The 57,671-nt window shown below is 61.7% G+C and carries 44 protein-coding genes (2 of these 44 running past the window's edge); 27 read left to right on the forward strand and 17 right to left on the reverse strand.

Annotated elements, in window-relative coordinates; translation table 11 throughout:
* The 10 genes from BK665_RS23255 to BK665_RS23310 all read left to right on the forward strand — a co-directional run.
* On the forward strand, positions 1–299 hold the end of the coding sequence (locus BK665_RS23255; protein ID WP_123408942.1) for a Dyp-type peroxidase. Its footprint begins 589 nt before the window's first position; the window shows 299 of its 888 coding nt (coding positions 590–888); its start codon lies beyond the left edge, outside the window; it ends in the stop codon at positions 297–299.
* 18 nt (positions 300–317) lie between these two features.
* Complete coding sequence (locus tag BK665_RS23260) at positions 318–1,286, forward strand: Gfo/Idh/MocA family protein (protein ID WP_123408943.1); 969 nt, start codon at positions 318–320, stop codon at positions 1,284–1,286.
* 516 nt (positions 1,287–1,802) lie between these two features.
* Positions 1,803–2,555, forward strand: coding sequence for a GntR family transcriptional regulator (locus tag BK665_RS23270; protein WP_123408944.1), 753 nt, complete (start codon positions 1,803–1,805; stop codon positions 2,553–2,555).
* The gene (locus BK665_RS23275) at positions 2,552–4,282 is read left to right on the forward strand and encodes a fumarate reductase/succinate dehydrogenase flavoprotein subunit (protein ID WP_123408945.1); all 1,731 of its coding nucleotides are present in this window, start codon (positions 2,552–2,554) and stop codon (positions 4,280–4,282) included. Before BK665_RS23270 ends, BK665_RS23275 begins: the two co-directional genes overlap by 4 nt.
* A gap of 25 nt (positions 4,283–4,307) precedes the next feature.
* Positions 4,308–4,553: a 4Fe-4S dicluster domain-containing protein gene (locus tag BK665_RS23280; RefSeq protein WP_007946457.1), complete on the forward strand. Its 246-nt coding sequence runs from the start codon at positions 4,308–4,310 to the stop codon at positions 4,551–4,553.
* Positions 4,554–5,129: 576 nt separating this feature from the next.
* Positions 5,130–6,548 carry an ABC transporter substrate-binding protein gene (locus tag BK665_RS23290; protein WP_123408947.1) on the forward strand — a complete coding sequence of 473 codons (1,419 nt, stop codon included), beginning with the start codon at positions 5,130–5,132 and terminating at the stop codon, positions 6,546–6,548.
* A 127-nt stretch (positions 6,549–6,675) separates the two neighbouring features.
* Positions 6,676–7,449, forward strand: coding sequence for an ABC transporter permease (locus tag BK665_RS23295; RefSeq protein ID WP_123408948.1), 774 nt, complete (start codon positions 6,676–6,678; stop codon positions 7,447–7,449).
* On the forward strand, positions 7,449–8,297 hold the full coding sequence (locus BK665_RS23300; protein ID WP_123408949.1) for an ABC transporter ATP-binding protein: 849 nt from the start codon (positions 7,449–7,451) through the stop codon (positions 8,295–8,297). Before BK665_RS23295 ends, BK665_RS23300 begins: the two co-directional genes overlap by 1 nt.
* Entirely contained in the window at positions 8,294–9,256 is a 963-nt protein-coding gene (locus BK665_RS23305; protein WP_123408950.1) for a HEAT repeat domain-containing protein, read from the forward strand. The genes BK665_RS23300 and BK665_RS23305 overlap by 4 nt, the downstream gene beginning before the upstream one ends.
* Positions 9,253–9,537 carry a DUF971 domain-containing protein gene (locus tag BK665_RS23310; RefSeq protein WP_123408951.1) on the forward strand — a complete coding sequence of 95 codons (285 nt, stop codon included), beginning with the start codon at positions 9,253–9,255 and terminating at the stop codon, positions 9,535–9,537. Before BK665_RS23305 ends, BK665_RS23310 begins: the two co-directional genes overlap by 4 nt.
* Before the next feature lie 150 nt (positions 9,538–9,687).
* Here the strand turns inward: BK665_RS23310 and BK665_RS23315 are convergent, their stop codons facing one another.
* Positions 9,688–11,346 carry a phosphoethanolamine transferase gene (locus BK665_RS23315; protein ID WP_123409013.1) on the reverse strand — a complete coding sequence of 553 codons (1,659 nt, stop codon included), beginning with the start codon at positions 11,344–11,346 and terminating at the stop codon, positions 9,688–9,690.
* 663 nt (positions 11,347–12,009) lie between these two features.
* Between BK665_RS23315 and lexA the strand changes: the two genes are divergently transcribed.
* The 9 genes from lexA to BK665_RS23370 all read left to right on the forward strand — a co-directional run bounded on the left by lexA (position 12,010) and on the right by BK665_RS23370 (position 25,024).
* Positions 12,010–12,627, forward strand: a complete 618-nt coding sequence (gene lexA, locus BK665_RS23330) for a transcriptional repressor LexA (RefSeq protein ID WP_123408954.1) — start codon at positions 12,010–12,012, stop codon at positions 12,625–12,627.
* Entirely contained in the window at positions 12,627–13,244 is a 618-nt protein-coding gene (gene imuA / locus BK665_RS23335; RefSeq protein ID WP_123408955.1) for a translesion DNA synthesis-associated protein ImuA, read from the forward strand. The genes lexA and imuA overlap by 1 nt, the downstream gene beginning before the upstream one ends.
* A 7-nt stretch (positions 13,245–13,251) precedes the next feature.
* The gene (locus BK665_RS23340) at positions 13,252–14,667 is read left to right on the forward strand and encodes a Y-family DNA polymerase (RefSeq protein ID WP_123408956.1); all 1,416 of its coding nucleotides are present in this window, start codon (positions 13,252–13,254) and stop codon (positions 14,665–14,667) included.
* A complete protein-coding gene (locus BK665_RS23345) occupies positions 14,643–17,741 on the forward strand; it encodes an error-prone DNA polymerase (protein WP_221179272.1) in 3,099 nt (1,032 codons plus the stop codon). The genes BK665_RS23340 and BK665_RS23345 overlap by 25 nt, the downstream gene beginning before the upstream one ends.
* 415 nt (positions 17,742–18,156) lie before the next feature.
* Positions 18,157–18,831 (forward strand): CsgG/HfaB family protein, encoded by a 675-nt coding sequence (locus tag BK665_RS23350; RefSeq protein WP_185076614.1) that lies wholly within the window; start codon positions 18,157–18,159, stop codon positions 18,829–18,831.
* Positions 18,832–18,875: 44 nt separating this feature from the next.
* Positions 18,876–19,220 carry a DUF4810 domain-containing protein gene (locus BK665_RS23355; protein ID WP_375538949.1) on the forward strand — a complete coding sequence of 115 codons (345 nt, stop codon included), beginning with the start codon at positions 18,876–18,878 and terminating at the stop codon, positions 19,218–19,220.
* The gene (locus BK665_RS23360) at positions 19,217–19,876 is read left to right on the forward strand and encodes a DUF799 domain-containing protein (RefSeq protein ID WP_123408960.1); all 660 of its coding nucleotides are present in this window, start codon (positions 19,217–19,219) and stop codon (positions 19,874–19,876) included. Before BK665_RS23355 ends, BK665_RS23360 begins: the two co-directional genes overlap by 4 nt.
* A 269-nt stretch (positions 19,877–20,145) precedes the next feature.
* A complete protein-coding gene (locus BK665_RS23365) occupies positions 20,146–22,257 on the forward strand; it encodes a hybrid sensor histidine kinase/response regulator (protein ID WP_123408961.1) in 2,112 nt (703 codons plus the stop codon).
* Between the two features lie 142 nt (positions 22,258–22,399).
* Positions 22,400–25,024, forward strand: a complete 2,625-nt coding sequence (locus BK665_RS23370; protein ID WP_123408962.1) for an excinuclease ABC subunit UvrA — start codon at positions 22,400–22,402, stop codon at positions 25,022–25,024.
* 123 nt (positions 25,025–25,147) lie between these two features.
* On the opposite strand, the gene BK665_RS23375 is transcribed toward BK665_RS23370, so the two are convergent.
* Genes BK665_RS23375 through BK665_RS23400 form a run of 6 tightly spaced genes read right to left on the reverse strand, consistent with a single transcriptional unit; the run spans position 25,148 to position 30,569 of the window.
* Entirely contained in the window at positions 25,148–27,091 is a 1,944-nt protein-coding gene (locus tag BK665_RS23375) for a PAS domain-containing hybrid sensor histidine kinase/response regulator (RefSeq protein ID WP_123408963.1), read from the reverse strand.
* The gene (locus BK665_RS23380) at positions 27,081–27,956 is read right to left on the reverse strand and encodes a sensor histidine kinase (protein ID WP_123408964.1); all 876 of its coding nucleotides are present in this window, start codon (positions 27,954–27,956) and stop codon (positions 27,081–27,083) included. The genes BK665_RS23375 and BK665_RS23380 overlap by 11 nt, the downstream gene beginning before the upstream one ends.
* The gene (locus BK665_RS23385) at positions 27,949–28,953 is read right to left on the reverse strand and encodes an ATP-binding protein (protein WP_123409014.1); all 1,005 of its coding nucleotides are present in this window, start codon (positions 28,951–28,953) and stop codon (positions 27,949–27,951) included. Before BK665_RS23385 ends, BK665_RS23380 begins: the two co-directional genes overlap by 8 nt.
* A complete protein-coding gene (locus BK665_RS23390) occupies positions 28,950–29,354 on the reverse strand; it encodes an anti-sigma regulatory factor (RefSeq protein ID WP_054055096.1) in 405 nt (134 codons plus the stop codon). Before BK665_RS23390 ends, BK665_RS23385 begins: the two co-directional genes overlap by 4 nt.
* Entirely contained in the window at positions 29,351–29,713 is a 363-nt protein-coding gene (locus BK665_RS23395; protein WP_123408965.1) for an STAS domain-containing protein, read from the reverse strand. Before BK665_RS23395 ends, BK665_RS23390 begins: the two co-directional genes overlap by 4 nt.
* Before the next feature lie 4 nt (positions 29,714–29,717).
* The gene (locus tag BK665_RS23400; protein WP_123408966.1) at positions 29,718–30,569 is read right to left on the reverse strand and encodes an STAS domain-containing protein; all 852 of its coding nucleotides are present in this window, start codon (positions 30,567–30,569) and stop codon (positions 29,718–29,720) included.
* Positions 30,570–30,946: 377 nt separating this feature from the next.
* On the opposite strand from BK665_RS23400, the gene BK665_RS23405 reads away from it, so the two are divergent.
* Positions 30,947–31,210, forward strand: coding sequence for a hypothetical protein (locus BK665_RS23405; RefSeq protein ID WP_123408967.1), 264 nt, complete (start codon positions 30,947–30,949; stop codon positions 31,208–31,210).
* A 126-nt stretch (positions 31,211–31,336) separates the two neighbouring features.
* On the opposite strand, the gene BK665_RS23410 is transcribed toward BK665_RS23405, so the two are convergent.
* On the reverse strand, positions 31,337–31,858 hold the full coding sequence (locus tag BK665_RS23410; RefSeq protein WP_123408968.1) for a DUF4142 domain-containing protein: 522 nt from the start codon (positions 31,856–31,858) through the stop codon (positions 31,337–31,339).
* A 216-nt stretch (positions 31,859–32,074) separates the two neighbouring features.
* On the opposite strand from BK665_RS23410, the gene BK665_RS23415 reads away from it, so the two are divergent.
* Positions 32,075–32,317: a DUF465 domain-containing protein gene (locus BK665_RS23415; protein WP_123409015.1), complete on the forward strand. Its 243-nt coding sequence runs from the start codon at positions 32,075–32,077 to the stop codon at positions 32,315–32,317.
* Between the two features lie 104 nt (positions 32,318–32,421).
* Positions 32,422–32,595: a hypothetical protein gene (locus BK665_RS34520; RefSeq protein WP_185076610.1), complete on the forward strand. Its 174-nt coding sequence runs from the start codon at positions 32,422–32,424 to the stop codon at positions 32,593–32,595.
* A 252-nt stretch (positions 32,596–32,847) separates the two neighbouring features.
* Here the strand turns inward: BK665_RS34520 and BK665_RS23425 are convergent, their stop codons facing one another.
* The 3 genes from BK665_RS23425 to BK665_RS23435 all read right to left on the reverse strand — a co-directional run bounded on the left by BK665_RS23425 (position 32,848) and on the right by BK665_RS23435 (position 36,028).
* Positions 32,848–33,864: an SMP-30/gluconolactonase/LRE family protein gene (locus BK665_RS23425; protein ID WP_123409016.1), complete on the reverse strand. Its 1,017-nt coding sequence runs from the start codon at positions 33,862–33,864 to the stop codon at positions 32,848–32,850.
* Between the two features lie 59 nt (positions 33,865–33,923).
* Positions 33,924–35,069: a sterol desaturase/SRPBCC family protein gene (locus tag BK665_RS23430; protein ID WP_123408969.1), complete on the reverse strand. Its 1,146-nt coding sequence runs from the start codon at positions 35,067–35,069 to the stop codon at positions 33,924–33,926.
* A 95-nt stretch (positions 35,070–35,164) separates the two neighbouring features.
* Positions 35,165–36,028, reverse strand: a complete 864-nt coding sequence (locus tag BK665_RS23435) for a LysR family transcriptional regulator (RefSeq protein WP_123408970.1) — start codon at positions 36,026–36,028, stop codon at positions 35,165–35,167.
* A 263-nt stretch (positions 36,029–36,291) separates the two neighbouring features.
* On the opposite strand from BK665_RS23435, the gene BK665_RS23440 reads away from it, so the two are divergent.
* Positions 36,292–38,922 (forward strand): MGH1-like glycoside hydrolase domain-containing protein, encoded by a 2,631-nt coding sequence (locus BK665_RS23440; protein ID WP_123408971.1) that lies wholly within the window; start codon positions 36,292–36,294, stop codon positions 38,920–38,922.
* A gap of 114 nt (positions 38,923–39,036) precedes the next feature.
* Here the strand turns inward: BK665_RS23440 and BK665_RS23445 are convergent, their stop codons facing one another.
* From BK665_RS23445 to BK665_RS23460, 4 genes are all read right to left on the reverse strand, one after another.
* Complete coding sequence (locus tag BK665_RS23445) at positions 39,037–40,755, reverse strand: hydrogenase maturation protein (RefSeq protein WP_123408972.1); 1,719 nt, start codon at positions 40,753–40,755, stop codon at positions 39,037–39,039.
* Positions 40,756–41,025: 270 nt separating this feature from the next.
* Positions 41,026–42,864, reverse strand: coding sequence for an amidohydrolase (locus tag BK665_RS23450; protein WP_123408973.1), 1,839 nt, complete (start codon positions 42,862–42,864; stop codon positions 41,026–41,028).
* 295 nt (positions 42,865–43,159) lie between these two features.
* Positions 43,160–43,474, reverse strand: a complete 315-nt coding sequence (locus BK665_RS23455) for an SCP2 sterol-binding domain-containing protein (RefSeq protein ID WP_123408974.1) — start codon at positions 43,472–43,474, stop codon at positions 43,160–43,162.
* 64 nt (positions 43,475–43,538) lie between these two features.
* Positions 43,539–44,249 carry a histidine phosphatase family protein gene (locus tag BK665_RS23460; protein WP_123408975.1) on the reverse strand — a complete coding sequence of 237 codons (711 nt, stop codon included), beginning with the start codon at positions 44,247–44,249 and terminating at the stop codon, positions 43,539–43,541.
* A gap of 207 nt (positions 44,250–44,456) precedes the next feature.
* Between BK665_RS23460 and sohB the strand changes: the two genes are divergently transcribed.
* From sohB to BK665_RS23475, 3 genes are all read left to right on the forward strand, one after another.
* Complete coding sequence (gene sohB / locus BK665_RS23465) at positions 44,457–45,479, forward strand: protease SohB (RefSeq protein WP_123408976.1); 1,023 nt, start codon at positions 44,457–44,459, stop codon at positions 45,477–45,479.
* A 262-nt stretch (positions 45,480–45,741) separates the two neighbouring features.
* Complete coding sequence (locus BK665_RS23470) at positions 45,742–50,649, forward strand: NEL-type E3 ubiquitin ligase domain-containing protein (RefSeq protein ID WP_185076612.1); 4,908 nt, start codon at positions 45,742–45,744, stop codon at positions 50,647–50,649.
* Positions 50,639–54,472, forward strand: coding sequence for a dermonecrotic toxin domain-containing protein (locus BK665_RS23475; protein WP_123408978.1), 3,834 nt, complete (start codon positions 50,639–50,641; stop codon positions 54,470–54,472). Before BK665_RS23470 ends, BK665_RS23475 begins: the two co-directional genes overlap by 11 nt.
* Before the next feature lie 66 nt (positions 54,473–54,538).
* On the opposite strand, the gene BK665_RS23480 is transcribed toward BK665_RS23475, so the two are convergent.
* Together BK665_RS23480 and BK665_RS23485 are read right to left on the reverse strand one after the other, a co-directional pair.
* Positions 54,539–55,033 carry a DUF934 domain-containing protein gene (locus tag BK665_RS23480; RefSeq protein ID WP_123408979.1) on the reverse strand — a complete coding sequence of 165 codons (495 nt, stop codon included), beginning with the start codon at positions 55,031–55,033 and terminating at the stop codon, positions 54,539–54,541.
* Entirely contained in the window at positions 55,017–56,675 is a 1,659-nt protein-coding gene (locus BK665_RS23485) for a nitrite/sulfite reductase (RefSeq protein ID WP_123408980.1), read from the reverse strand. The genes BK665_RS23480 and BK665_RS23485 overlap by 17 nt, the downstream gene beginning before the upstream one ends.
* Before the next feature lie 520 nt (positions 56,676–57,195).
* Between BK665_RS23485 and BK665_RS23490 the strand changes: the two genes are divergently transcribed.
* Positions 57,196–57,671 carry the start of an ABC transporter substrate-binding protein gene (locus BK665_RS23490; protein ID WP_123408981.1) on the forward strand. Its footprint extends 598 nt past the window's final position, so only the first 476 of its 1,074 coding nucleotides appear in the window; its start codon is at positions 57,196–57,198; the stop codon falls past the right edge of the window.

Consider the following 57,671-nt stretch of genomic DNA (forward strand, 5'->3'; position numbering starts at 1 on the left):
TCGACGACGCGCCGATCTCCGCCCACGTCAAACGCACCGCCCAGGAAAGCTTCGCCCCCGAAGCCTTCGTGGTACGCCGTTCGATGCCGTGGATCGAAGGCGACCGCGCCGGCCTGATGTTCCTCGCGTTCGGCTTTTCCCTCGACGCCTTCGAAGCGCAACTGCGACGCATGAGCGGCCTCGAAGACGGCATCACCGACGGTTTGTATCGCATCAGCCGACCGATCACCGGCGGCTATTACTGGTGTCCGCCACTGAAGGACGGTCACCTCGACCTGCGCGCTTTGCGCATTGGCTAAACCCATCAAGGAGTGACTATGAACGTGGTGCGCTGGGGCATGATTGGTTGCGGGGATGTCACCGAACGCAAGAGTGGGCCGGCCTTCTACAAGGCACCCGGTTCGGCGCTGGTGGCGGTGATGGGGCGACGGCTGGAGGCGGTGACTGACTATGCCGCGCGCCACGGCATCGCCCGGTTCTACACTGACGCCGATGCGCTGATCAACGATCCCGAGGTGGATGCGGTGTACATCGCCACGCCACCGGACAGTCACCACGCTTATGCCCTGAAGGTCGCCGCCGCCGGCAAACATTGCTGCGTGGAAAAACCGATGTCGCTGAATGCCGGGCAAAGCCGTGAGATGCAACAGGTCTTCGCCGACGCCGGTTTGCACCTGTTTGTGTCCTACTATCGCCGTTCGTTGCCGCGCTTCGAGCAAGTGCGGCAATGGCTGGAGGAGGGGCGGATCGGCGAGGTGCGGCACCTGACCTGGACCCTGACCAAGACTCCTTCACCGGCGGACTTGGGCGGTGCAGACAATTGGCGCACCGACCCGACGATTGCCGGCGGCGGCTACTTTGCCGACCTCGCTAGCCATGGCTTTGACCTGTTTCAGTATTTGCTCGGCGACATCACTGACGTCGCCGGTTTCACTGCTCGCCAGGCCGGATTATATGCGGCTGAAGACGCGGTCAGCGCCAGTTGGCGCTTTGCGTCGGGGGCTACAGGTATGGGCTGCTGGAATTTTGTGGCGGATCGGCGCGAGGATCGGGTCGAGGTGATTGGCAATAAAGGGCGGATCACATTCTCGGTGTTTGATGAACATCCTGTTCAGCTCGAAGCCGATGAAAACATCAGCCTGACCATCGAGCATCACGAACATATCCAGTGGCATCACGTGCTGGGCATGAACGCGCATATCCGTGGCGAGGCGCAGCACCCGGCGCTGGCCGCAGAAGCAGCGAAGACCGATTGGGTGATGGACCAGATCCTCAAGCGCACCTGAAACCTGTGGGAGCGACCTGTGGGAGCGAGCTTGCTCGCGAAGAGGCTGTGTCAGTTGATATCAATGCTGGCTGACCCACCGCATTCGCGAGCAAGCCCGCTCCCACACTTGATCGCTGCCAGACACAAATACTGCTCCCACCCCAGATCCCCTGTGGGAGCGAGCTTGCTCGCGAAGAGGCCGTGTCAGTTGATATCAATGCTGGCTGACCCAACGCATTCGCGAGCAAGCCCGCTCCCACACTTGATCGCTGCCACACACAAATTCTGCTCCCAACCCAGATCCCCTGTGGGAGCGGGCTTGCTCGCGAAGAGGGCGTGTCAGTTGATATCAATGCTGGCTGACCCAACGCATTCGCGAGCAAGCCCGCTCCCACACTTGATCGCTGCCAGTCACAAATGCTGCTCCCACAGGGAATGCGGCAGTGAATCTAACCTTATGCATAAACAATATTTCTCAATCCCCGCATCACCTCTCTAAGATCACGTCATAACTCGTTATAACAAGTGATCCCACATGACCGATAACGTTCTCTCCCTCAGCAGCGTCCCGCTACACACCCAACTGCGCGACGTACTCCGCGCCCGCATCCTCGACGGTGAATACCCGCAAGACAGCCAGATGCCGTCCGAAAGCGAACTCGGCGCACTGTTCAAAGTCAGCCGCATCACCGTGCGCCAGGCCCTCGGTGATCTGCAGAAAGAAGGCCTGATCTTCAAGATCCACGGCAAAGGCACCTTCGTCGCCAAGCCCAAGACCTTCCAGAACGTCAGCACCCTGCAAGGCTTGGCCGAGTCCATGACCGGCCGTGGCTACGAGGTGATCAACCGCCTGCGCAGTTTCAAATTCATCGCCGCCGATAAACTGGTCGCCGAGCGTTTGCAGGTGGCCGAAGGCGAAACCGTGGCGCAGATCAAACGCGTCCGCCTGATCAACCGCGAGCCAATCTCCCTGGAAATCACCTACCTGCCCAAAGTCATCGGCGAACGGCTGGAGAAGGCTGACCTGGTGACCCGCGACATCTTCCTCATTCTCGAAAACGACTGCGGCCTCGCCCTTGGCCACGCCGATCTGGCCATCGACGCGGTACTGGCCGACAGCGACCTGACCCAGGCTCTCAACGTCGAAGCCGGTTCGCCGATCATGCGCATCGAACGCCTGACCCATGACGCCAGCGGTCAACCCGTGGACTTCGAACACCTTTACTACCGCGGCGATGCCTTCCAGTACCGCTTGCGGATCGATCGGCAAAAAGGGGATCAGGCATGACCCGAACGACTTTGGAACAGGAATACGACATCGTCGTGATCGGCGGCGGCACCGCTGGCCCGATGGCGGCGATCAAGGCCAAGGAACGCAACCGTGATTTGCGCGTGTTGTTGATCGACAAGGCCAACGTCAAACGCAGCGGCGCGATCAGCATGGGCATGGACGGCCTGAACAACGCGATCATCCCCGGCCACTCGACGCCGGAGCAGTACACCAAGGAAATCACCATCGCCAACGACGGCATCGTCAATCAGGCCGCGGTGTATGCCTACGCGACCCATAGTTTTGAAACCATCGAGCAACTGGACCGCTGGGGCGTGAAGTTCGAGAAGGACGAAACCGGCGATTACGCGGTGAAAAAGGTCCACCACATGGGCGCCTACGTGCTGCCGATGCCGGAAGGGCACGACATCAAAAAAGTCCTGTATCGCCAGTTGAAACGGGCGCGGGTCAGCATCACCAATCGCGTGGTTTGCACCCGTTTGCTGACGGACGAAGAGGGCGCAGTCAACGGTCTGATGGGCTTCGATTGCCGCACCGCCGACTTCCACGTGATCAAAGCCAAAGCGGTGATCCTCGCCTGCGGCGCCGCCGGACGCCTGGGTTTGCCGTCCTCGGGCTACCTGATGGGCACCTACGAAAACCCGACCAACGCGGGCGACGGTTACGCCATGGCCTATCACGCCGGGGCTGAACTGGCGAACCTCGAATGCTTCCAGATCAACCCGCTGATCAAGGATTACAACGGCCCGGCCTGCGCCTACGTCACCGGGCCCTTGGGCGGCTACACCGCCAACAACAAGGGCGAACGCTTTATCGAGTGCGACTACTGGAGCGGCCAGATGATGTGGGAGTTCCACCAGGAACTCGAAAGCGGCAACGGCCCGGTGTTCCTCAAACTCGATCACTTGGCCGAGGAAACCATCCAGAACATCGAAGAGATTTTGCACAGCAACGAACGCCCGAGTCGCGGCCAGTTCCACGCCAATCGCGGCACCGATTACCGCACGCAAATGGTTGAAATGCACATCTCCGAGATTGGGTTTTGCAGCGGGCATTCGGCGTCTGGCGTGTGGGTCAACGAGAAGGCTGAAACCTCGGTCAAGGGTTTGTACTCGGCGGGGGACATGGCGGCAGTGCCGCATAACTACATGCTCGGCGCGTTCACTTACGGCTGGTTTGCCGGCACCAATGCCGCGGACTTTGTCGCCGGGCGCGAGTTTTCGGCGGTGGATGCCCAGCAAATCGAGACGGAAAAACAACGGGTCTACGCGCCACTGGATCGCGAGCACGGCCTGCCGCCAGCCCAGGTCGAATACAAGCTGCGTCGCTTCGTGAACGACTACCTGCAACCGCCGAAAGTGACCAAGAAGATGCAAATCGGCTTGCAACGTTTCAGCGATATCCAGCGCGATCTCGACCAGATCAAGGCCCACAACCCCCACGAACTGATGCGCGCCATGGAAGTCAGCATGATCCGCGACTGCGCCGAAATGGCCGCTCGCGCCTCGTTGTTTCGCGCTGAAAGTCGCTGGGGGCTTTACCACTATCGGGTCGATCATCCGCAACGCAACGACAGCGACTGGTTCTGCCATTGCCACCTGAAAAAGGGCGACGACGGCCAGATGACCAGTTTCAAGAAAGCCGTCGAGCCCTACATCATCCCGCTCGACGCCGAAGAAATGCAGGCCTACGACCGGCTGCGGGTCGGCGCGTTCGCGGCCTGAGCCAGACTATAAGAGAGACCGAAAAATGGCCTATCAACCCCAGGAAATCTTCTTCCGCTCCAACGCACCGGTCACGGTCGACGAGGACCTTTGCATCGCCCACAAAGGCTGCACCGTGTGCGTCGACGTCTGCCCGATGGACCTGCTGGCGATCAACCCAGCCACGCAAAAAGCCTACATGGCCTTCGATGAATGCTGGTACTGCATGCCCTGCGAAAAGGACTGCCCGACTGGTGCAGTGAAAGTCGAAATCCCGTACCTCTTGCGCTGAAACACAATCCCCTGTGGGAGCGGGCTTGCTCGCGAAAGCGGTGGGTCTGCCAGCATCAATGTTGAATGTTGAACCGCCTTCGCGAGCAAGCCCGCTCCCACAGGGGATTTGTGCCGGGCACAGGATTTATGTCCACCCAAGATCAAATTGTGGGAGCGAGCTTGCTCGCGAAAGCGGTGGGCCAGTCAATATTTATGTTGAATGTGATGCCGCCTTCGCGAGCAAGCCCGCTCCCACAGGGGATTTGTGCCGGGCACAAGATTTATGTCCACCCAAGATCAAATTGTGGGAGCGGGCTTGCTCGCGAAAGCGGTGGGTCTGCCAGCATCAATGTTGAATGTTGAACCGCCTTCGCGAGCAAGCCCGCTCCCACAGGGGATTTATGCCGGGCACAAGATTTATGTCCACCCACGATCAAATTGTGGGAGCGGGCTTGCTCGCGAAGAGGCCGCCACGAACAACAAAAAAGCCATCCGGCCACCCCCGGACGCCCGTTTCAAAACACCCCTCGTTTCCCACCACGCCCTGATCGTGGCGGAGACGAATATCCAATAAATGATTCGAGGGGATTCACCCATGTCTTTGCAAACATCGCTGCGTGCAACGTTAGCCGGTCTGGTACTGGCCTCATTCACCCTGTCAGCCTCGGCTGAAACCATCCGCATCGCCATCGGCACCCAGGACACCACCATCAATTGCGCCGCCGGCGGCTTGTTGATCCGCGAACTCGGTCTGCTGGACAAATACCTGCCCCACGACGGCCCCTACAAGGACGCGAAATATGAAGTGGAGTGGAAAAACTTCACCAGCGGCGCGCCCCTGACCAACGAGATGGTCGCCGGCAAACTCGACTTCGGCGCCATGGCGGATTTCCCCGGCGCGTTCAACGGTGTGGCGTTCGAAACCGCCGGCAAGCACAGCCTGTTTATCAACGTGCTCTCGGGCAGCATCAAGGGCAGCGGCAACGGCATTGTGGTGCCGAGCGCGTCGGGTGTGCAGTCGTTGGCGGAGCTCAAGGGCAAGACCATTTCCGTGCCGTTCGCCTCCACGGCCCACGGCATGTTGTTGCGCGCCGTTGCCGCCCAGGGCTGGGACCCGCTGAAAGACGTGAACATCATCGCCCAGCCCCCGGAGGTTGCCGGCTCGGCGTTGCAGGCCGGGAAGATCGATGCCCACGCCGACTTCGTTCCGTTTGCAGAACTGTTCCCGAGCCGTGGTTTCGCTCGCAAGATCTATGACGGCGCCCAGGCCAATGCGCCAACGTTCCACGGGGCGTTGGTGGATCAGGCCTACGCGAAGAAGTACCCGGAAATCGTCGTCGCCTACCTGCGGGCGAGCATCGAAGCCAATCAACTGCTGGCGGCGGAACCGGAGAAATACAGCGAGCTGATCGCCAAGGTCACCGGCGTCGATGCCGAGGTCAATTACCTGTTCCATGGCCCACTGGGCGTGCAGACCCGCGACCTGAGCTGGAAGCCGGAATACCGTCAGGCCGTTGGCACCGCCATCGATACCCTCAAGTTGCTGAAGAAGGCTGATCGCGGCCTCGACTTGAACACCTTCATCGACGACCAATACATCCGCGCCGCGTTCAAGGCCTCGAACCTGGACTACACCGCGCAACTGGCCAACTACGCGCAAACGCCGCTCAATACGGTCGATGCGGTCAGCGGCAAAGCCATTACCGATGTCAGCCATGTGGCGGAAATCTGGGTGCGTGGCGAGCCTAAAGTCCGGCAATACGCCTCGGCGGAAGCGGCGTTCAGCGCGTTGGCCGGGTTGAAATCGGAAGGCAAGAACATCCGCGCGGTGTATGCCCAGGCGAGTGACAGCGGCATCAAGTTGCTGGCGGATCAGGCGTGGTTTGCCAGCGACGCGAAAGGGCGACTCAGCGCGTTCCTGCTCAAAGGCCAGGCCCAGCAATTCGCCACGGCCCAGGGCGGCAAAGTGCTCGACTTCACCGACGCCACCACCCAGGCCGTTGCCAGCCGCTGATTCAGATCGTTCCCACGCTCTGCGTGGGAATGCCGCCAGGGACGCTCCGCGTTCCGCTTTTGAATGTGACGCAGAGCGTCACGGGATGCATTCCCACGCAGAGCGTGGGAACGATCAGAGGTGACACATGAATTCACGCTGGCTCCCCCGAGCCGCCTCATTGCTGCTCTGCCTGTTGTTCTGGCAATTCGCTGCAAGCGGCCACTGGAACCTCGGCCTGGTGACTTTCGCCAACGTCCCGACGCCACTGTCGGTGATCCACGCCGCACTGGGCCTGGGCGACTCCGGCAAGCTCGGCCAACACCTGGGCGCGAGCCTCAGCCGGGTGTTCGCCGGTTATCTCGCGGCGCTGGTCATCGGCATCGCCCTGGGCCTGGCCATCGGCCGCTCGAAATGGGCCGAAGACTTGCTGCTGCCGCCTCTTGAAGTCTTGAGACCGATCCCCGCCGTCGCGTGGATCCCATTGGCCATCCTGATGTTCCCGTCCTCGGAACTGTCGATGGTTTTCATCACCTTTACCGGCGCGCTGTTCCCGATCCTGCTCAACACCATCCACGGCGTCGAAGGAGTCGACCCACGCCTGATCGCCTCGGCCCGCAGCCTCGGGGCAGGGCGCCGCGCCATCTTGCTGGAAGTGATCCTGCCCGGCGCCGCGCCGAGCATCATCACCGGCCTCGCAATCGGCATGGGCACCTCTTGGTTCTGCCTGGTGACCGCCGAAATGATCTCGGGCCAGTTCGGCATCGGCTATTACACCTGGGAGTCCTACACCATCCAGAACTACGCCGACATCGTCGTCGGCATGTTGCTGATCGGTGTTCTCGGAATGGGCAGCAGCCTGCTGATCAAACGCCTGGGCGGGCTGTTCACGCCTTGGCATCGACCACGAGGAAAAGCCTGATGAGCGTTTTTCAACACCCCGAAGGGCGGATCGATATTCGCGACTTATCGATCAGCCTGGGGGAGGGCAGCGCCGCGTTCGAAGCCGTGCAAGGACTGGATTGCCAGATCGAACCGGGGCAGTTCGTGTGCATTCTCGGGCCGTCCGGGTGCGGCAAATCCACCTTGCTCGGTGCGCTGGCCGGGCACCTGCAACCCCGTGTTGGCACCTTGAATGTCGATGGCGCGCCGGTCCTGGGGCCGTCGCCACAGCGGGGCATGGTGTTCCAGCATCACACGCTGTTCCCCTGGCGCACGGTGCGGGACAACGTAGCGTTCGGCCTGAAAATGCGCGGCATCGGTAAAGCCGAACGGCACAAAGCCGCCGACGAAATCCTCGGGCTGGTGGGCCTCGAAGGCTTCGCCGAACGCTGGCCGGATCAGCTCTCCGGCGGCATGCAACAACGGGTCGAAATCGCCCGGGTATTGATCAATCGCCCACGCCTGTTGCTGATGGACGAACCCTTCGGCGCCCTCGACGCCCTGACCCGGCTGAACATGCAGGAACTGCTGCTGGACATCTGGACACGGATTCGCACCACCGTGGTGTTCGTCACCCATGACATCGACGAGGCGCTGTTCCTCGCCGATCGCCTGCTGGTGATGAGTTCGCGCCCCGGTCGCATCATCGAAGACCTGCGCCTCGATTTCCCCCGGCCACGCACCACGGAACTGGTGACCAGCCACGAGTTTTCCCGCTTGAAGCGTCACTGCCTTGAGCTTCTGCGTCACGAGGACGGTCGGCAACTGCCACGCCTGAACCCCCTCGGACTTCCCCTAGAAAACAAACTGCCGCGATTTGCCCTATGACCTCTCTATTCGATGTAACCGATAACGACGACATCCTCACCCTGCAACCGCGCCTGACCGACGCAGACCCCGGCGTGCGCCGCATTGCCCTGATCGAACTGGCGGACCTCGAAGAGCCGGAAGGCTTGTTGTGGCTGGTCAATCGCCTGGCTCAAGACCCGACCGAAGAAGTCCGCGCCGAAGCCGCCCGGCTGCTGGAAGCCTGGGAGGATGAGCCGGTGGTCCAGGCTTTGTGCCAGGCGCTGACCGATCCATCCCTGGCCGTGCAAGCCGCCGCCGCACAGAGCTTGAGCCTGCTGAAAAGCGAAGCGGCGGGCCGGGTGATTTTGCCGTGGACCGGGCATGCCGATATCAGTGTGCGGGTTGCCGCGTTCAGGGCCTTGCGTGAGTTGCGCTTTCCCGGTGCCGCGGGTGTTGCTTTAAACGCATTGAGCGATGAAGACGCCAGCGTGCGCCGGGAAGCCGTTGGCGTACTCGGTTGGCTCAAGCAACTGGATGCGTTGCCAGCCCTGGCCCGACTGGCCAGCGACGACCCGGACACCGAAGTGCGCCGCGCCGCCACCGGCGCCCTCGGTTTGGCCTCCGACATTCAAGTGCTGCCGGCCCTGCGCCAGGCCTTGCAGGACCACGCCTGGCAAGTGCGCGAAGAAGCCGCCACCACCCTGGGCAAAGTCGGCCACCTGGATGCGGGCCCTGCGCTGGTGGACGCCCTGGGCGACGATTACTGGCAAGTGCGCCTGCGCGCCACCCGCAGCCTCGGACGCTTGCGGTATGCCCCGGCCCTTGATGCATTGATCGAAACCTTGGGCCATCGCATCAGCAATTTGCGCAAGGAAGCCGCGCTGGCGTTGGGCGAATTGAATGATCGAGGGGCCGTTGCAGCCCTGCAAGCGGCGCAAGACGACGGCGACCCGGAAGTGCGCAAAGCCGTGCGCATCGCCTTGAGCCAGTTGCAATGAACCCGTTGGCGGTGGGTAACTCCCAAAGCAAACAGCAATTGCGGCTGAACTGGCCGGATGGCCGGGAGCAACTGCTCGACCACGCCGAACTGCGCCGCCAATGCCCATGCTCGCAATGCCGGGCGTTTCGGCTGCAAGGGCTGACGGTGAAGGTGGATTCGCGCATCCGCGTGGTCGAGTTGAACGCCCAGGGCTACGGCCTGCAATTGATCTTCAGCGACGGCCACGAGCGCGGCATCTACCCGTGGCCCTACCTCTCAGGGTTGACACCTCCCTTGTAGGAGCGAGGCTTGCCCGCGAAAGCGGACTATCAGTCGACATCGACGTTGACTGATCCACCGCCTTCGCGGGCAAGCCTCGCTCCTACAGGATTTGCGCTGGACACATGATTTGTATCCACCCGCTCCCACAGGGATTGTGTGGTGATCAGGTTATTGGTTAGCGGTCATGGGAGGCCGGCATCCCCGGAAAATATCCAGCCCCGGCTGATACAACGAGGTCTTGACCTCGAACAACCCCAGCACCGAATGAAACAGGTTGTCATGGCTCAGATCCGGCTGGCCGCTCTTGCCTTGCAAACAACCGCGATCAATCCCCAACTGGGCCAGGGTGTTAGTGCCGAACCACATGACCATCGGCACATGGGTCTGCGCTTCTGGCGCCAAGGCATAGGGCGCGGCGTGCAGGTACAGGCCGTTTTCCCCCAGGGATTCGCCATGGTCGGAGACGTAGAGCATCGAGGTATCGAGACTGTCCTGGTTGCGCTTGAGCAGCTCGATCACCTTGGCCAGGAAATGGTCGGTGTAGAGGATGGTGTTGTCGTACACATTCACCAGTTCCTCGCGGCTGCAACTGCCCAACTGGTTGGTGTGGCAGATCGGTGTGAAGCGCTCCAGTTCCTTCGGGTAGCGCTCGTAGTATTCCGGGCCATGGCTGCCGTCGGCGTGCAGGACGATGATCGCGTTGCCCTTGAGGCTGTCGATGTAGCCTTGCAGATCCGCCAGCAGCGCTTCGTCCAGGCAGTTGTTGCCGTCGCAGAACGGCCCCGGCTGATTCTTCGCGATGTCCCGGTGCGGCACTCGCAGGCAGGTGCCTTTGCAGTCGCTGTTGTTGTCCAGCCACAGCACCTGCACGCCGGCCCGTTGCAGGATGTCCAGCAGGCCTTCGTAGGTCTTGCCTTTCTTGTCGCTGTAGTCCTCGCGGGGGAACATCGAGAACATGCACGGCACCGAGACCGCCGTGGAGGTGCCGCAGGAATGCACCTGAGTGAAGTTGAGGATGTCCAGTTGGCTCAGTTCAGGGTTGGTGTCGCGCCCGTATCCATTGAGCGAGAAATGGTCGGCCCGGGCGGTTTCGCCGACCACGAACACCATCAGCGATTTCTTCTCGCGACTGGCGGCCCGCGCGCTCATCACCGCGTCTTCGCCAATGGCCTGCACCACGAAGTGCTTTTTGATCCCCAGCCGCTGCTTGGTGTATTTGCTGATGGCGTAGATGTAATTGGTCGGGTTGATGAAGTGGGTGAGCTTGTCCTCTTCGCGAAAAATCGGCGCGTAGGTCGAGTAGAAAGCACCGACCGAGGCGCCGATCACCAGCACACAGGCCGCGATCACCAGGAGCTTGTTCAGCAACCCGCGAAAGAACGGTCGATAGCGCACCGGCCAACACCAGACCAGCACCGCCGGCAGCACGCCGAGCAGCAGCACGTAAGCCAGCAGCTTGCCGTTGAACAGCGCCGTGGCTTCGGCGGGATTGGTTTCGAACACGTTCTGGATCATCACCGTGTCGATGGTGATCCCGTACTCGCTCATGAAATACGCGGCGCAGGACGAGAGCAGGGCGATCAGCGTCAGCGCCGGTTTGAGCGTCCAGCGAAACGACACCAGCGTCAGCAACAGGGTAATGGCCGCCCACAAAAACAGCCCGAAAGAGACGAAAAAACCCAGTTTGTGCGCACCTTGCAGGGTGATCAACGTGCCCAGCGCCTTCCAGGTCGCCAGGTTGTACAGCGCCACCAGTGCCAGGGAAAACAGCAGCACCAGACGGGTCGGAGTGATGGACGGAAAACGCAGTCCTTTGCCCAAAGCCATTTCAAACATTCCTCTACTCAAATACGGATACGCGCGTAACTGTAGAAGAACATTGGTAAAAATTCCGTAAACATCCAGTAACAAACACCGGAAATAAAAAACTGTAGGAGCGAGGCTTGCTCGCGAAAGCGGTGGGTCAGTCACCCTTTATGTTGAATGTGCCGGCCTCTTCGCGGGCAAGCCTTGCTCCTACAAGGGTTCTGCGTCGTGCATAACTTTATGTTCCGCCACACATCCCCTGTGGGAGCGGGCTTGCTCGCGAAAGCGGTGGGTCAGGCAACATCTTTGCTGAATATGCCGGCCTCTTCGCGGGCAAGCCTTGCTCCTACAAGGGTTCTGCGTCGTGCATAACTTTATGTTCCGCCACACATCCCCTGTGGGAGCGGGCTTGCTCGCGAAAGCGGTGGGTCAGGCAACATCTTTGCTGAATGTGCCGGCCTCTTCGCGGGCAAGCCTTGCTCCTACAAGGGTTCTGCGTCGTGCATAACTTTATGTCCCGCCACACATCCCCTGTGGGAGCGGGCTTGCTCGCGAAAGCGGTGGGTCAGGCAACAACTTTGCTGAATATGCCGGCCTCTTCGCGGGCAAGCCTTGCTCCTACAGTCAGCCGTCAGCGCCAACCTGACTGGTGGTCGTTGCCAGAAAAACGCCAAAAGAGTACAAATGTACTCCATGACGACTCTCACTCCCCGCCGTACCGCCATCCTGACCTTTATCCGTGATCGAATCGCGGAGCACGGCCAGTCCCCGAGCCTCGCTGAAATCAGCGAGGCCTTTGGTTTCGCCTCCCGCAGCGTGGCGCGCAAGCATGTGCTGGCGCTGACCGATGCCGGGTTTATCGAGGTCAACCCGCATCAGGCCCGGGGCATTCGTTTGCTCGGGCAACCGGCGCGGCCCGAGTTGCTGGACATCCCGGTGCTCGGCCGAGTGGCGGCGGGGGCGCCGATTGGTGCCGATGCCGAGGTCCACAGCCGTTTGCTGTTCGATCCGTCGATCTTCTCCCGGGTGCCGGACTATATGCTGCGGGTCCAGGGCGATTCGATGATCGAAGACGGCATTCTCGACGGCGATCTGGTGGGGGTGCACCGCAACCCCGAGGCGCTGAACGGCCAGATCGTGGTGGCGCGGCTTGACGGCGAAGTGACCATCAAGCGTTTTGAACGGGTCGGCGACCGGGTGCGGCTGCTGCCGCGCAACCCGGCATACAAGCCAATCATCGTCGAGGCTGATCAGGACCTGGCCATCGAAGGGGTGTTCTGCGGTCTGGTGAGGCAAGGGTGATGGGCGCCGTCGTTGCGTTGGATACGCTGTTCAATGGCGGCCAGGTCTGGAAGGGGCGGCCTGCGCCCCCGGCCGTCAGCCCGCAACCCACCGGGCATGCCGCGCTGGATGCGGCGCTGCCCACCGGGGGCTGGCCGGAAGCGGCGCTGACCGAAATCCTCCTGGCCGGGCAGGGCGTTGGCGAGTTGCAACTGGTGTGGCCGGCCCTGGCGCGGTTGTCGGCGGCGGGCGAACGCATCGTATTGGTTGCACCGCCCTACGTGCCATATCCCCAGGCCTGGCAGAACGCCGGGGTCGATCTGCGCCAGTTGTCGATCATCCAGGCCAGCGAGCGCGATGCGCTGTGGGCGGCGGAACAATGCCTGCGTTCCGGCAGTTGCGGCGCAGTGCTGTGTTGGCCGCACAAGGCCGATGACCGTGCCTTGCGGCGCTTGCAAGTGGCGGCGGAAACCGGCTCGACCCTGGCGTTCGCCTATCGCTCGATGGCCGAAGCGGTGAATCCTTCGCCGGCGGCCCTGCGCATTGCCATCGACGCCAGGCCTGCGCAGTTGCGGGTCTTGAAGTGCCGGGGCGGATTGGCCCGCACGGCGCCGATAGCCTTTGCCATGGGACATTGAGGTTGCCATGCGCTGGGTATGCATTCTGTTCCCGCAATTGGCACTGGACGCGGTACTGCGCCAGCGCCCTGACCCCGATGAACCGTTGGCGCTGCTGACCGGCCCGGCCCAGCGCCGGGTGTTGCAAGCGGTCAACGGTTCGGCGCGCGCACTGGGCTTACGTCCCGGTCAGTCGATGACCGCGGCCCAGGCCTTGAGCAAAGGCTTTGTCACCGCCGAGTACGACGCCGCCGACATCGAGCACTGGCAGCAGTTTCTCGCGGCCTGGGCCTATGGCTTCAGTTCCCAGGTCAGCGTGCATTACCCACGGGCGGTGGTGTTTGAGATCGAGTCGAGCCTGGGCCTGTTCGGCGCCTGGCCGCAGTTCGAAGCACGGTTGCGCAGCGAACTCACCGCGCTGGGTTTTCGTCACCGCATCGTCGCCGCGCCCAACCCGGTGGCGGCGCGGGTGCTGGCTAACGTCTATGACGGGCTGGTGGTGCCGGACGATCAAGCCTTGCGTTATCACCTGGGACAACTGCCGGTCGACCGCATCGCCCTGGAACCCACGGTGGCCACAGCGTTGTCGCGCATGGGCCTGCGCACCCTGAGCCAAGTGCAGGCGTTGCCGCGACATACCCTGGCCCGGCGTTTCGAGGCCCAGGTGCTCAAGCATCTGGACGCCTTGTTCGGCTTGCGCCACTTGGCCCTGGCGTTTTATTTGCCGCCGGATCGCTTTGATGTGCGCATCGAGCTCAACTTCGACGTGCAATCCCATCAGGCGCTGCTGTTTCCACTGCGCCGGTTGACCGGCGATCTGTCGGCGTTCCTCTGCGGCCGGGACAGCGGCGTGCAGCGTTTCGACCTGCACCTTGAGCACGCCGGGTTGCCGGACAGCGTGATTAAGGTCGGACTGCTCAGCGCCGAGCGCGATCCGGCGATGCTCTTTGAGCTGGCCCGGGGGCGTTTGGAGCAAGTACAGGTCGAGGCCCCGGTGCGCGGTTTCCGCCTGCGCGCCGAAGACCTGCCGAGCTTCGTGCCCCAGCACCAGGAACTGTTCGATGACCGCCCGCAGCAGTCCTTGCCCTGGGAGCAGTTGCGCGAACGCTTGCGGGCGCGGCTCGGGGACGAGGCGGTGCAAGGCTTGCGCTTTCAGGCCGATCATCGCCCCGAGTGTGCGTGGCAAACCCATGTCGACAACCAGCCTTGCGACGGACTGCCGAAGGTGCAACGGCCGGGCTGGCTGCTGACCGAACCGCTGGCGGTGCACGAAGGTTCGGCGCGCATCCTCATGGGGCCGGAACGCATCGAGTCCGGCTGGTGGGATGGCGCCGATGTGCGTCGGGATTACTACCTGATCCAGACCCGCGCCGGCCAACAGGGCTGGGCCTATCGGGCGGTGGGTGAGGACGGCCCGTTGTGGCTGCAGGGGTGGTTCGCATGAGCGTCGACTATGCCGAACTGCATTGCCTGTCGAACTTCAGCTTCCAGCGCGGGGCTTCCAGTGCGCTGGAGTTGTTTCAACGGGCCAGACAACAGGGTTATCAGGCCCTGGCGATCACCGATGAATGCACCCTGGCCGGCATTGTCCGGGCCTGGCAAGCGGCCAAGTCTGTCGAGCTGCCGTTGATCATCGGCAGCGAAATCCGCATTGAGGACGGGCCGAAACTGGTGCTGCTGGTGGAAAACCTCGAGGGCTATCAGGCGTTGTGCCGGCTGATCACCCGCGCCCGGCGTCGTACGCAAAAGGGCCAGTATCAGGTGCTGCGGGAGGACTTCAGCGAGCCGTTGCCGGGGTTGTTGGCGTTGTGGGTGCCGGACGCAGTGGATGATGTTGCCCAGGGCCACTGGCTTAAACAGGTCTTTGCCGAACGCCTGTGGCTGGCGGTCCAGTTGCATCGCGGGCAGGACGATAGCCGACGGCTGAACGACCTGTTGATGCTGGCCAGGGAATTGCGCATCCCGGCGGTGGCCAGCGGCGATGTGCACATGCATGCCCGTGGCCGCCGCGCCTTGCAGGACACCATGACCGCGATCCGCCATCACCTGCCGGTGGCGTCGGCCGGGTTGCGTTTGCACCCCAATGGCGAGCGGCATTTGCGCAGTCTCGATGTCGTGGGCGAGATCTATCCGAGGGCATTGCTTGATGAAACCCTGGTCATCGCCCGGCGTTGCACCTTTGATCTGGGGCAGTTGCGCTATCAATATCCCAGGGAACTGGTGCCGGAGGGGCACAGTGCTGCGTCCTGGCTGAGTGAATTGACCGAACGCGGCGTTCGCGAGCGTTGGCCCGAAGGCATCAGCGAGAAAGTGAGGGGCCTGATCGACAAGGAGTTGGGGCTGATCGCCGAGCTGGGTTATGAGAGCTACTTTCTCACCGTTCAGGACATCGTCGCCTTCGCCCGCCGCCAGAAAATCCTGTGTCAGGGGCGAGGTTCGGCGGCCAACTCGGCGGTGTGTTTTGCCTTGGGTATCACCGAGATCGATCCGGAGCGAATGAACATGCTGTTCGAGCGCTTCCTCTCAAAGGAGCGCAACGAGCCGCCGGACATCGACGTGGACTTCGAGCATGAGCGGCGCGAAGAAGTCTTGCAGTACGTGTTCCAGCGCTATGGCCGCACCCGTGCCGCGTTGACTGCCGTGGTCAGCACTTATCACGCGGCGGGCGCGGTGCGTGATGTGGCCAAGGCTTTGGGACTGCCGCCGGATCAAATCAATGCCCTGGCCGATTGTTGTGGTCACTGGAGTGACAATACGCCGCCGGTCGAGCGCCTGATTGAAAGTGGTTTCGACCCCGAGAGTCCGGTGCTTAAACGGGTGCTGAGCTTGACCCGACAGTTGATCGGTTTCCCCCGGCATCTGTCCCAGCATCCCGGCGGCTTCGTCATTTCCGAGCATCCGCTGGACAGTCTGGTGCCGGTGGAAAACGCGGCAATGGCTGATCGCACCATCATTCAGTGGGACAAGGATGATCTTGATGCGGTCGGGCTGCTCAAAGTGGATATTCTGGCCCTGGGCATGCTCAGCGCGATTCGCCGCTGTTTCGATTTGCTGCGCCGCCACCGCAATCTGGACTTGAGCCTGGCGACGGTCCCTGCGGAAGATCCACAAACCTACGACATGATTGGCCAGGCCGACACCATCGGCGTGTTCCAGATCGAATCCCGGGCACAAATGTCGATGTTGCCCCGGCTCAAGCCGCGCAAGTTCTATGACCTGGTGATTGAAGTGGCCATCGTTCGCCCCGGGCCTATTCAGGGCGGCATGGTGCATCCCTATCTACGGCGACGAAACAAGGAAGAACTCGAAAGCTATCCCTCCGAAGAGTTGAGGGAGGTGCTGAAGCGCACGCTCGGTGTTCCGCTGTTCCAGGAACAAGTGATGCAGATAGCCATCGTGGCTGCCAGTTACAGCCCCGGCGAAGCCGATCAGCTACGTCGCTCCATGGCAGCCTGGAAGCGCCACGGCGGACTTGAACCGCATAAGGATCGTCTTGCTGCCGGCATGAAAAAAAAGGGCTACACGCCGGAATTCGCCGCCCAAATCTTCGAACAGATCAAAGGCTTCGGCAGCTACGGTTTCCCCGAATCCCACGCCGCCAGTTTTGCCTTGCTGACCTACGCCAGTTGCTGGCTCAAATGCCACGAACCGGCGGCGTTCGCCTGTGCGCTGATCAACAGTTGGCCCATGGGTTTCTACAGCCCGGACCAGATCCTGCAGGATGCCCGTCGGCATGATTTGCAGATTCGCCCGGTGGACGTGCGCGCCAGCGACTGGGATTGCAGCCTGGAACCGATCAGCGGCGCGCAACCGGCGATTCGCATGGGGCTGCGGATGATCAAGGGCTTTCGTGAGGATGATGCCCGGCGCATCGAAGCTGCGCGTTCGCGAGGCGCGTTTATCGACATCGCCGACCTCGGCGAACGGGCGCAGCTCGACGCCCGCGCCCAGGAGCAACTGGCCGATGCCGGGGCCTTGCGCGGACTGGCCGGCGACCGCCATCGCGCCCGTTGGGAAGTGGCGGGGGTGCAGAAGCAACTCGGGTTGTTCGCCGGGTTGCCCCGTCAGGAAGAGCCCGAAGTGTCGCTGCCCAAGCCCACGGTGGGCGAAGACTTGCAGGCCGATTATGCGTCGGTGGGCACGACCCTTGGCCCGCATCCATTGGCGCTGTTACGCCCGGAATTGAAGGCCCGGCGCTGCCGCAGTTCCAGGGAATTGCTCGACGTCGAACATGGCCGCCCCGTCAGCGTCGCCGGGCTGGTCACCGGCCGCCAACGCCCCGGCACCGCCAGCGGCGTGACTTTCGTTACCCTCGAAGACGAATTCGGCAACGTCAACGTGGTGGTCTGGCGTGATTTGGCCGAACGCCAGCGCCAGGTGTTGGTGGGCTCGCAACTGCTCAAGGTTGATGGGCGCTGGGAACGGGAAGGCGAGGTGCGGCACCTGATTGCCGGACGGCTGAGCGACCTGAGCCCCTTGTTGGATGGCATTAGCGTGCGCAGCCGGGATTTCCGCTGATGTGCATTCCCCCTGTAGGAGCTGCCGAAGGCTGCGATCTTTTGATCTTGATCTTCGACAATCTTAACGCTGCCAAAAGATCGCAGCCTTCGGCAGTTCCTACTGATCGTTCCCAAGCTCTGCGTGGGAATGCAGCCCAGGACGCTCCGCGTCCCATTGGAACGCGGAGCGTCCCTTGAGGCATTCCCACGCAGAGTGGGAACGATCAGTAACGATCAGCAGGAGGTCAACGATCTGACGCCAAATTATTTAAACACTGTTACAGGTGATGGCACTTTGGCATAATGCCCGCCGCCGACGTCCCGCACGTCGATTATCGATTACATCCCCATCGCTGTTTCATCGCTGCAACCCGCAGCGGTTGGCCATTGCCGTGCCGGGATCAACAGCTTTTAAGAAGGAATGCACAGTGAGAATGATCTCTCGGATGTTGGTATCAGGGGCCGCGATTGCCGTTCTGAGCGTAATTGGCGGGTGTGCGACCGAAAGCTCCCGGGCATTGCCGGTAGAGAAGGTCGAAAGCGCCACCCAAGCCTGGGCCGGTGCTCGCGTACCGATGGCGGTGGGCAAGTTCGATAACCGTTCGAGCTACATGCGCGGGATTTTCTCCGATGGCGTGGATCGCCTCGGCGGTCAGGCCAAGACCATTTTGATCACGCACTTGCAGCAGACCAACCGCTTCAGCGTGCTGGACCGCGACAACATGGGCGAGATCCAGCAGGAAGCGTCGATCAAGGGCCAGGCCCAGCGCCTCAAGGGTGCTGACTTTGTGGTGACCGGCGATGTCACCGAGTTCGGCCGCAAGGAAACCGGCGATCACCAATTGTTCGGTATTCTCGGTCGCGGCAAGACCCAAGTGGCCTACGCCAAGGTCAACCTGAACATCGTCAACATCAGCACCTCGGAAGTCGTCTATTCGACCCAGGGCGCCGGTGAATACGCGTTGTCCAACCGTGAAATCATCGGTTTCGGCGGCACCGCGGCCTACGATTCGACCCTCAACGGCAAAGTGCTCGACCTGGCCATGCGCGAGGCGATCAATCGCCTGGTCGACGGCATGAATTCCGGTGCATGGAAACCGGGCAACTGATCAAGGAGGAATAACCGATGAACAAGTTTCTATCGTGGCCATTGATGGCATTGGCCCTGTCGGGCAGCTCGCTGCTGACGGGTTGCAACGGCGGCCCGAAAACCCTGTACCAATGGGAAAGCTACCAGCCGGAAGTCTACGAGTACTTCAAGGGCGAAACCCCCAAGGAAGCGCAGGCCGAAGCCCTGGAACGCGATCTGCAGAAGATCGCTTCGACGGGCAAGACCCCGCCGCCGGGTTACCACGCTCACCTAGGCCTGTTGTACCTGAGCATGGGCAAGGACGACCAGATGGTTCAGCAGTTCCGAACCGAGAAGACGCTGTTCCCCGAGTCCGGGCAATACATGGATTTTCTGCTCAAGAACGCTAAGACCGGAGACGCCAAATGATCCCGCGCGCATTGAAACTGATGGCCGGCCTGCTGGCGCTGGCCGTCCTTGGCGGTTGTGTCAGCCCCAAAACCGTGGACTACTCGGCGTATAAGCAAGCACGCCCGAAAACCATTCTGGTGCTGCCGCCGCTGAACGACTCGCCGGACGTCAAGGCGTCCTACGCCATGCTGTCCCAGGTGACTTTTCCGTTGGCTGAAGCCGGTTACTACGTGCTGCCAATTGCCCTGGTCGACGAAACGTTTCGCCAGAATGGCCTGACCACCCCGGCGGACATTCACCAGGCACCGGCCGACAAGCTGCGGGATATTTTCGGTGCTGACGCGGCGCTGTACATCACCGTGACCGAGTACGGCACTCGCTATATGGTGATCAGCAGCGAAACAGCCGTCACGGCCACCGCCAAACTGGTGGACCTGAAAACCGGCACCACCCTGTGGACCGGCGCGGCACGTGCGTCGAGCGAAGAGGGCGGCAACAACAGCGGCGGCGGTTTGGTTGGCATGCTGATTACCGCAGCGGTGAAGCAGATCATTAACAGCTCCACCGACGCCGGTTACCCGATTGCCGGAGTTGCCAGCAATCGGCTGCTGTCGGCAGGACAACCAGCGGGTTTGTTGTACGGACCACGTTCGCCGAAATACGGCACTGACTGAAACCCTCCCCCGATCGTTGTGATCGTTCCCACGCGCAGCAAAGGAATGCAGCCCAGGACGCTCCGCGTCCCATTGGAACGCAGAGCGTCCCTTGAGGCATTCCCACGCAGAGCGTGGGAACGATCTTCAACACGACGCCTTCGCGAGCAGCCCGCTCCCACAGGGTCTTGCGTTAATCAGCTATACCTCTATGAAACCATTGGCATCCGCCGTGCTCGAAAGTTGTGCTCGAAACAATCGGACGCCATTACAGGACGCAGAGTCAGTCAATGCAGTTTCTATCAGATAGCCACGGATGTGCCGGCTGGACTGGCGAAATGGCCGGACGCATTCGCGCGTTCGACTGGAGCCAGACCGAACTCGGCAACATCGATGACTGGCCCCGCAGCCTGGGGAGTTCGGTGCAGCTGATGCTCGCTTCGCCGCTGCCGATGGTGATGCTCTGGGGGCGGGCGGGTTACATGATCTACAACGATGCCTACTCGGTCTTTGCCGGCGGTCGTCACCCCTACCTGCTGGGTTCACCCGTGGAGCTCGGTTGGCCGGAAGTCGCCGAGTTCAACCGCCATGTGGTTGATACCTGCCTGGCCGGTGGCACCTTGTCCTATCGCAATAAAGAGCTGGTGCTGTTGCGCGACGGCGTGCCGGAAGACGTATGGATGGACCTCTATTACAGCCCGGTGGCCGATGATGAAGGACGACCGGCGGGCGTCATGGCCATGGTGGTCGAAACCACCGCCCATGTGATTTCCGAACGCCGCCGCCAGGAAGCCGAGAGCGCCTATCGCGCCGACAACGAACGAGTGCGCCTGGCGCTGAATGCCGGGGCCTTGCTCGGCTCGTTCGTCTGGGACATCGAGACCAACGTGCTGTCCGGGGATGAGCGTTTCGCCCGCACCTTTTCCTATCCCGCTGATCAGAATCTGGCTGACCTGCCCACCCGCATCGCGGAATCGCGGATTCACCCGGACGATTTCGCCTGGGTCCAGGAGCAGGTCGATCAATCGGTGAAAACCGGCGAACCCTACAACGCCGAATACCGCGTCCTGCGCCCCGACGGCAGCTACCTGTGGGTGTTGGCCAGCGGTTGCTGCGAATTCAATGAACAGGGCCGGCCGTTCCGTTTCCCGGGGGTGTTGATCGACATCCACGAACGCAAAATCGCCGAAGAATCCTTGCTCAAGTTCACCCGCAACCTGGAGCAGCGGGTTGCCGATGAAGTCAATGCGCGGTTGGCAGCGGAGGAGCAATTGCGCCAGGCGCAGAAGCTGGAAGCCATTGGCGGCCTCACCGGCGGCGTGGCCCATGACTTCAATAACCTGCTGCAAGTGATCGCCGGCAACCTGCATCTGCTGGCTCGCCATGAACCGGACAACGCCAACGTGCAGCGCCGGGTCAGTGCCTCGATTGCGGCGGTCGAGCGTGGGGCCAAGCTGTCGTCGCAACTGCTCGCGTTTGCCCGTCGCCAACCGCTGTCACCCGCCGTGTGCGAACCCCGGCAAATCTTCGAAGGGCTGGGGGAGTTGTTGCAGCGGGCGCTGGGGGAAACCATCCAGATCGATATGGCCGTGGCCGAGGATGCCTGGCGTGTGCACGTGGATCGCAATCAACTGGAAAACGCCATCCTCAACCTGGCGATCAACGCCCGGGATGCGATGAAGGGCGAGGGCATTATCGGTCTGCGCGCCGAGAACATCGTCCTCGACCGCCGCTTCTGTGCGGGCAAGGGCATCGTCGCCGGTGACTACCTGCGCGTGACCGTGACTGATGGCGGCGTTGGCATGACGCCCGATGTGCTGGCCCAGGCGTTCGAACCGTTTTTCACCACCAAGGCCGACGGCCAGGGCACGGGGCTGGGCTTGAGCATGGTGTTCGGCTTCGTCAAGCAGAGCGGCGGGCATATCGAGATGTCCAGCGCAGTCGACGAGGGCACGCGGGTGCAGTTGTATTTCCCACGGAGCCTGCGACCGTTGCCGAACGAAGCCCCTCTGCAGACGCCACAGACGCGGGGCGGCCATGAAACCATTTTGGTGGTCGAGGACAATGAAGCGGTGCGGGTGTCGGCAGTGGAATTGCTGCGCGAGGAAGGCTATCAGGTGCTGACCGCCACGAACGGCGACACGGCGATGCAGATGCTGATGGAGGGCGTGACGGTGGACCTGATCTTCACCGATGTGGTCATGCCCGGCCTGATCAAAAGCTCGGACCTGGCGGCCTGGGCCAAAGTGCAGAACCCGCCGGTGGCGGTGCTGTTTACCTCGGGGCACACCCGGGACATCATCTCGCGCAATCACCAGTTGAGCCCGGATACCCATTTGCTCAGCAAACCGTATGGGCCGCAGGCGCTGACCCACATGGTGCGCGCGGTCCTCAACGGTTAACACCAATCCCCTGTGGGAGCGGGCTTGCTCGCGAAAGCGGTGGGTCAGTCAGCCGAGATGTTGAATGTAAAACCGCATTCGCGAGCAAGCCCGCTCCCACATTGGGTTCAGTGTTTTTTCAGTTATTAATCAAGGTTATTCCATGACTTCACAGCGCACCCCAACCCCTCCCTCCGGCATGGTCAGGGTGCGCGGCGCCCGGGAGCACAACCTCAAGAACGTCGACGTGGACATTCCTCGGGATGCCCTGGTGGTGTTCACCGGTGTGTCCGGTTCAGGCAAGTCGTCCCTGGCGTTTTCGACGCTGTACGCCGAAGCGCAGCGGCGCTATTTCGAATCCGTGGCGCCCTATGCCCGGCGCCTGATCGATCAGGTCGGGGTGCCGGACGTCGATTCCATTGAAGGCTTGCCGCCGGCCGTGGCCCTGCAACAGCAGCGGGGCACGCCGAGCACGCGTTCTTCGGTGGGCAGTGTGACCACGTTGTCGAGCCTGATCCGTATGCTCTATTCCCGGGCCGGCAGTTACCCGCCGGGGCAAGCGATGCTCTACGCCGAGGACTTCTCGCCGAACACGCCCCAAGGCGCGTGCCCGGAGTGCCATGGCCTGGGTCGGGTCTATGAAGTGACCGAGGCGCTGATGGTCCCGGACCCGAGCCTGACCATCCGCCAACGTGCGGTGGCTTCGTGGCCGTTGGCCTGGCAAGGGCAAAACCTGCGGGACATCCTCGTGACCATGGGCATCGACGTCGATATTCCCTGGCGCAAGTTGCCGAAAAAGCAGCGGGACTGGATTCTCTTCACCGAAGAAACCCCCACGGTGCCGGTGTACGCCGGGCTCACGCCGCAAGAAACCAAAGTCGCCCTCCAGCGCAAAATGGAACCGAGTTACCAAGGCACCTTCACCGGCGCCCGGCGCTACATCCTGCACACTTTCAGCCAGTCCCAAAGCGCCCTGATGAAGAAGCGCGTCTCGCAATTCATGCTCGGCAGTCCGTGCCCGTTGTGCGACGGCAAACGCCTCAAGCGCGAGGCGTTGTCGGTGACCTTCGCCGGTTACGACATTGGCGAGTTGTCGCAGATGCCGTTGCTGCAAGTGGCCGAAGTGCTGCGCCCGGTGGCGGCCCACAGCTACCTCGAACAGGCCGATGAACCCGGCGAAGTGCTGACCCATGACCAGACCCGCGAGGCACGCGCACAGCGCGTCGCCCACGGCGCCAGTGGTCACACTAACGCACCGGACGTGCGCCACACGCCAAACCTGTCGGTGGAGAAACGCCTGGCCGCGCAACGCATCGCCCAGGACTTGCTGGAGCGGGTCAGCACCTTGACCGACCTTGGCCTCGGTTACCTGGCCCTGGAGCGCAGCACGCCGACCCTGTCGTCCGGCGAATTGCAGCGCCTGCGCCTGGCGACGCAATTGGGTTCGCAGTTGTTTGGCGTGATCTACGTGCTCGACGAGCCGTCCGCCGGCCTGCATCCGGCGGATGGCGAGGCGTTGTTCGAAGCCCTGCAACGTTTGAAAGCGGCGGGCAACACCTTGTTCGTGGTCGAGCATGACCTGGAAACCATGCGTCGGGCGGATTGGCTGATCGATGTCGGGCCGGCGGCGGGCGAGCATGGCGGGCATATTCTCTACAGCGGCCATCCTTCGGGGTTGGAGCACGTCACTGAATCACAGACCCGCGTCTATTTGTTCGCCGAACACTTCACGGCACCGCGCAAGCTGCGCAAGGCCCAGGACTGGCTGCGGCTGGAAGGCATCACCCGCAATAACCTGAATAACCTCAGCGTCGAATTTCCCCTGGGCTGCTTCACGGCGGTGACCGGTGTCTCGGGTTCCGGCAAGTCGAGCCTGGTCAGTCAGGCGCTGTTGGAATTGGTCGGCGCGCATCTGGGGCGGACGGCCAGCGAACCGGAAGAACTGAGCCTGGAGGACGACGCGCCGCAAGTCAGCGGTGGCCAGGTTACGGCGGGGTTGGAGTCGATCAAGCGCCTGGTGCAAGTCGATCAGAAACCCATCGGTCGCACACCGCGCTCCAATCTGGCGACCTACACCGGGCTGTTCGATAACGTACGCAAACTGTTCGCTGCGACTCCTGCGGCCCAGGCTGAGGGTTATGACGCCGGGCAGTTTTCCTTCAACGTCGCCAAGGGCCGTTGCCCGACCTGCGAAGGCGAGGGGTTTGTCAGCGTTGAATTGCTGTTCATGCCCAGCGTCTACGCGCCATGCCCGACCTGCCACGGTGCGCGCTACAACCCGCAGACCCTGGCCATCACCTGGCAGGGCCTGAGCATCGCCCAAGTGTTGCAGTTGACCGTGGACGACGCGGTGACTGTGTTTGCCGAGCAACCGGGGATTCGCCGTTCGCTGGAAGTGCTGCGGGATATCGGCCTCGGTTACTTGCGCCTGGGTCAGCCGGCGACCGAACTCTCTGGCGGCGAAGCCCAGCGGATCAAACTGGCGACTGAGCTGCAGCGCAACCAGCGCGGCGCGACGCTGTACGTGCTCGACGAACCCACCACCGGGTTGCATCCACGGGATGTCGACCGGTTGCTGGAGCAACTGGACACCCTGGTGACGGCGGGGCACACGGTGATCGTGGTCGAGCATGAAATGCGCGTGGTCGCCCAGAGTGACTGGGTGATCGACATCGGGCCGGGGGCGGGGGATCAGGGCGGCAAAATTGTCGTGGCGGGCACGCCGCAGACCGTGGCCAAAAACAAAAAAAGCCGCACGGCGCCGTTTTTGGCTCGGGTGCTGGTTTGAAATAGCGGTGAAGGATCGTTCCCACGCTCTGCGTGGGAATGCCTCAAGGGACGCTCCGCGTTCCAATGGGACGCAGAGCGTCCCGGGCTGCATTCCCACGCAGAGCGTGGGAACGATCGGGGGTCAGGCGCCGTCGAGGCTGCGGCGAACCTTGTCCAGCAATTCACTGATCTGAAACGGCTTGATCAGCATGTCCATGCCTTCTCCCAGGAACACCTGGCGATTCAGGGCATTTTCCGCGTAGCCGGTCATGAACAGGATCGGCAAGCCCTCGCGCCAACCCCGGGCGACATCCGCCAGTTCCCGGCCGCTCATGCGCGGCAGGCCGACGTCGGTGAGCATCAGGTCAATCGACGGGTCGTTCTGCAACCGCTCCAGCGCCGTTTCGATGTCTTCCACCTGGGTGCAGCGATACCCCGCATCCACCAGCACCTCGGCGACGAACATACGCACCGACGGCATGTCTTCGACAATCAGCACATGCTCCCCTGCACCCTGGGAATCCACGACCACCGCTTGCGTTTCGGTGGCCAGCAGGTCGGCGCTGGCCGGCAGCATAATAGTCACTTCGGTGCCGCGTCGCGCCACGCTGCGAATGTGCGCGTCGCCCCCGGACTGGCGGGCGAAACCGTAGATGGTCGACAGCCCCAACCCGGTGCCCTGGCCCAAGGGTTTGGTGGTGAAAAACGGATCGAAGACCTTGTCGATCACGCTGTGCTCGATGCCGGTGCCGTCATCGCGCACCGCCAGCGCCACATAGGCGCCATCCGCCAGATTCGGATCGCCATGGGAGTAAGCGGCGTAGGTGCTGACCCAGATATTGCCGCCCTGGGGCAACGCATCCCGGGCGTTGATCACCAGATTGAGCACAGCGCTTTCCAGCTGGATCGGATCGACCAGCGCGATGGCCGCTTTGGAGGTCAGTTCCAGCCTCAGGGTAATGCGCTCGCCGATGGTGCGAATCAGCAGTTCTTCCAGGGAACGGATGTTTTCGTTGATGTCCACCGGCCGGGTGTCGAGTGGTTGCTGGCGTGCGAAGGCCAGCAGGCGATGGGTCATGGACGCGGCGCTCATGGCCGAGTTCAGCGCGGCTTCGGCGTAGAACTGAACCTTGTCGGTGCGCCCATCTGCGACCCGTTTCTGGATCAGTTCCAGGCTGGTGATGATGCCGGTGAGCAGATTGTTGAAGTCATGGGCGATGCCCCCGGTCAACTTGCCCAAGGCATCCATTTTCTGCACTTGCAACAGTTGCGCTTCGGTGCGCACCCGCTCGGCGACTTCTTTGGCCAACTGCGTGGTGGCGTCGTCGAGCCGGGCCAGGTGCGAGCGTTCGCGGTGCCGGTGTTCGGTGACGTCCTCGACGAACACCAGGCTCAATTCCGGAGTGCGATACGGCGAAATCTGCCACTCGGTTTCCCGCACCTGGCCTTCGACCCGCATGTTCAGCGTGCCTTTCCAGCGCTCGCCGTAGGCCAGGCGCAAACGCAACTCATCGATCACCGCGCCCTGATCGTCGGCAAAGCATTCGCGCAGGGTCTGCGGGTCGAGGTTGTCCTGGATCAACTGGGCGAAGGCGTGATTGCACTCATGGACTTTCAGGGCCGCGTCCATCACCGCGATGGGCGCCGAGACGTTGGTGAAGATCTCGCGAAAGCGCGCCTCGCTTTCGCGCAACGCGTTCTCGGTGTCCCGCACCCGCAGCAGCGTGCGCAAAGTCGCCAGCAACACGTCCGGGTCCACCGGGTGAATCAGATAAGCGTCGGCGCCGGCGTCGAGGCCGGTGATGATGTCGCCGGTCTGGATCGACGCCGCCGACACGTGAATCACCGGGAGCAGGGCGGTGGCCGCGTCGGCGCGCAATTTGCGCACGATGTCGAAACCGCTCATGTCCGGCAGGTTGACGTCGAGGATCAGCGCGTCGATCCGTTCGCTGTCGATCAGCGCCAGCCCATCGCCACCGGTGCCGGCTTCGAGAATCTCGTAGCCGTGGCTTTCCAGGCGCCGGCGCAGGGCGTAGCGGGTGGCAACGTTGTCGTCGACGATCAACAAGCGAATGTCACGTTTCATCGGCAGGCTCCACGGCGATGGCCAGCGGGATGATCACGAAAAAGGTCGAGCCGGCGCCCGGCGTACTCTGCACCCCGACTTCGCCCCCCAGCAGCGCGGCGAAGCGTTTGCACAGGGACAAACCCAGCCCGGTGCCGCGCAGGCGTTTTTGCAGCGGGGAATCGACCTGGGAAAAGTCCTCGAACAATGCGCCATGTAGCTCCGGGGCGATACCTATTCCGGTGTCGCTGACCGCGAAACGCACGTGATCACTGTTTTCCAGCCGCGCCGAGACCCGCACTTCACCACGGGTGGTGAACTTCAGCGAGTTGGAAATGAAGTTGCGCAGGATCTGCGCGAGTTTCTTGTCATCGGTATACAGCCGAGGGATGCCCACCGGCTCTTCGAAGATCAGGTCCACGGCGCTGCCATCGACGATAGGCCGGAACATGCCGCGCAGGGCGGCAAACAGGTCGAACATGTCGAACCAGGCCGGGGAAATGCTGATGCGCCCGGCCTCGATCTTCGCCAGGTCCAGCAAGTCGTCGACCATGTCGCTCAACTCCCGCGCCGCACCGCTGACGAAGGCGACTTGCTTGTGCTGCTCGGGGCTCAGAGGGCCGTCGAGTTCATCGGTCAGCAGGCCGGTAATGCTCAGGATCGAGCCCAGCGGCGTGCGGAACTCGTGGCTCATGTACGACAGGAAACGGCTTTTCAAGTCCGAGGCCTGGCGCAATTGGTCGGCCTGTTCGTCGAGTTCGGCATACAGCGCCAGCACGCCCTGGTTGGTTTCATCGAGCTCGTCGCGCAGGGCGTTGGCTTCACTCTGCAATTGCGCGATGAGGGTCGCTTGTTCGTCCGGCGTCAGGTTGGGTGACTCAGCCATGGGCGGCCTCCAGGGCAACGACCACTACCGTTACATCGTCCCGGGCGCGACAGAAATCGCGGTGCAGGACAGCGGCAATCACGGCGGGGTGGCGGTGCACCAGGCCGGGGTAATCTTGCAGGTTCCATCGGGACTGCAGGCCGTCGCTGTACATGATCAATAGGTGTCCGTTCACATGAGCATAGTCAAAGGGTTGGGCCTTCCGATATTGGCCGCCGACAATGCCGGGGTGGGAGGCCAGGCCACGGGATTTGTCCGGGGTGATCAGGCAGCCGCCGATATTGCCGATGCCGACATATTTCAAGGCATCGCCATCGAACTGGGCGAAGGCTGCCGCGCCGCCACGGGTGCCGATCATGGCGTGATGCATGTCTCCGAGCAACAGCAGCGGCGAGGCGAACGGCGCCACGGCGAAGGCTTTTTCACCGGCCCGGGCGGCGCGTTCGGCTTCTTCGCCGTGGCCCAGGCCATCGATGACCAACACGCTGATGCGCGGCCCGTCAAACGCCAGGTGCCAGACATCGCCGCACGCCGGGTCGTTATGCAATGAATGCTGGCTGACGCCGATGCGCCGGTCCGGCGCCTTGTCGCTGCGTGGATACAGACGCGCCAACAGCACCGCACCACGGGAATCGGCGTAGACGTCGAACACGTCAGTCTGGCGCGACACCGCGCCCAATCCGATACCCTGGGTGCCGCCGGTGGAAAAGCCATCGGTCAGGCACGCCTGCAAATCGAAGCCGCCGGCACGGTCCACGGCAAGGATTTCAACCCCGGCGCCGTTCGGGCGCGGCAATGTCCGGATATGCAATTCGCCCCGGGCCGCGTGCTTGAGAATGTTGCTGGCCAGCTCCGTGGTCACCAGCGCTACGCGTCCGGCGTCGGTGGCGTCGAAGCCGTGTTGCTCCGCGAGTTTCTGCGCGGTGCGCCGGGCATGACCGATCTGACTGCTGTCTTCGATCGGCAGTACGAGCGTCAGGGTGCCGCCAATAGTCATGTCCATCGGGTAATCGTTATGCGTGTGCCTTTGCCAGGCTCGGTTTCCAGTTCGAACTCTTCCACCAGCCGTTTGGCCCCGGTCAGCCCAAGTCCAAGTCCACTGCCGGAGGTCCAGCCGTCGGTCATGGCCAACTTGATGTCGGGGATGCCCGGGCCTTCGTCACGAAAGACCAGGCGCAACCCGGTGCGGGCGTTTTCGTCGAGGATTTGCCAGTCCATGTCGCCGCCACCGCCATAGACCATGGTGTTGCGCGCCAGCTCGCTGACGGCGGTCACCAGTTTGGTCAGGTCGATTAGCCGCATGCCGCATTCCTGGGCGAGTTTGCGCGCGGTCTGGCGGGCCAGCACCACGTCTTGCTCGATTTGGATGGGTTGGCTGCCGCTGCTGCGCACGGTCATTGTTCGCGTACTCGGTCCTGCAGCAGTTTCATCCCCCGCTCGACGTTCAGCGCGGTGCTGACGCCGGGCAGGGTCATACCCAGCTCCACCAGGGTGATGGCCACGGCCGGTTGCATGCCCACCAGCACGGTCTTGGCGTCCATGATGCTCGACAGGCCGGAAATGGTGCCGATCATCCGCCCAATAAACGAATCGACCATGTCCAGCGCCGAGATATCGATCAACACGCCCCGGGCCGAGGTGCGGCTGATGCGCTCGGACAGGTCGTCCTGAAGGGTGAGGGCGAGCTGGTCATGCATGTCGACCTGGATGGTCACCAGCAGGAAGTCGCCCATTTGCAGAATCGGGATGCGTTCCATCGCCTCATACCGCCTTGCTGACGGTGATTCCCAGGCGCGTCAGGGCCAGTTTCAGGGCATCAGCCAGGTTGGCCTTGGTGACCACGCCTTGCAGGTCCAGGCCCAGGTGCACGATGGTTTGCGCGATCTGCGGACGCACGCCGCTGATAATGCAATCGGCGCCCATCAGGCGAATGGCGGTCACGGTCTTGAGCAGGTGCTGCGCCACCAGGGTGTCGACGGTGGGCACACCGGTGATGTCGATGATGGCGATTTCCGAACCGGTGTCGACGATCCGTTGCAGCAGCGATTCCATCACCACCTGGGTGCGTTGCGAGTCGAGGGTGCCGATCATCGGCAACGCCAGCACGCCATCCCACAGCTTGACCACCGGGGTCGACAGCTCCAGCAATTCTTCCTGTTGACGCTTGATCACCGCTTCCCGGGATTTCTGGAAGGTGCGGATGGTGTGCATGCCCAGGGCGTCGAGCAGTTCGGAGATTTCCCAGAGCTGTTCAGCCAACTGCGCCGGAGTGTCCTTGTAGAGGTTTTGCAGCAGGCCAAACATCGGGCCTTTGAGCGAGAAGATAAAACTGGCGGTTTGTTGCGAATCCAGGCCGAGCAAGGCGCGGCTATGGGACAGTTTTTCGAGGAACTGGCGAATCTCGTCCCAGCCGGGGGCGGTGATGTTCTGCCCGTTACCGTGCTCCAGCCCGGAAATGATCAGGTGCAGGAACTCTGAAGTCTGTTGCTTCAGGTCTTGCTCCTTGACGTTGCGCGTTGCACCACTGGCCTCGAGGCTTTTTGTCCATTCGGCGAGTAACTGCGCCTGGTTGTTCTTGATCGCTTCGAGCGTGTTGCTGTGCAGTGCTGCCATGTGTCGTATCTCCCTGGAATGATGGCCGACTGCCCTAAAAATAATCGGCGCAAATCAATGACATTTGCCGCGTGAAATAGTTGTTCGCCCACGGCAGGATTTTTTCATCCTGAGCACAACTCTAGTAGGCGTTGCCGAAGGCGGCGATCTTTTACCCCAGCGCTTTCGTAGGAGCAAGGCTTGCCCGCGATGGCGTCCTTGAGATTGCTATCGCGGGCAAGCCTTGCTCCTACAGGGGGTGCGTTTCGTCCGCAGGGGCCGTTTTTCATCCGTAGGGGAACGCGTTTCATCCGATTGAACCCTGCGCGGTGGATGGCTTCGAATCTTCAAGGCCCGACTGTTTTGGCCGTGCATGTGCACTGAAGAGCGAGGTACTTATGAAAGACCAGTCTCAACAACAGGATCAGACCGGGGCGCCGGTGGATCGCAATGACCCGGCGATTGACCCGCACGTGCCGGGGGACGGTGACAGCGGGCAGAACCAGACCACCGCCAAGCCCAATAGCGCCGACTCAGCGGTCGATCAGAAAAACCGCCATGACGACAATGACAACGAGTTCAGCCCGGGCTTCACGCCAAAACCGGATCGACCGAAGCCAAGGGAAGAAACCGATGCGGATATTGATACTGACGGGGGCTAACCGCCGAGCACAAAACAACTGTGGGAGCGGGCTTGCTCGCGAAGGCGTTGGATCAGTCGACATCATCATTGACTGATCCGGCGCTTTCGCGAGCAAGCCCGCTCCCACAGGGGTTATGCGGACGGCTTATTTACTGGGGTGAGCCACTTGCAGTTCTTTCGCCGCGTCCAGGTGCTTCTGCAACGCTGGCAGCATTTTCTGCGCAAAGCCTTTCAACTCAGTGGCCCCCGGCTTTTTGTCGTCGGTCACCGTGTCCGCTTCCTTCTTGAACAGCGCGATGGTTTCTTCATGGGCCTTCACCTGGTTGTTGGCGTAGGCCGCATCGAAGGATTCGTCGCGCAGGTCGAGGATTTTCGCCTTGGCCTGCTTGACCAGCGTCGTGCTGTCCGGCACCTCGATGTCATGCTTTTTCGCCAGGGCCGCCAGCTCATCGTTGGCCTTGCTGTGGTCGGTGATCATCATGTTGGCGAAGGACTTGATGTCCGCCGATGAGCTTTTTTCCAGGGCCAGTTTGCTGGTTTCGACTTCGGCGATGCCGCCGGCGGCCGCGTTGTCGACAAAATCGTTGGAAGTGGCCGCGAAAGCGGTGCCCATGCTGCTGCTCAGGGCGACTGCCAGGGCGAGGTGGCGCAGGTTTAATCCGTCCATTGGTTATTCTCCACACGGGTTATGTAGGCGATCGGGTGACCGTTATTCAGTGGAGGCAAGCGCGGGACGAAAGGTTTGATCGCAATCGCAAAGCGACGACGAACGGCCACCGCTGGTCTGACAGGAGGTCGACAGAACCGGGTAACCGAGGCCATTCTGATGGTTGGTGAACGCAATCGATCGCGTTTGCTGCCGATCAACAAACGGAGGTGTTCCATGCCGGTGCAACACGACCTTTATCAGGACCTGAAAATATCCAAGGAAGAGATCCAGCAAAAACGCACCAAGGATCCGTTACTGGATTCACTGATCAATAAGTACGTGCAGGCGGATAAAGAGGTGGTCAAGGCTGAGACCGCCCAGTCCGATGCCCCCAGCGACGACGCCCTGAAAAAGCTCAAGGAACAGCGATTGCTGGTCAAGGACAAAATCGTCCAACAACTCAAGTCGCCTACCTGAACCACCGACGACCGGTGACTGAATAATTGGAACGGCGATAACGACCGGCACCTCGAAAGTACAGAGTCTGAACATCCAGTGACTCGCTTTTCAGAGGTGCCCTTATGACCGAGCCAAAATTCCCCAGTGAAGAGCAGGGCGGGTACGACCCGATCCCGACTCACCCTGAACCGCTTAGCCCGCAGCGCAATACCGTCAAGCCTGAAGAACCGGATACCGATGAAATTCCGGACGATGAGAAGGGCAAGCCAGTAAACCCCGAAATCCCCGACGCATAACTCCCCCTGTGGGAGCGAGCCTGCTCGCGAAGGCGGTTTGTCTGACCCATCAATGTTGGATGTGCAGGCGCTTTCGCGAGCAGGCTCGCTCCCACATTTGATTGGTTTCGCCACCTATTCTCGATAAACACCCCATCCCCTGTGGGAGCGAGCTTGCTCGCGAAGGCGACATCAAATTCAACATCCATGTTGACTGACACGCCGCTTTCGCGAGCAAGCTTTGCTCCTACAGGTTTGGTGTTTGATTGACGATCAGTTCAAGGCCTTGCTTAGGGGCAACCGCGCCATGTGTTGCGCCTTGAGCGAGCCGAAATACAGCCAGTCGCCATACTCGCGCACGGTAGTAATGGGTGAGTAGTTGCCGCTGCCGGCATCCTGCAAATTGGCTATCACCTTGCCGTCCACATCCAGCCCCAGCACAAACGCTCGTTTCTCCACCGGTTTGGGCAGAACCATTAACGCCCGCACGATCACCTTGCGCACGAACGGGTGCGCTGCCGTGGCATCGAGCAGTGCATTACGCGGGGCATACAGCGCCACCCAGAACCGATCCCGGCCATTGAACGCGAGGTTGTCCGGCAGACCCGGCAGGTTGTCGATAAACACGTCATGGGTCCCGGCTTTCGCTCCGGTCAGCCAATAGCGAGTGATGCGATAGGCGCCGGTTTCGTTGACCAGGACAAAGGCATCGTCCGGCCCGAGGGTCACGCCATTGGCGAATTCCAGTTTGTCCAGCAGCAGCGTGGTTTTGCCGGTCTGGAAGTCGTAGCGCAGCAAACGCCCGTCGCCACCGTGTTCGATGATCGCCTCGCCGTCCTTGCCATAGCCCCAACGACTGGAGGCATCGCTGAAGTAGGCGTAATGCCCCGGTTTGTCGATCACCACGTCATCGGTGAAGCCGAAGGGCACGCCGTTGACGGCGGTGGTCAACGGGATCAGCCGGCCCTGGGCATCCAGGGAGAGCAAACCCTTGACCCCATCGGCGATCACCAGCAAACCATTGGGATGCCGAGCCAACCCCAAGGGCCGGCCGCCGGTGTCGGTCAGCACTTTCGTCACCTTGCCATCGAGGCTGGTGCGAATCACCCGGCCGTCGTGCAGCCCGGTGATCAGGGCATCGTTTTCCAGCAGCAACGCCTCTGGCCCGTCGATGTCCGAGGCGCCGACCGGTTCCACCTCTTTGAGCCGCTGGTTCTCGGCATACACGCCGCTGGCCAGGGACGGCGCTGGCGGCGGGGTCCAGGCCACCGGGTTCAGCCGGGTCGGCATCAACAGCAAAAACGCGACAACAACGACGATCAGCAGCGACACAAACCTGAACACTGCTCTCACGCGCTCACTCCCGCCGGGGCCAGGTGCCGCTGCGCCATGTCCCGCAGCGCCAGCATCGACGCCGCGGATTCGTGCTCGATCCGCCGTTTCAGCAGCACAAGATTGGCGATGCGCATGCCCAAGCCGCTGAATTGATAATCCAGGGTGCGGACAAACCGCGTGCCGTCCCCGAGGGCTTCGCACTCATAGGTGACCACCAGCGACAAACCATGATCGCCCCTGGCCCGGGCACTCCAGCGCCGTCCCGGCAAATACTCCTCGACCTCCCAGCTCAAATGCCCGTCACGCCCGCCGGCGCGGATGTCCTCCTCGAAGTGCGAACCGGCATGCAGTGAGCCGCCCTGGCCATCGACCTTGAGCGACGACGGATGCCACTCAGGCCAGCGGGTCACGGTGCTGGCGTAGGCGAGCACGGCAATCGGGTTGCCGGCGATGTCGATCTGGTGCTGCATGCGGGTCATGGGCATTCTCGTCGGGTGCGGGTTGGCGTGCTCCGGCTCCCAATAGAGGGTGCCGAACAGGTAATCCATCAGTGGAAACACGATATTGAAGTTGCGCTCCTGCATCACTTCGCGGCGGTGATGCAGCTCATGCAGGCGCCGCATCTGGCGGATCCACGGCAGCCTGGTAACCGGATTGCGCGGCGGCAAGTGCTCGCAGGCATGGAACACTTCATAGGTCAGGTAACCCAAAACCATACAGCCGCCGAACAGCCCGGCAACGTTGGCGTTGACCCGGGAAAACAGCCACCAGAGGGGCAGGGTGATGACCAGCGTGTGGAGCACGATCAGCCAGGCCGGAAACAGGATCACTCGCCAGTCCCGGGCGCTGTCGTAGGTCATGTGGCCGGGGGTGAAAAAGCTGTGGTGGTCGCCGGCATGCCGCGCATAGAACATCCGCGCGAAGCTCTTTTTATGGTGCCCGAGGTGGCGGTGCACCATGTACACGCCGAAGTTGAAGAACAACAGCGTCAACGGCACCGTCAGCCATTCCAACGGCTGCACTTGCTGCACCGTGCGCCAGAACCCGGCGATGGCGAGGATGCCGAACAGCAACACAAAAGAACCGTGCAGCCACGGGTTGTAGCGCCGATGAATCGCGGCACGGTAACGGGTGCGAAAAGCCTGGGTGGTCTGCCTCACTGCGCTCACCTGTGATTGTTGTTATCACAGCAGATTAGCCGATCCCGCCGCGCAGGCTTGGCGAACCTTGAGGGCACAACTGCCACTTGATGGACTCAGCCCAACGGGTTCCAGCGCTGGGACCAGTCATCGTCGGTCCTGATCACATCGCGCAGCAGGTCGAAGGCTTGTTGCAGGGTCGTCGAGTCCCGGTCCCGGGAGTAAACCAGATAGGTCGGGTAACTGAATTCCGGGGCTTTGGGCACGACTTCCAGCACGCCGCTTTCCAGGTAGCTTTGCACCACCCGGGTGCGGAAATAGCCGCTGCCGCCGTGTTCCAGCAGGTACTGCAAGGCCAGCGGGCCGAGGTTGAAACTCAGGGCAGCCTTGGCTTTTTCCGGCAGGGCAGCGTCGTGCTGGCGGCGGAAGTCCGGACCCCAATCGATGTACACGTAGGGATCAGGTTTACCCGCAAGCCGCACCAGGATCAGTTTTTCTTCCAGCACCTGTTCCACTTGCAGGCGCGGCCAGTATTCCGGCTGATAGACCAGGGCTGCGTCGAGCACGCCCAGTTCCAGTTGCCGCAGCAGGTTTTCGCCGTCGCGGATTTCCATGCGCAGGGCGTGGCTGGGGATTTTCTCGCGCAACTCAGCGGCCCAACTGAGCATCAACGGATTACACAAACTGACCTCGCCACCGATGTGCAACACGTCGCGATAGCCTTCGGGCAGTGGCAGGTCGCGGCGGGCGGCCTCCCAGGTTTGCACCAGTTGATTGGCGTAGACCACAAAGGCTTCGCCATTCGGGGTCAGGCGAGCGCCGGCGCGGTTGCGCACGAACAGCGTGCTGCCCAATTGGCTTTCTAACTTCTGCACCCGAGCGGTGATGGCGGTCTGGGTCACATGGAGTTTTTCCGCGGCGGCGGCGAGACTGCCGTGGCGAACGATTTCCAGGAAAGTGCGGGCGAGGTCGATGTCCATGGGGTGGCCGGAGTCAGGGGTGCGGGCATTGTAAGAGCCCCCAGTCTTACTGAACACCGCAATCCCTGTGGGAGCGAGCTTGCTCGCGATGACGGCGGCACATCCTGCATCAATGTTTACAGACAGTCCGCTATCGCGAGCAAGCTCGCTCCCACAGGGTTCGGTGGTGTTCGGTCCTTCGTGACAAGGTGTCAGAGTTTTCACATTCCCGCCGTGCCCCGCGCACTACACTGCACCCATCTCCCGCCCCAACGGACCACCCCATGCCTGCAAAGCCCACCGCCAACATCCTCGCCACCCCGGAAGGCCAGCGCCTGGCCGGCAGCGAGGCCCAGGACTGGCGCGAGTGGGGGCCGTACTTGAGCGAACGGCAGTGGGGCACGGTGCGCGAGGACTACAGCGCGGACGGCGATGCCTGGCGCTATTTCCCCCACGAACACGCGCGCAGCCGTGCCTATCGCTGGGGCGAGGATGGCCTCGCTGGCTTCAGCGACAAGGCACAGCACTGGTGCCTGGGCCTGGGTGTGTGGAACGAGCGCGACCCGATTCTCAAGGAGCGTCTGTTCGGCCTTAACAACAGCGAAGGCAATCACGGCGAGGACGTCAAGGAGCTGTATTTCTTTGTCGACGGCGTGCCGAGCCATGCCTACATGCGCATGCTCTACAAATACCCCCAGGCCGAATTTCCCTACGCCGATCTGGTCCGGGAAAACGCCCGCCGGGGCCTGGCCGATACCGAATATGAAATCCTCGACACCGGTGTGTTCGATGACAACCGCTATTTCGACGTGACGGTGGAATACGCCAAGCACACCGCGGATGACATCTTCATGCGCGTCACCGTGCACAACCGTTCCGATCAACCGGCGCGGTTGCAGGTGTTGCCCCAGCTGTGGGCACGCAACACCTGGAGCTGGGTGGCCGACGGGCAGAAACCGAACCTGAGCCTCAGTGGCGATCGGGTCCTGGCCCAACATCCGCACATGCCGGACCGCCAGGCCACAGCGTGGGGTGAGGCCGATTGTGAATGGCTGTTCTGTGAAAATGAAAGCAACTTTCCCAAGCTCGATAACGTGCCGGCCCAAGGTCCGTTCAAGGACGGCATCAATGATTTCATTGTCGACGGCGCCACCGATGCGGTGCGGCACGACAGCGGCACTAAGGTCGCTGCCCGTTTCATCCTGAACTTCGACGCCGGCCAGACCCGCAGCGTGTTCCTGCGCTTTGCCCCGGCCGGGTCGCCGCAGATCAGCGCCCGGACCTTGTTCGAACGCCGCCGCGCTGAAGCCGACGGGTTCTACGCCGCGCTGCAAACCGGGATCAAGGACGCCGATGCGCGCAATGTGCAGCGCCAGGCCCTGGCGGGGTTGCTGTGGTCAAAACAGCTCTACTATTTCGACGTCAACCAGTGGCTCGACGGTGATCCGGCACAACCGGCGCCGCCGCCCGAGCGCATGCACATTCGCAATACCCATTGGCGGCACCTGTCGAATTTCGACATCGTGTCCATGCCCGACACCTGGGAATACCCGTGGTACGCCTCGTGGGATCTGGGCTTTCAAGCGGTGGCGTTTGCGTTGATCGATCCGGGTTTCGCCAAGCACCAATTGTTGCTGTTGGTCAAAGACCGTTTCATGCACCCCAACGGCCAGTTGCCGGCCTACGAATGGCGTTTCGACGACGCCAACCCGCCCGTGCACGCCTGGGCCTGCTGGCGCGTGTACCAGCAGGACAAGGCGCTGACCGGAGCCGGGGACATGGATTTCCTGGAGCGGATTTTCCATAAGCTGCTGCTGAATTTTTCCTGGTGGGTCAACCGCAAGGACGCCGAGGGCCGCAACCTGTTTCAGGGCGGATTCCTGGGGCTGGATAACATCGCGCTCTTCGACCGCTCGGCAATTCTGCCCCCGGGTTATCAACTGGATCAGGCCGACGGCACGGCATGGGTCGCGGCCTATGCGCTGGACCTGATGCGCATCGCCCTGGAACTGGCCAAGCGCAACAGCGTGTACGTCGATATCGCGGTGAAGTTCTTCGAGCACTTTCTGTACATCGCCGGGGCGATCAACAAGATCGACTCCGAGGCCGAAGGCTTGTGGGACGAGCAGGACCAGTTTTTCTACGACGTGCTGCACCACCCCGATGGCGTCAACGAGCCGCTGCGCCTGCGCTCGATTGTCGGCCTGATGCCGCTGTTCGCCGTGCAGGTGCTGGAGCAGCACGAACACGAAGGCCTGCCCGGTTTGCGCGAGCGGTTACTCGGGTTTATGCGCCACCGCCCGGACCTGGCGAGCCTGGTGTCACGCTGGACCGAACCCGGCGAAGGCAATCGCATGTTGCTCGCATTGCTGCGGGGCGAACGGACCAAGGACCTGCTCAAACGCATGCTCGACGAGGGTGAGTTCCTGTCACCGTTCGGCATTCGCTCCTTGTCCAAGGCCTTCGCCGGACAACCCTTCGGCATCCGCATCAATGGCGACAGCCTGTGCGCCCATTACGAACCGGCGGAATCCGAATCGCGGCTGTACGGCGGCAACTCCAACTGGCGTGGACCGGTGTGGATGCCGATCAACTACATGCTGATCGAATCCTTGCGCGAGTTTCACCGGTACTACGATCAGAATTTCTCGGTGGAATACCCTACGGGCTCGGGGTTTCTCGCGTCGCTGGAAGAGGTGGCGGACAGCTTGAGCCAGCGTTTGACCAAGCTGTTTTTAAGGGATGAAGCGGGCAATCGGCCGTCGATGGCGGGGTATGCGCAGTTGCAGGCTGACCCGGCCAGTCGCGATCTGGTGTTGTTCCATGAGTACTTCCATGGCGAGACCGGGCGCGGGTTGGGCGCCAGTCATCAGACGGGGTGGACGGCGTTGGTGGCGTTGCTTTTACAGGCTTGAGACCGCGTGATCGTTCTTCGCGAGCAAGCCCGCTCCCACATTGGATTTGCGTCGCACACAACCCCCCTGTGGGAGCGGGCTTGCTCGCGAAGAGGCCCTAAAACGCAGCAAAAATCACCCCGCCAACTCAACCTCTGGCACCACCGCCCACTCCGCCACCAACCGCGACGGCGTGCCACACACCCTGCGCTTGAACACAAAATTCCCGCACTTCTCGGCAAACTGCTTTCTGTTCTGCACCATGTCCAGTTGCATCTGCTCCAGCTCCGCATTCCGGCAATGCTGCATCAGTTGCGTATCACTGCGTCCCTTGCGCTCACGAATCGCCGCATACGCCGGGTCACTCAACGCGCCATTGGCCCGTTGCAACAACCACAACCCGAACTCATCCGGGCAACGCGGGCCGATTTCCTGGACCATGCCCAGTTGCAAGGCCTGGGTCGCGCTGAGCGGCAACCAGTCCTCGGTGAGTTTTTCCGCCATGGCCTGGCCGACGGCGCGGGGCAGGCTGTAGGTCCAGTATTCGGAGCCGTACAACCCCATGGTTTTGTAGTGAGGGTTGAGCACGATTTCAGCGCGGGCGAAGACGATATCGGCGGCCAGCGCCAGCATCACACCACCGGCCCCGGCGCTGCCGGTCACGCCGCACACCACCAGTTGCCGGGCGCTGAGCAGTGCTTCGCAAACGTCATCGATCGCCTGGATATTGGCCCAGGCTTCCAGCCCCGGCACCTCGGCAGCCTGGATCACGTTCAGGTGCACGCCATTGGAAAAACTGCCGCGTCCACCCTTGATCAGCAGCACCTGGGTGTCCCGGGCCTTGGCCCAACGCAACGCCTCTACCAGCCGCTGGCATTGCTCGGTGCTCATGGCGCCGTTGTAGAACTCGAACGTCAGCTCGCCGACCTGCCCGGATTCGCGGTAACTGATCGGTTGATAGTCTTCGGTGTTGAACGGGTTCGCGGCGATTGACCAGTCAAGGGTGGGCACGTCGCTCAACTGCTGGGCCAGCACATGCCGCGCCGGGCGTTTGAAGGTTTCTTCGCCGGGCAGCGGCTTGCGGCGCAGCGAACCGATCCAGACGCTGTGATCACCGGTCGCCACCAGCACCGCGTCGTCATGCACTGCCAAAATCTCTCCCGGCGTGCCGCTGCGCTGATCCAGGTGTGCGTCATACAGGTAGTACTGACCGCCGGCCAGACTGGCCAATACGCCGGGCTGACCATCGGCCGCGTCGATGCTGCGTTTGATAAAGCGTGAGCAGTCGTGCCAACTGAAGGTGCGGTCGGCCTGTTTCATGTTCGGCTGCAAACGGCCCAGCACTCGGTGTTGACGGTAATCCACCGGCACCGGGACGAACCCGGCGATGAATTTGTCCACCACTTCGCGCACGCAACGGATCGCCGCATCGCTGACCCGGCCGTTGTACAGCTCGGATTTGCGCAGGCCTTGGGGCAGGTTGAATTCGCAGGTGGCCCACACCGGCCCGGCGTCCATTTCTTGCGCGGCTTGCAGCGCGGTGACGCCCCAGCGCTCCAGTTCATGTTTAATCGCCCAGTCCAGAGCGCTGGCGCCGCGATCACCGACGATGCCGGGATGGATGATCACCACCGGGCGCTCGAGGTTGCTCCATAGTTGTTGTGGCACCCGGTCCTTGAGGAACGGGCAGATCACCAGATCGGCGCCGGAATGCTCAATCTGTTCGCACACTGCGTTGTCGTCGGTGAACAGCACCACGCTGGGTGAATGCCCGGCCTGGCGCAACTCCAGCCAGGTGCGTTGGGTCAAGCCGTTGAAGGCGGATGACAGCAGGATGATTTTTAGCGAACGCATAGGTGCCTCTTCCGTGAGAATGTTCAGCCGCGGGCTCGCAATGAGCCGTCCCTGGCTTTCGATGGAAGGGCGATAGTAGTGATTGCAGGAAGGCTGGCTACTGACGGGGATCAAATTTGTAGCAGCGAGTGATTGATTTCTACAGAACACCACTAACCCAATGTGGGAGCGGGCTTGCTTGCGAAAGCGGTGTGTCAGCCGATGTAAATGTTGACTGATACACCGCTTTCGCGAGCAAGCCCGCTCCCACAGGGGGATTGTCAGTGTTGGTTAGAAGGCGAAACAGGAGCAGCCAAAAGCGCCCCAAAAGCCTTGGAAGTCACTGACCGGCGCCGACGACATCCGCGCCCGCTGGTGACTGTGGGCATGCACCGCACACGCGCCGACACATTGATGAACCTGCGCCGCCAACGGTTTCCAGTGCCCCGGCACCTTGGCCACCGGCGACCACTCGGGCACCACCGGAATTGGTGGTGGCGAGAGTTTTTCAAACTCGACACTGCCATAGACGATCTTGCCGTCGACGATGGTCAGCACCGATTCGATCCACTTGATCGCTTCGTCTTCGATATGGAAATAGTCCGCCGACAGCGCAATCAAATCCGCCAGTTGCCCGACCTTGATCTGGCCTTTCTGCCCTTGCTCGGACGAGAACCAGGCGCTGCCGTGGGTGAACAGTTCCAGCGCGGTGTCGCGGCTCAAGCCCTGGGGGTAAAGCGCCAAACCACCGACGGTGCGGCCGCTGACCAGCCAGTACATCGAGGTCCAGGGGTTGTAGCTCGACACGCGGGTGGCATCGGTGCCGGCGCCGACCGGAATGCCTTCGGCCAACATGCGCGCAATCGGTGGCGTGTGTTCGGCGGCTTGGGCACCGTAGCGGTCGACGAAGTATTCACCCTGGAACGCCATGCGATCCTGAATCGCAATCCCGCCGCCCAGGGCTTTCACCCGCTCGATGTTTTGTGGGGTGATGGTTTCCGCGTGGTCGAAAAACCACGGCAAGCCGTCGAATGGAATGTCGCGATTGACCTTCTCGAACACGTCGAGCATGCGGCTAATGGATTCGTTGTAGGTCGCGTGCAGGCGGAACGGCCAGCGTTGTTCCACCAAGTGGCGCACCACCGGTTCCAGTTCCTGTTCCATGGTGTGTGGCAGGTCTGGACGCGGTTCCAGGAAGTCTTCGAAATCCGCCGCCGAAAACACCAGCATTTCCCCGGCGCCGTTGTGCCGCAGGAAATTATCGCCCTGGCCGTAATGGGAGCTGCCGGTCCAGTGCTTGAAGTCGGTCAGCTCTTCCTTGGGTTTTTGGGTGAACAGGTTGTAGGCGATGCGCACCGTGAGTTGCTTGTCGTCGGCCAGTTGCTGGATGACCTGATAGTCGTCCGGGTAATTCTGATAACCGCCACCGGCATCGATGGCGCTGGTCACGCCCAGGCGATTGAGTTCGCGCATGAACTGGCGGGTGGAATTGATTTGGTGTTCCAGCGGCAGTTTCGGGCCCTTGGCCAGGGTCGAGTAGAGGATCATCGCGTTGGGCCGGGCGATCAGCATGCCGGTAGGGTCGCCATTAGAGTCGCGGACAATCTCGCCACCCGGCGGGTTCGGCGTGTCGCGGGTGTAGCCGACCACTTTCAGCGCGGCGCGGTTGAGCAGGGCGCGGTCGTAGAGGTGCAGGACGAACACCGGCGTATCTGGCGCAGCCTTGTTCAGTTCTTCAATAGTCGGCAGGCGTTTTTCGGCGAACTGGAATTCATTCCAGCCACCCACCACGCGCACCCATTGCGGGGTGGGCGTGCGGTCGGCCTGGTCCTTGAGCAGGCGTAGCGCATCGACCAGTGACGGCACGCCTTCCCAGCGCAGTTCCAGGTTGTAATTGAGGCCGCCGCGAATCAGGTGCAGGTGCGAGTCGTTGAGGCCGGGGATCACCGTGCGCCCGTGCAGGTCGATGATCTGCGTGCCGGGACCTTGCAGGGCCATGGCCTGGGCATCGCTGCCCACCACCACGAAGCGTCCGTCCTTGATCGCCACGGCGCTGGCCTGTGGCTTCTTGCGGTCGACGGTGTGCAGGCGTCCGTTGTACAGAATCAGATCGGCCGGGGCATCGGGCATGGTTTTACTCCCTGCGAAAAGTGGGCTGACCCAGGCACCGACGGCGCCCGCTGAAAGGCCTTGCAGTACATGGCGGCGGTTGAATCCGTTGCGCTCGTCAGGTGGGCTCATGACGGTGTTCCCCGCTCAGTTCTTCATAAAAGAAAAGGGATTGAACAGCCGATGTCTGACGCATGCGGCCAGAAGGAATATAGACCGCAAATCACTTTGCCGACGCCCAAATGCACGAATCCCGCCACAAGGGGCGGGATTCGTGTGCAGCCAGAGAGGCTCCCCTGTGCGGGGAGCCATCATCTTACGACGGGAACAGCTCGGACAGTTTCATCGCCAGCATCATGTCGCCTTCAGCGCGCAGTTTGCCGCCCATGAACGCTTGCATGCCGTCGGTTTCGCCGCTGACGATGCCTTCCAGGGTCTCGGCGTCCATCACCAGCGTGACCTGGGCGTCCGGGTTCTCGCCTTCTTTGAGCTCGCAGGTGCTGTCTTTGACGATCAGCGAGAAATTCTTGGTGTCGTCGATGCGGAAACCGAAGACCAGGTCCAGACCGGCAGCGGCGGCTGGGTTGAACTTGGCTTTCATTGCTTGTACGGCATCAGCTACGGAGGTCATGGTTTGATCCTTTTGTTGAGAATTACAGCTGGGTGGTTACAGCCAGGGTCGCAATAGTCCGGACTCAGCGAAACGTGATGAGTTCCGGGGCCTTCAGCAGTTGCAGGTGCGCATGACTGTTGAAGGAAGCCAGAGCCACCTCGCGACCACGGAACTTCAGTTGGTTGAGCGAGGTGTTGACGATTTGCCAGTTGAGTTCAAAGGCCTGGCGGGCAGGCATTTGCGTAATGAGGTGGAGCAGGGCCGTGATGGTGCCGCCGGAGGTGAACACGGCGATTTTCTGGGTGTTGTCGGCCAGTTCGAGAATGCGATTCAGACCGGCCTGGACCCGTTCGACAAAACCCAGCCAGCTTTCGAGCCCCGGCGTGTCGTAAGTGCCGGCCAGCCAGCGCTCGATGATCAGGGCGAAGATGCGCTGGAATTCGGCACGGTTTTGCGCGGCGTTGCGCAACACTTCCAGGGCCTCGGGCTCGTCCGCCAGCATGGCCGGGAGCAGGGCGCGGATCACCGCGTCGGCGTCGAATTCGTTGAAGGCGGAATCGGTTTCCAGGGTTGGCACCGGCAGGCCCACGGCGGAAAATTGCTCCAGCGCGGTGGTGGCCGTGTGCTGCTGGCGACGCAAGTCCCCGGCAAGGCAGCGATCGAAGCTGATACCCAGCTCAGCAAGGTGCTGGCCGAGGATTTCTGCCTGGCGCACACCGGTCGGCGAGAGGACGTCGTAGTCGTCTGCACCAAAGGAGGCCTGGCCATGTCGAATCAAGTAGATGCTGCCCACGTCCGCGTCATCCCGGTACGTTGAAGGTTTGGCGAGGTTATGAGGATGACTGCGGGCTGTCAATGAAAAAACATACGCTTGTTTGAAATGCCCGTTACAGGCCTGTTGCCAAAGGTTTCATGGCTGGCCCCAAAGCCGGGGCATGGGTATGCTGGAGCCATCCCGCGCGAGTGTTTCAGCCGCGCATCAGTATCAAAGGAGTCCTGTGTGGAGTTTTTCGCCGAGTACGCCAGTTTCCTGGCCAAGACCGTGACCCTGGTGATCGCTATTCTGGTGGTCCTGGCCAGTTTCGCGGCATTGCGCAGTAAAGGTCGGCGCAAGTCGGCCGGCCAGTTGCAGGTCAGCAAACTCAATGATTTCTACAAAGGCCTGCGTGAACGCCTGGAGCAGACGTTGCTCGACAAGGATCAGCTCAAGGCCTTGCGCAAATCCCAGGCTAAAACCGAGAAAAAACACAAGAAAAAACCCGAAGCCAAGGGCCGGGTGTTCGTGCTGGATTTCGATGGCGACATCAAGGCTTCGGCCACTGAAAGCCTGCGTCACGAAATCACCGCGCTGCTGACCCTCGCCACGCCCAAGGATGAAGTGGTCCTGCGCCTGGAAAGCGGCGGCGGCATGGTCCACAGCTATGGCCTGGCCTCTTCGCAACTGGCGCGGATCCGTCAGGCCGGCGTGCCGTTGACCGTGTGCATCGACAAGGTCGCGGCCAGCGGCGGCTACATGATGGCGTGCATCGGCGAGAAAATTATCAGCGCGCCGTTCGCCATCCTCGGCTCCATCGGCGTGGTCGCGCAGTTGCCCAACGTCAATCGCCTGCTGAAAAAGCACGATATCGACTTCGAAGTGCTGACCGCCGGCGAGTACAAACGCACCCTGACCGTGTTTGGCGAAAACACTGAAAAAGGCCGGGAGAAATTCCAGGAAGACCTGGACATCACCCACGAACTGTTCAAGAACTTCGTCGCCCGCTATCGCCCGCAACTGGCCATCGATGAAGTCGCCACTGGCGAAATCTGGCTCGGCATCGCCGCGCTGGACAAGCAACTGGTGGACGAACTCAAGACCAGCGACGAGTACCTGTCCGAGCGCGCCAAGAGTGCCGAGCTGTACCACCTGCACTACGCCGAACGCAAAAGCCTGCAAGAACGCATCGGTATGGCCGCCAGCGGTTCGGTCGATCGCTTGCTATTGAGCTGGTGGAGTCGCTTGACTCAACAGCGCTTCTGGTAAGTCGCTGACAATAACCCGGTCAATTCGTTGGCCGGGTTTTTTTATGCCCGTTGTTTATCAATGCATTAATCGTTAAGTGTATGGTGGTATTTATATATATCTGATGTTCATATAGTTGATGGGTTTGTCGTTATTCTGATCGGATATTGAAGCTTTTAATTGAAACTTTGATCTTTAGACTGAAGGCTCTTATTGTGAAAAGAGTTACGTATTCATGTCTTCTGAAATAACGTCGTCCTCGTCCACAACTAGCACCACGGATATGACGCCTGAACAACAAGGCGTTTTTTACGCATTATTCAAGGATCATCCCATTCCGTCCTGGCTGTCCGAGGCCGACGGCCCGGCCCGTACGTCGCTGTATGCACGGGTAGTGGCCAGCCAGAAATCCCGGGTCGAAGCCGCCACGGCGATGGCCGCACTGAAAAGCCCGCAACAGTTTTGTTCACCGTTATTGGCCAAAGCCATGGAAGCCAAGTTGGGCGAGTCGCTGGATATCAGGGGCGTAGTGTTTCAGCATGTTCGTTCAACTTCGAGCCTGCTTGGGCTGCGCAAGAAACTGGTGCTGCCGATTGATCGTGACTTGTTAGTCGCTGCGTGTGAAAACTTCGAGACCTCTGAAACACTCGAGAGTAACTATGATGACAAGTCACTTATTTATCAGCCGGAACGTATTAACGGCACTTCCAACAAAATACTCGCCCTCAAACCCCATGAGTTTGCCCAGTTGTGCCGCAAGCTGGATCTGGGCAAGCAGTACCAGACCCACCTGAACAGCGTATTTGAACCGTACGCCGACACCGGCGCCGTGCGCCAGGCCTGTGTCCATCATTCCCAGCGCGTGTTAGATGTGGACCGCTATCAGGCGCTGATGAAGAAACACATCACTGAACCGGCGTTCCAGATGCTGGGTGAGGTGATGGACAACACGGCGTCGATCAAGTGGGGCCAGCGCACCGTCGCTCATAAGCGCCTTGAGCTGCTGGGCTACAAGCTGTGCGGCGCGATGCTCATCGTGACGGTCAGTGACGGGGCCTATGTCAACAATCCTTGCGTGCTGTATTTGCCGGGGGATGCCGAGCAACCGCTGAAAGAGTACGGCAGCGTCACCGCACTGGAAGTGGACCTCGGTTCGCGCTTGCTCGACAAGACATTCCAATCCTTGCTCATGCGCTTTGTCTCGCTGAGGGATCGCCCCGGATTCCATTCGGCGCTCGCGGCACGGGATGTGCGCCCCGGCAGCAACTGGATGCAACCCTCGCAACGGGCTTCCTTGCCAGTGACGGCCCTCGCGGTGACAAGCAATCTGTTTGCCGATCTTTACCTGCAACGCGCCGAGCAGGTCATGGCCGATGCGCGTCTGCTGGTCGTGCCCACCGACGATGAAGACGAGAAAACCCGCCTTGGCCGGATGGACACTTACACCACCATCGGCCTCGATCTGGTGCTGTTCGGCATTTCATTCATCCCAGTGGTGGGGGAGGTGATGATGGCGTTGACCGTCGCCGATTTGCTGCTGGGGGTCTACCACGGGATCGAGAGTTGGGCGGCGGGCGAGCAGGAACAGGCTTCGGACTATTTCTTCGATACCCTGGAAAACCTGATCGTGATGGGGGCGCTGTCTGCTGGCGCCGGGCTCGGCAGGGGCGCGCTCAGGACCGTGCGCACCAGCCCCTTCGTCGAGAGCCTGCGGGAGGTCAAGTTCTCCGCCGACAAGGTTCGTTTGTGGAAGCCCGACCTGACGCCCTATCGCCGCCATATCTCGCTGCCGCGCTGGCTCAAACCCGACGAACGAGGCCTGCGCTGGTTCGAAGACCAGGCGTACCTGGCGCTGGACAAGGACATCTACGCGGTTCGCCCGCAGGAGGACACCGACCTGTGGGAGATCGAGGGCTCGAACCTGGGCGAAAACTATGCGCCGGCGCTGGAAACCAACAACGTCGGCGCATGGCGCCATGACTCCGAACTGCCGATGGAGTGGGATCGCCTGACGCTGTTCCGGCGCCTGGGCTATTTGGAGCAGGACATCTCCGATGCGCAGGCGTTGCAGATCCTGCTGGTCAGCGCCACCGACGACAACGCCTTGCGCCAGGTGCTGATCGATCGAACCCGGCCGCCGGCGTTGCTGGTCGATACCGTGCGCCGGTTTGCTACGGACAGCAGGGTCAGCGGGTTCATCCAGGACATGAGCACTGAGCGGACGGCGGCCGTCGCCGACGCCGACCTGCAATTGCGTTTGCTGACCACGCTCAAGACCTGGCCGGCGCAGACCGCGATCAATGTCATTGATGCCACCGGCCAGCCTTTTAGCCGGTACACCGCGCCTGACGTCGAGCAGCCCGGCAAGAGCCTGCAACTGAGCCTGGACAAGGTGCGCAAAGGCGAGTTCTACCCCGAACTGCTGTCCGGCCTGAGCGCCAGTGAACGCACGCACTTGCTCGATTCGCCGTCGGTGGTGGCCGCCGAGCAGATCACCGCGCTGGTGCAGAAATTGGCCGAGCAGGCTGATCGCAAGCGCCGGGACTTGTTCGAATGGATTTATCAGCGCGCCGCGCCGGAGCAAGTGCTGCGCGCCACGGCGTTGAGCAATCAATTCTCCGATTTGCCGGTCAGCGTGATCGATGAGCTGATCCGCCATGCCGACAGCAGTGAACTGATCGAACTGGAAGCCGGCGACGTGCCGTTGCGTCTGGCCGAGGAGGCGCGGCGCTATCGCCAGGTGGTACGGGTCAGCCGGGCCTACGAAGGTCTGTACCTGGACGCAGTGGGCGGCATCGACACCGACCGCGTGGTGTTCGGTGCGTTGCGGCATTTGCCCGGTTGGCAAAGCGATCTGTACGTGCATGTGCTGGAGTGGTCGTTCTACACCGACGAAATGGCCAGCATCGGCGCGGAAAGCGCCTCGCAACAGTTGCTGATCAATGCCCATCCCGACCGTTATGAAGTCCGCGACGCGAGTTCCAATCTGCTCAGCTACCTGCCGGGGCGCACCCGCGCACATTATTTCCAGGCGCTGTGGGAAGGCTTGTCCGTCTCCCGTCGCTCGGCGCTGGGCTTGCACGTCGAGGATCACGGGGTCGGCCTCAGGGCGAAAATTACCCGCCTGGCCCAGGAACGGCGAGCATTCGCCCAGGCGAGCCTTGGTATTTTTCCGGTGCGGGCGAATTACGTTTCGCCCATGCGCCTGGCGGACCCTTTGCTCAGCAAGCCGTCCGCGGGTGCAGCCCCACAGGTTCCGCAGTTGATCGGCCGATCCTCGGCGGTTATCCGCCGTGCGCAGGAGCTGTACCCGACCCATTCGATGGAGCAGATCGAGCTGTTTCTCAGCAGCCTGGGGCCGGTCGAAGTGTTGGTCCTGAGAAAACTGGAAAACCTGCGCCTGGAATTCCTGACCATCAGGACCGTGCTGCAAAACTGGATCAACCGCGACACCTGGTATCAAGCCGAGACGGGGCCGCGGCTCAAGGTCTCGACCCTGGCCAAGAACCGCGCCGCCATGGACATCATCCGCTGCTGGCGACGGGAAACCCCCAGCACACTGACCCTCGACGGCAGGCTGTATGAACTGTCGTTTGCTCCGTTGCAATTGGGTAACTTGCCGTTGATCACCGGTGATTTCAGCCATGTCGGCGCATTGGTCATGGACCGGGTCGGGGCCAGTCCCGGGTTGAACACGTTCCTGCGCAACTTCAAGTTCCTGCGCCGCTTGTCCCTGGTGGGCAACCAGTTGACGCGCGTGCCCCAGGCCGTCAGCAGCATGCCGCGCCTGGAAAACCTGGATTTGAGTGATAACCGCATTCTGATGACTCCGGCGGCAGTGGCTGATCTGGCGGGGCTGTCCCGGTTGAAACAATTGAATCTAAACGCCAATCCGACCCTGAGGCAGGCCCCGGATGTCGCGCACATGCAACTGCTGGAGCGCCTGGAGTTGCGCAGCACCGGCATCAGCCACTGGCCCAACGGATCGACCGGATTGCGGCGCCTGAGGGTTCTGGACCTGCGCGATAACAGCATCACCGAGATCCCGGAAGATGTGTTCTCCGCGCCGGGCAGTTTGAACATGGGCACCGATATTTCCGGCAATCCGCTGTCGGCGCAAACACGCCAGCGCCTCACTGCCTTCCAGCAAACCAGTGAAATCAGCCTGGGGTTGATTGCCACGGGGCGCGGGCAAGGTGTGCAAGACGTATTGATGGACCTCTCGATGAGTTCGACCTGGCTGACGGGCGCATCAGCGCTGGATGCGGTGCGCCGGCGCCAGGTGTGGAGCGCGGTGTATGCGTACCCGGATTCGCGGCCGTTTTTCACCTTGCTTAATCGCCTGCGCTACACCGCCGATTTCCGGGTGGTCTATCGCTCGTTGAGCCAGCGGGTGTGGGACGTGATCGAGGCGGCGGCCGAGGACAGTCATCTGCGCCGCACCTTGTTCCGCATGGCCAATGTCGGGCAACTCAGCGCCGATGGCTCGTCCCTGGTGTTCAGTGATCTGCACGTGCAAGTGCTGTGTTATCGGGCGCTGGGCGTGGTGCGGGACAGGGCCGCGACCGAGACGGAACTGGTGCGGTTGCTGCGCGGTTTGTATCGCCTGCAAGAAGTCGAGCGCCTTGCCGTGAAAAACGTCATCTCCCGTTCGCGCATCGGCCCGCTGACCCTCGAACAAGCGATGGAAATTAGCCTGGCCTATCGGGTGGGGCTGGCCGAACGCCTCGATTTGCCGGCGCAACCGCGGGACATGAATTTAAGCCTGGCAATCGACGTGATTCCGCAAACCCTCGACTGGGTCTACGGCGAAGTGCTGAGGCTTGAACAGTCATCGGCGCTGGCGCACTGGATGACGCTGCAGGAGTTCTGGAAGCGTTACGTGGAAAGCGTCCATCAAGCCGATTTCGATGATCTGGTGTTACGTGCGGCGGTGGCTTTCCAGCAGTTGGATCGCGAGTCGCGCTTTAGCCGCGAGCAGTTCAATCAACACATGGACGCGATCGTTAACAATTTCCGCAATGAACGCATTGCGCTGATGGCCAAGCTGACCGCTGACAGCTTGCGGCGCAACCCTGGCTTACCGTCGATCATTGACGAAACGAAGCGCACGCCTACCCGATTCACGATCAGCCCGACGGGGCAACGGACAGAGCCGGAACAGACAAGGAGTTCACAGGATGCGCATTGACCCAAAACACTCGGTCGGCACTGATCGTTTCGCCGGCCTGACCCTTGACACCGTGCTGCCAATGACCCCGGCGCAATACGCCGCGAAGCTGATCGGGCAACGCTGGGGCACAGCGGTGCTTGATGCGGTTCTGGTGGACCTCAACTACGATTTTTACGGCTACCCGGCCCAGGGCGATGTTCACCAGGGCAGGGCGCGCACCTCCCGCAGCCTGGTCCAGGCGTTGTTGGAGAACTACCAGACCGTGGGCGCCGGACGCTTCGGCGAAACCGCGTTCGGCCTGTACACACCGCCCACCATCGGGCCGCAGGTGCGGATCGTCGAGATCGACGAATCGATCAACCCCGGCGGTGGTTATCGCGATTACGAGGGGATCTACCGAACCACCCTGCCGCAGGTCTACGGGCCGTCCACCCAATTAACGTTGCAACCGGCGGTGTTCAAGGATTGGGTGTGGAACCTGGAGTTCAAGACGCAATACGCCGCTTACGTGGCGGATGCCTGGCCCCAGGATCAAGCCTTGTTGGCGGCGGGCGCTTATCCGTTGCGCACGGCGGTCAAACTGGCCTTTGTCATGGCTGCCTGGTTGCAGCATCAGGAACGCAGCTTGAGCGACGCCGGGCTCGACCTGGCGTTGCGCGCAGCCGCATTGGACGGACGGCAAACCTGGGCGCAACTGACGCTGGCGCAGTTGCAGGCGAGCACGGTGGTGCCGGACTGCGTGGAGGCGGCGCGGCTGGTGATCTATCGCTACAGCGCTGACGACATCTGGCGTTTTCGCGATCGCTCGACCGGGCGGATGCTGCTCTACGTGCCCGGTAATGCTTCGCCGTTCCATGAATTTGCCGACCATCAGGCCCTGTGCGCCTGGGTGGTCGAGATGGCCCGTGACGGTACGCGCAAAAAAGCGCTCGCCGGACACTTCGCCGAAGATGATCGAGAGGACGGCACCTTTCACGCCGGGGTGCTGACCGCCCTGGCCGGGATGGTCACGTACCCGCGCCAATACCGGTTGAAAAAGGGCCATGGTTTTTTCAATAACAGTGGTTATTGGCCGCCCGAAACCTATGTCAGGGTCGAAGTGGCGCCACGCACCGAAGACCCTTTCGCGCAGTGGGTGCGGGTGATGAAACGGGCGGCGCAGACCAGCATCGATACCATTCGCGACGACGCTCAGGTCAATCGCGACAACCTGAGTGCCGTGGTCGAGCCGGTGGTGCAATGGGTCAACCGATTCGGCCCGCTCGCCTTGTTTGTGCCGGGGGGCGAGGGCCTGCTGGCGCTGGCGGGGTTGATTGATGCCGGGTATGGCCTGGATAAAGCGGTGAACGGCAAGACCCCGGACGAGCGCAGGGCCGGTGTCGGGCGCACCCTGTTTGGTTTGCTCAATGCCTTGCCGGTGATCAAGGGGGACGCTGTGCTCAAAGGCGAGGAACGGGCCGCAGAGGCGAGTGCGTCCGGGGTGGGCAGTGAGGCCGCCCACACCGCCGAGCGTGCCGTCAGCGACAGCGTGGCCACGGTGCAATCGCGGATCGCTCGACTGCGCACGCTCATTCCTGAAACCGCTGCCCTCGGCGACGATGCGCTGCGCGCCATCGATCAAGTGTGCGAACTCGACAGCAACGCGTTGGCCCTGTTGCAGGCCGGGCAGCCACCGTCGCCGATTCTGGCGGACACCTTGAGTCGTTTTCGTATCGATCAGGCGTTGCAACAGGCCATCGACCGCCTGCCGGTGGGGTCGGCCGAGGCCGGGCAGGCGCTGGCGGCGCGTGCCGAGCAGTTCAACCTGCGCTACGCCGCGACGCAGCACTCCGATCATGAGTGGGTGAGGCTGTTCCAGTCGCAGTACCCGGGCTTGCCGAAGCAGGCCATCGAACAGATGCTCGACCGCTCGGGCATCGACATCGCCGCGCCCCACACCCTGGCCGAGGCCAAGCGCGTGCTGGGCGAGTTGAGCGTCAAGGCGCAGCAATACGAACGGCATGTGCGCCTGGCCCGCGCCTACGAAGGCCTGTACCTCGCGGCGGTGCAGAACGCTGACAGTGAAGTGCTGGCCTTGCACTCCCTGGAGCGCCTCGCCGGTTGGCCGGTCGGGGCGCGAATTGAGGTTCGCGAAGATTCTGCGCTGGGCAGAGTCCTGGACAGCATCGGCCCGCGCATCGGGACGTCGACCCGCCAATTGATCAAGTTGGGAATGCGCTTCCAGGACGCAGGGCAAACCGTGGACTTTTACCCCGCCTTGCTCAAGGCCTTGTCCCCCGAACAACGCACGGCCCTGGGGTTGCGTGTCGATCACGGGCTGGAAGATCTGCAGGCGAAATTGCGCGCCATGCCGCGTCCGCGCGCCGACCTCGAATCCGGGTTGCGGCGCATGGATGCCGGCCTGCCGTTCGACAGCCTCGGGCTGCGTGGCGGCGGCTTCCCGTCCACGACCGATGCGGCGGCTTTTTCCCGGGCCATCGAAAAGCTCCAGTTGCAGGAGCTATACCCGGCCAGGACGGAGCAAGAGATCGAGGCACAGTTGGCGCTGTGGGGCGAAAACGCGCAGATACACCTGATCGACCTCAGTAGGCAAATGCAGCAACTGCGCGTTGACCTGACGAGCTGGGTTGAGCAGGTCGAGGACGATATCGACCACATGGACATCGACCTGCTGGAAGCCAACGATCCGGAAACCGCCGGCCTCAGCGCCGAGCAAATCCAAGCGGAGAACGATGCCCGGATCGCCGACGCCATTCGCTACGAGCGGCAAACCCGAATGGAACTGGCCTCCGAGCTGGATTTGTTGTGGCAGCAACGGGGCGATACGTCCAGGCGTGTCTACAACAACGGTGAATTCGTGGGGTTTCGCCTGGAGATGGACTACGAGCATTTTCACAGCCTGCCAGCCTTGAACGTGCAGTTGGGCCAGGTGGTGGAACTGACCATGTCCAATTTTTCGTTGACTGAGACGGACAGCCTCTCGCCGTTTTTACGCGGATTTCGCAAATTGCGCGTGCTGGACCTGGCCGGCACCGACCTGCGCCAAAGCGCTGCCAACGGCGCCTGGGTTGGCCGCTTGCCGGCGGCCATCAGCGAACTGACCGAACTCACGCACTTGAACCTGCGGCAAACCGGCCTGACCCTGACCGAACAAGCGGCCGGCGGGTTGAGCAGCCTGACCCGCCTCACGTCGCTGGACATGAGCACTAACCCGTTGGATTTGCCACCGCTGGTGCTGTTCCTGCCCGCGTTGCGCCGCCTCAACCTGCGTGCCACCGGGATTCGCAACTGCCCGGTGGGTGTGCTCGATTACCCGTATCTGCAATTGCTGGACCTGCGTTACAACCACATCGACCGGATCCCCGAAGCCGTGCGCATGCAGTCGGTGGGCAACAATCGGCTGTTGCTGACGGGCAACCCACTGAACGATGCCGACAGCCTGCGCTGGGTCGTCCGTCACCGCCAGGAAACCGGGATCAACGTGTGGATGGGCTTGCCGAGCGCCGATTTCGCCCAGCCCGAGGCTTGGCTGACGGGGTTGTCACCCGAGCAGGCGGCAACCCAGGCCGGGCGCTGGCAACACTTGGCCACCCTGGAGGGCAACGAACGGTTTTTCGGCACGCTGGACATGGTTCGGCGCAGCGCTGATTTCCGGGTGAATTATGCGGCGTTGCAACAGCGGGTCTGGCACTTGGTCGATGCCATCGAAGCATCGCCCGCGCTGTGTCAGCACGTGTTCCGCGATGTGGAGTGGACCGCCGCCAATGGCGATGATCCCTTCGCCAGCTTCGAACAGCTGGAGGCGCGGGTCGCCGCGTTTAACGCCGGCGCGGCACATTAAGGCAGGCGAAAAAAAACCTTGAGCCCGGCTTCGCAGCCATGGCTCAAGGTTTTCCGTTAGTGCGGCTTAGCGGCGTCGGAACAGCGGCAGCGGTTCGTCAGTGGCGGCCTGGTACGTCACCGAGAAGTCCTTGAGACCTTCAAGGGCTTCATACGGGTCTTTATCGGCGCGAATGGCAAACGCGTCGAAACCGCAGCGATGCAGGTAGAACAACTGGTCGCGCAGCACATCGCCAATCGCCCGCAGTTCGCCTTTGAAACCATAACGGTCACGCAGCAGACGGGCGTTGGAGTAGTTGCGACCATCGGTGAAGGCCGGGAAGTTCAGGGCGATGACCTGGAAGTTATCCACGTCTTCACCGATTTCTTCGGCTTCTTCATCGGCGTCCAGCCACACACCCAGGCCGCCATCGCGGGCCTTGAGCATACGGGCATGTTCGCGCCACAGCGACAGCGGCACGATCAGGTCGTCGCAGTTGCTGATTTCGTCGATGTTGAAATCCTTGGGCAGCAAGTGCCAGGTTTCGTCGACGACTTCGTTGTTCTTAATGATTCGCTGCATAGACGCGCTCCTTGAAGAGGTCGATGCCAATACGCTGGTAGGTGTCGATGAAGCGCTCATCTTCGTGACGTTGTTCGATGTACACGTTGATCAGCTTCTCGATCACATCAGGCATGGCTTCCTGGGCGAAGGACGGGCCGAGGATCTTGCCCAGGCTGGCGTCACGGCTGGCGCTGCCACCCAGGGACACCTGGTAGAACTCTTCGCCTTTCTTGTCCACCCCGAGGATGCCGATGTGGCCGACGTGGTGGTGACCACAGGCGTTCATGCAACCGGAAATGTTCAGGTCCAGCTCGCCGATGTCGAACAGGTAATCCAGGTTGTCGAAGCGACGCTGGATCGATTCGGCAATCGGGATCGACTTGGCGTTGGCCAGGGAGCAGAAATCACCGCCCGGGCAGCAGATGATGTCGGTCAGCAAGCCGATGTTCGGCGTGGCGAAACCTTGCTCGCGCAACTCGCCCCACATCGCGAACAGTTGCGACTGCTCAACGTCGGCCAGAATGATGTTCTGCTCGTGGGAGGTGCGCAGTTGACCGAAGCTGTAGCGGTCGGCCAGGTCGGCCACGGCGTCGAGCTGCTTGTCGGTGATGTCGCCCGGCGCAACGCCGGTCGGCTTCAGGGACAGGGTCACGGCCACATAACCCGGCTTCTTGTGCGCCAGAGTGTTGCGGGTGCGCCAGCGGGCGAAACCTGGATGCTCTTTGTCGAGCGCGGCCAGTTCGGCGGTCTGGTTCTCCAGCGCCTTGTAGTCCGGGTCGACGAAGTGTTTGGCCACGCGATGCACTTCGGCCTCGGTCAGCGTGGTCTGGCCACCGCGAAGGTGTTCCATTTCCGCGTCGACTTTCTGCGCGAAGACTTCAGGGGTCAGCGCTTTGACGAGGATCTTGATCCGCGCCTTGTACTTGTTGTCGCGACGGCCGTAGCGGTTGTAAACCCGCAGGATGGCGTCGAGGTAGCTCAACAGGTCCGGCCACGGCAGGAACTCGTTGATGAACGCACCAACCACCGGCGTACGACCGAGGCCGCCACCGACCAGCACACGGAAGCCCAGTTCGCCCGCAGCGTTGAGCACCGGCTCAAGGCCGATGTCATGCACTTCGATGGCCGCACGGTCGGAAGTCGAACCGTTGATGGCGATCTTGAATTTGCGCGGCAGGTAGGCGAATTCCGGGTGGAACGTCGTCCACTGACGGACGATTTCGCACCACGGACGCGGGTCGATCAACTCGTCGGCAGCGACACCGGCGAACTGGTCGGTGGTGACGTTGCGCAGGCAGTTGCCGCTGGTCTGGATTGCGTGCATCTGCACGGTGGCCAATTCAGCGAGGATGTCCGGGATGTCTTCCAGCGCCGGCCAGTTGAACTGCACGTTCTGCCGGGTGCTGATGTGGGCGTAGCCCTTGTCGTAGTCGCGGGCAATCTTGGCCATCATTCGCGTCTGGCGCGAAGTCAGTTGGCCGTAAGGCACCGCCACCCGCAACATCGGGGCGAAACGCTGGATATAAAGGCCATTTTGCAGGCGCAGGGGGCGGAATTCTTCTTCGCTCAGCTCGCCTGCCAGATAGCGTCGGGTCTGATCACGGAACTGCTTGACGCGGTCCTCGATGATCCGCTGATCGTACTCGTCGTATACGTACATATAAGTCCTGTTCTCAGGCTTGGGCCGGTCGGTTCCAGTTGCGTTTTTCGCTTGCTGAAGTCTCCGATACTGCCTCGGCAATTCTGCGCGCACGGCCGCGCACTCCCTACGGAGCCGGGGCAAGATACCAGTTTGCAGTTATGCGCAAAAGTGATGTTTGAGTATATGTAAAGAACCAAAACGACTAACGAGAACCGTTATTACTAAACCCGTATTTGTGGTGTGGGCAATCGTCGTCTTTACTGTGGTCGAGTCTTTATGCAATCACCGATAAAACCGACAAGAGGCGATGCAATGAGCAACCCGACCAAAGCACGGAAAAGCGATAGCACGGTGGATGCCTGGGCGATTTTGTTCCTGATCATCCTGGTTGTAGGAACAGCAGTGTTCTGGGTCAGTCACCAATAGCGACGTCGTCCGAGCCCGGTTCCGATGATTGTCGGACAAAGACCGGAATAAACCCCGTTTTCGGGCGTTCGCTGGCTATAATGCGCGGCGAATTTCCGGGGCTCGGACTTTAATGTTGAAGTTTCTCTGTGGTGTATTGCTGACGCTTGGCTCGGTCTTCGGACCCAGCGCCCAGGCGGCCTCAGTGTTGTTCCTTAATCCGGGCAGCACCACGGAAGCGTTTTGGATCAGCTATTCGCAATTCATGCAGGCGGCAGCCAAGGACTTGGGCATGGAGTTGCAGATTCTCTATTCCCAGCGCGAACCCGAACTCACCATCGCCCAGGCCCGCGAGGCGTTGCAGGGGCCGCATCGTCCGGATTATCTGCTGTTCGCCAACGAACAATACGTCGCTCCGCAAATCTTGCGCCTGGCCCAGGACAGCGGGGTGAAGCTGTTCATGGTCAATGCATCGCTGACCGACAACCAACTGAGCCTGCTGGGCGACCGCCCGGATCGCGTGGGCAGCCTGGTGCCCAACGACGAGGAGGGCGGCTACTTGATGCTTCAGGAGCTGATTCGCCAGCATCCGCCGGTACAACCGGGGCA

It is taken from the genome of Pseudomonas frederiksbergensis, from assembly GCF_003732665.1.
Lineage (GTDB): Bacteria > Pseudomonadota > Gammaproteobacteria > Pseudomonadales > Pseudomonadaceae > Aquipseudomonas > Aquipseudomonas frederiksbergensis_G.

Bases quoted from the DNA above. Each gene is read 5' to 3' on its own strand.
- BK665_RS23455 (WP_123408974.1), bottom strand. From the start codon at position 43,474: ATGACCTCCGTAGCTGATGCCGTACAAGCAATGAAAGCCAAGTTCAAC.
- BK665_RS23425 (WP_123409016.1), bottom strand. From the start codon at position 33,864: ATGCCGACCCGGCTGAACCCGGTGGCCTGGACCCCGCCGCCAGCGCCG.
- BK665_RS23440 (WP_123408971.1), top strand. From the start codon at position 36,292: ATGCCTGCAAAGCCCACCGCCAACATCCTCGCCACCCCGGAAGGCCAG.
- BK665_RS23405 (WP_123408967.1), top strand. From the start codon at position 30,947: ATGAAAGACCAGTCTCAACAACAGGATCAGACCGGGGCGCCGGTGGAT.
- BK665_RS23435 (WP_123408970.1), bottom strand. From the start codon at position 36,028: ATGGACATCGACCTCGCCCGCACTTTCCTGGAAATCGTTCGCCACGGC.
- BK665_RS23480 (WP_123408979.1), bottom strand. From the start codon at position 55,033: ATGCAGCGAATCATTAAGAACAACGAAGTCGTCGACGAAACCTGGCAC.
- BK665_RS23350 (WP_185076614.1), top strand. From the start codon at position 18,157: ATGATCTCTCGGATGTTGGTATCAGGGGCCGCGATTGCCGTTCTGAGC.
- BK665_RS23340 (WP_123408956.1), top strand. From the start codon at position 13,252: ATGCGCTGGGTATGCATTCTGTTCCCGCAATTGGCACTGGACGCGGTA.
- BK665_RS23360 (WP_123408960.1), top strand. From the start codon at position 19,217: ATGATCCCGCGCGCATTGAAACTGATGGCCGGCCTGCTGGCGCTGGCC.
- BK665_RS23390 (WP_054055096.1), bottom strand. From the start codon at position 29,354: ATGACCGTGCGCAGCAGCGGCAGCCAACCCATCCAAATCGAGCAAGAC.
- BK665_RS23275 (WP_123408945.1), top strand. From the start codon at position 2,552: ATGACCCGAACGACTTTGGAACAGGAATACGACATCGTCGTGATCGGC.
- BK665_RS23370 (WP_123408962.1), top strand. From the start codon at position 22,400: ATGACTTCACAGCGCACCCCAACCCCTCCCTCCGGCATGGTCAGGGTG.
- BK665_RS23355 (WP_375538949.1), top strand. From the start codon at position 18,876: ATGGCATTGGCCCTGTCGGGCAGCTCGCTGCTGACGGGTTGCAACGGC.
- BK665_RS23445 (WP_123408972.1), bottom strand. From the start codon at position 40,755: ATGCGTTCGCTAAAAATCATCCTGCTGTCATCCGCCTTCAACGGCTTG.
- BK665_RS23385 (WP_123409014.1), bottom strand. From the start codon at position 28,953: ATGACTATTGGCGGCACCCTGACGCTCGTACTGCCGATCGAAGACAGC.
- BK665_RS23450 (WP_123408973.1), bottom strand. From the start codon at position 42,864: ATGCCCGATGCCCCGGCCGATCTGATTCTGTACAACGGACGCCTGCAC.
- BK665_RS23410 (WP_123408968.1), bottom strand. From the start codon at position 31,858: ATGGACGGATTAAACCTGCGCCACCTCGCCCTGGCAGTCGCCCTGAGC.
- BK665_RS23475 (WP_123408978.1), top strand. From the start codon at position 50,639: ATGCGCATTGACCCAAAACACTCGGTCGGCACTGATCGTTTCGCCGGC.
- BK665_RS23485 (WP_123408980.1), bottom strand. From the start codon at position 56,675: ATGTACGTATACGACGAGTACGATCAGCGGATCATCGAGGACCGCGTC.
- imuA (WP_123408955.1), top strand. From the start codon at position 12,627: ATGGGCGCCGTCGTTGCGTTGGATACGCTGTTCAATGGCGGCCAGGTC.
- BK665_RS23315 (WP_123409013.1), bottom strand. From the start codon at position 11,346: ATGGCTTTGGGCAAAGGACTGCGTTTTCCGTCCATCACTCCGACCCGT.
- BK665_RS23380 (WP_123408964.1), bottom strand. From the start codon at position 27,956: ATGGCTGAGTCACCCAACCTGACGCCGGACGAACAAGCGACCCTCATC.
- BK665_RS23290 (WP_123408947.1), top strand. From the start codon at position 5,130: ATGTCTTTGCAAACATCGCTGCGTGCAACGTTAGCCGGTCTGGTACTG.
- BK665_RS23295 (WP_123408948.1), top strand. From the start codon at position 6,676: ATGAATTCACGCTGGCTCCCCCGAGCCGCCTCATTGCTGCTCTGCCTG.
- BK665_RS23270 (WP_123408944.1), top strand. From the start codon at position 1,803: ATGACCGATAACGTTCTCTCCCTCAGCAGCGTCCCGCTACACACCCAA.
- BK665_RS23300 (WP_123408949.1), top strand. From the start codon at position 7,449: ATGAGCGTTTTTCAACACCCCGAAGGGCGGATCGATATTCGCGACTTA.
- lexA (WP_123408954.1), top strand. From the start codon at position 12,010: ATGTACTCCATGACGACTCTCACTCCCCGCCGTACCGCCATCCTGACC.
- BK665_RS23470 (WP_185076612.1), top strand. From the start codon at position 45,742: ATGACGCCTGAACAACAAGGCGTTTTTTACGCATTATTCAAGGATCAT.
- BK665_RS23400 (WP_123408966.1), bottom strand. From the start codon at position 30,569: ATGGCAGCACTGCACAGCAACACGCTCGAAGCGATCAAGAACAACCAG.
- BK665_RS23395 (WP_123408965.1), bottom strand. From the start codon at position 29,713: ATGGAACGCATCCCGATTCTGCAAATGGGCGACTTCCTGCTGGTGACC.
- BK665_RS23365 (WP_123408961.1), top strand. From the start codon at position 20,146: ATGCAGTTTCTATCAGATAGCCACGGATGTGCCGGCTGGACTGGCGAA.
- BK665_RS23305 (WP_123408950.1), top strand. From the start codon at position 8,294: ATGACCTCTCTATTCGATGTAACCGATAACGACGACATCCTCACCCTG.
- BK665_RS23310 (WP_123408951.1), top strand. From the start codon at position 9,253: ATGAACCCGTTGGCGGTGGGTAACTCCCAAAGCAAACAGCAATTGCGG.
- BK665_RS23280 (WP_007946457.1), top strand. From the start codon at position 4,308: ATGGCCTATCAACCCCAGGAAATCTTCTTCCGCTCCAACGCACCGGTC.
- BK665_RS23375 (WP_123408963.1), bottom strand. From the start codon at position 27,091: ATGAAACGTGACATTCGCTTGTTGATCGTCGACGACAACGTTGCCACC.
- BK665_RS23415 (WP_123409015.1), top strand. From the start codon at position 32,075: ATGCCGGTGCAACACGACCTTTATCAGGACCTGAAAATATCCAAGGAA.
- BK665_RS23260 (WP_123408943.1), top strand. From the start codon at position 318: ATGAACGTGGTGCGCTGGGGCATGATTGGTTGCGGGGATGTCACCGAA.
- BK665_RS34520 (WP_185076610.1), top strand. From the start codon at position 32,422: ATGACCGAGCCAAAATTCCCCAGTGAAGAGCAGGGCGGGTACGACCCG.